Genomic DNA, 56,070 nt, shown 5'->3' on the forward strand with positions numbered 1-56,070 from the left:
GCAGATCAGCGGAATGGAGTCGAGGCGCGCATCGGCGATGGCGGTCACCAGGTTAGTGGCGCCCGGCCCGCTGCAGGCCATACAGACCGCTGGTTTACCCTGGGTACGCGCCATGCCCTGAGCGATAAAGCCTGCGCCCTGCTCGTGGCGCGCCAGCACGTGGCGGATCTGTGTGCTTTGGCTTAACGCATCGTACAGCGGCAGCACGGTCCCTCCCGGGATGCCCGCAACGGTGGTGATGCCCTGTCGTTCCAGTAAATGAACAATCAGCTGCGCGCCTGTAAAACGCGTTTTTGTGTATGTTGTGCCCGAACTTGCCATGCTCCAGTCCTTTTCTTCTGGGCCGACTTTCCGGGGAGGCTCTTAAACGAAAAACCCCGCCCGGTTTGCGCCGGCGGGGTTTTGGATTCGTGTGTTGATCCAGTCCCTACGGCGCATTGCCGACGACCACCACCACACGCACGACGACCACTGCGGCAGGTTGCGCAGTTTTTAGTAGGGTCGAAGTGAAGATGGATGAAGTCATTGGGGACCTGTGTTTGGAATCATTGATAGAATTTATACAAACACAGGTTTTCGGATGTGACAATGGAAATATTTTCAACTGCGCAAAAATGCGTCAGGGATCACGTTTCGTTTGTTGGGTGATGACACTCAATAAAGGGTTTTTACTCACTCAATAAATAGCGCAGGTGATACCCCAAATCTGACCGCCAGCTTTTTAATATGGTTCAGAGTAAGCTGTCTCTGACCATTCAGAACCCGTGAAACCATCGATTTACTACCAATTTCATCCTTAAAATCCGATATCGTCAGATTGTATTGATCCATCAAGGTTCTCAAAACTGCAATTCCGACGGGAACGGACTCCATCTCCTTGCGTAATGCGACTATCTCTGGCCGATTAGCTTCGTAATGGCTAATTCTGGCGCAAACAATATCCAGCAAGGGGCTATTGGGCTCGTTCATAAGGAGATACTCAACCAGCTCAAGCGCATCCTTATAATCTTTCTCGCTCGGCTGTTCACCCAGTAAAGGAACGGCCGCAACAAGGGCGTGCGTAGCTTTCATTGCATCAGCGACGATCATCATTTCTTCCCCTTAGTGCGATGTTTCTCCGTAAAACGGTCATATTCCTTATGAGTAAAAACATGGCGCACATAAAACTTTTGGCTTTCAAAGAATATGAGAGCCACTACTCTGAGATTGTTATTTGCAATATCAATAACATAATGCTTATCAAGATACTTGAAGTTATCCAGCGTTGGGAAAAGTTTTCTCAGTGCAGCGGGCGTCGGGCAGTGGCTCTTTTCAATAACTCGTCCTAAAAAGAGAAGCTCTTCTCTGTATTGCGGGAACTGGCTTACCGCATCCAAAATTGCCTTCATTGAGATTAAATGCATCCTGCTTGCCTGCCGCGTCCGTTGCCATTATGGCAACGATAACACCTATTGCCAATAAGTCAACGGAGGATACTATTTTCACTTCGTCAGAAAACAAAAAACCCCGCCTAAGCGAGGTTTTTATCAGGGTTTTGCGGTTGGTTGCCGCAGAACACACTGTGTTACGTCAACGCGAAAAGTATACGCGATCGAAGACGAACGCGCAATTCCGGCACGGATTTTGACGTTTTTGAGTATGGATCGCCTTCCAAAATTTGTCCATAAAATACTGTTCATGCATACAGTATTTATCTATACTGAGGGTGTTCGCAGTGAGCGAGGGGGCCGCAGTTTACCGGCGCAACGAAGTCCTGGCTGAAACGGGTGGTGCCGTCAGTGCCTTAACCCCTGAAGTGAGCACACTGTGTTACGTCAATCCAGGTGCTGGCCACAGGCGGCGGAAAGGTACGCCAGCATCGTGCTCCTTTTAACCAAAAGGAGACGCGTATGAGCGTCGTGGATATGGTCATACTTGTCCTCAAACTCATTGTTGCTGTATTGCAACTGCTTGATGCTGTCCTGAAATACGTTAAGTGATTCAGGTTCAAGTCGCACCTGAGAGGGGCGGGCAACCGCCCCTCTTTAATAACGAGGGAATGCTATGTCGCGTCTGTTAATTGAGCCTGTTACGCCTGATGAACCGGGCTATATCGCCCTGAAGGCCGAGAGTATCGCGTTAAATTTCAATATGCTGCGCAGGCTGGAAGAGAACTGGCAGCGCGGTGAGAATCGCTTTAACGCGCCGGGTGAAAAGCTGCTGGGTGCGTTTCTTAACGGCAGGCTGGTGGGCGTGTGCGGTCTAAATCGCGATCCATTCAGCCAGCAGCCGCGCGCCGGACGTATTCGTCATCTCTACGTCAGCGAAAAGTGCCGTGGGCTGGGGATTGGAAAACAACTTTTGACCGTGGTGATGGCGGATGCCAGCATCTGGTTTGATTTTCTTAATACCCATGCGCCGGAAACCGCGTACGGATTTTATCATCGGGCGGGCTTCAGGCTGGTGTCAGACGAGCCCCGGGTGACGCACCGCCTTTTTTGCGCAGTGTAAGCGGCTGGCAGCCTCGACGGGGGAATGTTACAGTTGGATGACATTTCACCAACCGATCCGCCATGTCCATCACCGTTTTCTGCATTTTACTGTTCGCCGCACTGCTGCATGCCAGCTGGAACGCCATCGTTAAAGCCGGAACGGACAAGCTCTACTCGGCGATCGGGGTCAGCGGTTCAGCCGCGCTTATTGCGCTGATTTTACTCCCCTTCTCGCCCCAGCCGACTGCCGCAAGCTGGCCATTTTGTTCGTCTCCTGTGCGTTACACTGCTCGGCGGCGTCGGGACGATGGGATCTTACGGTCTGGCACTCTGGGCGATGACTCAGGCGCCGCTGGCGGTGGTCGCCGCACTACGTGACACCTCTATTCTCTTCGGCGCATTCATCGCATTTGTGCTTTTAAAAGAGAAGGTTGTGGGCCTGCGCATCGCGGCGGCGCTGGGTATTGCAGCCGGTGCGGTCCTGCTGCGCCTGGCGTAATTCGCTGGCAACATTAGTTGCCGATCTTGTTTACAAATCCTGCCTTTACGCCTTCTGTCATTCATCACAGTAATGCTTAAATTGTCATCTCTCTGTGGTAGATTCCTCGCGCATTTATGGGAATGCGTAGTCACTTATTCTTTATTTATCTCTTTTGGCAAAAGTATTCAGCGACATGAAAAAGCAACGGAACGTGAACTTATTGTTGATGCTGGTGTTACTGGTGGCCGTCGGGCAGATGGCGCAAACCATCTACATTCCGGCGATTGCCGATATGGCAAAAGATCTGAGCGTCCGCGAAGGTGCAGTCCAGAGCGTGATGGCAGCCTATCTGCTGACCTATGGCGTTTCACAGCTGGTTTATGGTCCCCTGTCCGATCGCGTCGGGCGTCGTCCGGTCATTCTGGTGGGCATGAGCATTTTCATGGTGGCGACGGTGATTGCCATTACTACGCACAGCCTGACCATCCTGATTGCCGCCAGCGCCCTCCAGGGCGTGGGCACCGGCGTCGGCGGGGTCATGGCGCGTACCCTGCCGCGTGATATGTACCAGGGCACCCAACTTCGCCACGCCAACAGTCTGTTAAATATGGGCATTCTGGTCAGCCCGCTGCTCGCCCCGCTGATTGGGGGTCTGCTGGACACCGTCTGGTCCTGGCGCGCCTGTTACGCCTTCCTGCTGGTGCTGTGCATTATTGTCACCTTCAGCATGGCGCGCTGGATGCCGGAAACACGTCCGCAGGACGCGCCGCGCACGAAGCTCATCGCCAGCTACAAAACGCTGTTCGGTAATGGGTCGTTTACCTGTTATCTGTTGATGCTAATCGGCGGCCTGGCGGGCATTGCGGTGTTTGAAGCCTGTTCCGGCGTGCTGCTGGGCGCAGGCCTTGGCCTGAGCAGCATGGTGGTGAGCATTTTGTTTATTCTGCCGATCCCGGCGGCGTTCTTCGGCGCATGGTTCGCCGGACGTCCGAACAAACGCTTCTCTACGCTGATGTGGCAGTCGGTGATCAGCTGTCTACTGGCCGGGCTGATGATGTGGATCCCGGGGCTGTTTGACGTGATGTCGGTCTGGACGTTGCTCATCCCGGCGGCGCTGTTCTTCTTCGGCGCGGGCATGCTGTTCCCGCTCGCCACCAGCGGCGCAATGGAGCCGTTCCCGTTCCTCGCGGGCACGGCAGGCGCGCTGGTCGGCGGTTTACAGAATATCGGTTCCGGCGCGCTGGCCTGGCTTTCGGCTATGATGCCGCAGACCGGGCAGGCGAGTTTGGGCCTGCTGATGACCCTGATGGGGCTGCTGATTTTGCTGTGCTGGCTGCCGCTGGCGTCGCGCGTCCCGCATCACGAACAGCCGGTTTAACCGCATGATGGCCCGGCTTCTCGCCGGGCTTTTCACACACGGGCGCAATCATCGCCTGTAATAACGGCTCTGGCGCAGGCCGCCAGGCGCCCTCTTCCCCGTCGTAAAACTGGAAGTCCGCGTTAAGCGCATACGGGATTTTCGCCTTTTGCAGCTCGCAGGCCATAAGGTTGGCGAAGGCCATTTGCGAAGCGGTTGGCGTGAGGTGGTTTGACTCCCCCACGCCCCAGCCCCCGACCCAGCTAACGTGCCCGGTTTTTTGCTGCCAATGCAGCGCGGCATTGATTCGGTTACGGATAGCCGCTTTCTCAGCCGCGGTTCCGGACGTCCACGGGTATTTGCCGTTCGTTTTCAGCGGACCCCAGGGGAAAATATGCCATTCCGCCAGCAGGTAATTCTGGCTGTGTGCGGGCAGCTTCAGGCTGGATAAATCCTCCGGCGCGGCGCGCAGACGAGGGGCGATAAAAATCATGCGGCTGGCATCAATGACGTGAATGTCTTTGATCGCTTTCTCATACACCCGGTTGAGCGAAGCAACGTTGTGGTTGAGCTTGTCCGCCGGTTCGTAGATCAGGTCAAACCCCAGCAACGGCGAGCGCTGACCAAAATAGTGCGCCACGGCAATCCACCAGTTGATCACCGCTTTTTCGGTATCCGCTTTCGGATCGTTTTTATATTCATCGGCCTGATAGGCGATGATGGGGATGACGCCGTATTGCTCGCAAGCCTCCACCAGCTTACGCAGATGAATCAGCCGCGCTTCCGTCGGTTCGCCCGCCACCCGAATACGGACATGATGTATGCCTTTCGCCTGGAAATCACGGACCACCAACGGGTCGAATTCGCGTATACCGCGCTCGGTGCGGGCCCAGTCGACATCCATTCCGACGCCCAACATCTGCGCGTAACGGGCAGCCGTCAGGGGTGGCTCAGCGGCACAGGCCCAGCCGGAAGCGAGCGCTAACACGGTGACAATTAACGGCTTTAACACGACGCCCCTTGCAAATAATCAAATGCTTTACTCTGTATTTAGCATGCTTTTTCACAATTGGTGTAGAGTCAAAACGAACTAAATTCTGAGACAGAATATGAAAACGACTGACCTGACCGGCCTCATTGACCGGTTTCCGCTGCTGGCGGATTTGATTGCCCTGAAAGAGATCACCTGGCTTAATCCGAACACCACGACGCTGGCGGAAGGGTTGCCATATGTCGGGCTGACCAAAGCCGACGTGGACGACGCGCATGCACGCCTGAAACGCTTCGCGCCGTATCTGGCGAAAGCCTTCCCGGAAACGGCGGCAACGGGCGGGATTATCGAATCCGAACTGGTCGCTATCCCGGCGATGCAAAAGCGGCTGGAGAAAGAGTCCGGCAAGGCCATTCCAGGCACGCTGCTGCTGAAAAAAGACAGCCATCTGCCGATTTCCGGCTCCATTAAAGCGCGCGGCGGTATCTATGAAGTGCTGGCCCACGCGGAAAAACTGGCGCTGGAAGCCGGGTTGCTGAGCGTTGAAGATGACTACAGCATCCTGCTGGAGCCACGCTTTAAAGCCTTCTTCAGCCAGTACAGCATCGCGGTGGGTTCAACCGGCAACCTGGGGGTGTCCATCGGCATTATGAGCGCGCGCATCGGCTTTAAGGTCACGGTGCATATGTCCGCCGACGCCCGCGAGTGGAAGAAAGCCAAACTGCGCAGCCACGGCGCGATCGTCGTGGAATATGAGCAGGATTATGGCGTGGCCGTGGAGCAAGGGCGCAAAGCGGCGGAAAGCGATCCAAACTGTTTCTTTATTGACGATGAGAACTCACGCACGCTGTTCCTGGGCTATGCGGTTGCAGGTGAGCGCCTGAAAGCGCAGTTTGCCGCGCAGGGGCACGTGGTGGACGCTGCACATCCTCTGAACGTTTATCTGCCGTGCGGCGTCGGCGGCGGGCCTGGCGGCGTAGCGTTTGGCCTGAAGCTGGCCTTTGGCGATAACGTCCACTGTTTCTTCGCCGAGCCCACGCACTCCCCGTGCATGCTGCTGGGCGTTTACACCGGGCTGCACGATGAAATCGCCGTGCAGGATCTGGGTATTGATAACGTGACGGCGGCGGACGGTCTGGCGGTAGGTCGCGCGTCTGGCTTCGTGGGCCGCGCGATGGAGCGTCTGCTTGACGGGTTCTATACCCTCGCCGATCAAAGCATGTACGACCTGCTCGGCTGGCTGGCGCAGGAAGAAGGCATTTGTCTGGAGCCGTCGGCGCTGGCGGGGATGGCCGGGCCGGTACGCATAACGGCGAATGCTAACACTACACACCTGGTCTGGGCGACCGGCGGCGGCATGGTGCCGGAAGACGAGATGGCGAAATATTTAGCGAAAGGGAAGTAAATATGCCGGGTGGCGGCTGCGCCTTACCCGGCCTACAGGTGCAAAATTTGTTGAATGTGGGTGACCGCAAACAGCAGTGACAGCGACAGCACGGCCAGGGCGATAAGGAACTTATCCCGCACCGCCTTCGGCTGTACAAAGTCGCTCTGCGCCACGTCCATCAGGTTACGGCTGCGGGTGTAGCGCCATAAAATGATGGCTACCAGCGCCAGCACAACAATGGAGATCCAGAATGGCGCCCCCGTGCGGTGCCAGTTGTGCTTAATGGCAAGCGCGATCAACGCACCATACCCAAGCAGCGTGCGCAGCCAGGCCAGCGAGGTTCGCTCCGGCTGAAGCCCGGGGTCCGCTTCCCGCCGCGCTTTGCGGCTATCCGGCATACAGCACCAGTAACATCACTACGCCCGCAACCATCAGCAAAATCGTACTGATGATGATCAAACCGCGCGTGTAGGGGAGATCCTGCTTCAGACGCATCGCCTTTTCATTTCTCAGCCAGCGCAGATAGCCATAAATCGCCAGCACGCCGGCAATCAGGCACAGCAGCAGGGCCAGCACTTCGCGAATCAACGGAGTGGCAAAATCGGGGGCGAGCTGATCAAGGCCGACGCCTACGGCCAGAAAGCCCAGGGCGGTGCGGATCCACGCTAAGAACGTGCGTTCGTTAGCCAGTGAGAAGCGGTAGTCCGGCGCTTCACCGAGGCGGGAAATGTTCATGAAGGTTCCTTGTCGTGCAGCATGCAGGCTTCAGCATAGCGTAATTCAGCCAGGACAAGGAGACCGGCATCTGGCGATGCCGGTCAGAAAGATTAGTGCAGCTCTGGCCAGTAATCCTTATTAGCTTCAATCAGATCGTCCAGAATCGCCTTCGCCACCGATGCGCTCGGTACGGTTTTCGACAGGGTAATCGCCTGCCAGAGTTTCTGATACGAGCGCTGCTCCCAGGCGTCCACCACCAGTTTTTCCACCGCCACCTGCTGGCTCATGAGCCCTTTCTGGAAGTGCGGAATATCACCCACGGTCAGCGGCTCCGGTCCGTTGTGGCCGACCAGACACGGAATTTCTACCATCGCGTCGGCGTCAAAATTATGGATAGCCCCATTGTTAGGCACAATCAGCAACATGCGTTCCTGGGTATTAAAGGCAATCGCGGTCGCCAGATCGACGATGTACGATGCATGTTCGTCGATTTCCAGTTCACCGGCAGAAGAATGACCGGCTTCGATAATCGCCCGGCATGAACTGAATACATGCTTCTCACGGTGATCCATCACTTCATTGGCGCGGGTACGCTCCGGGTTGGAATGGGCGACCACATAGTCCGGGAACAGGTAATACTTCAGGTAGGTGTTCGGCATGGTGTCCGGATCCAGCGCCTGTACGTCTTTGGCCTTGGCGAAGGTATCGTTCCAGCTCGCTTCAGTATGCGCATCTTCCGAAGGTGGAACATAACCGTTTTTCGCCACGTATTCGCGCAGTTTCGGCATCAGATCGTTTCCGTTCAGATCTTCAATCGACGTCCACCAGCCGAAGTGGTTCAGACCGTAGTAGCGCACGCGCATCTCTTTGCGGTCTTTCAGGCCGACGATTTGCGCCATACGGCCTTCAATGCCGATCGGCATGTCGCAGATGTTGAGGATTTTCGCGTTCGGACGCAGGCGGCGCGTGGCTTCCGCGACAATCGCCGCCGGGTTGGAGTAGTTCAGCATCCACGCGTTCGGGGAGTACTGCTCCATATAATCTACCAGCTCAAGCACGCCGCCGATGGAGCGCATGCCGTAGGAGATGCCGCCCGGCCCGCACGTTTCCTGGCCCAGCACGCCGTGGCGCAGCGGGATTTTTTCATCTTTTTCACGCATCGGGTATTTGCCCACGCGAATATGCGCCATCACGAAATCCACATCGGTAAAGGCTGCTTTCGGATCGGTGGTGTAACTAAATTCAATCTCAGGCGCCTGCTCCCTGAGGATGATTTTGCACGCCTCCGCGATAACCTCCTGACGTGCTCCGTCATTGTCATAGAACTTCAGCGCACGCAGCGGGAAACGGTCACGGTTGGCTAACAGCATCAGGACGATACCAGGCGTGAATGTACTGCCGCCGCCTGCAATAACAACTGAGAATTTTTTCATGATATAGCCTCTGTCAGAGTGGTTTGTTCGTTTGTTAAAGGGGTTTTCATCAGCGATTCCAGCTGGTCGCGCACCTGAGGAACGTGCAGACCGACAATCACCTGAATGCCGTTGCCGCGTCGCACCACACCGTGTGCGCCCAGGGCTTTGAAGACGTCGTCGCTTTGGGTTTTCGTCATATCCACCAGGGCGATACGCAGGCGGGTGGCGCAGTTATTGATACTTTCGATATTTGCTGCGCCGCCGAGCGCCTGTAAGAACCCAGCGGCCTGTCCGACCTGCTGGCTGGCTGCTGCCGGGGCGGTGGTTTGCCCACGCGCCGCCTTATAGTCGGCCTTGCTGTAGAGCTTGATTTCGCTCTCTTCCCGGCCCGGCGTTTTTAGATTCAGACGTTCGATAAGCGTCCTGAAGACCACGAAATAGAGAGCGGTGAAGCAGAGGCCGATGCCAATCTGGGTGAATACCGTCGAGGCGTGGTTATGGAACATCGGGATCCAGTTTTGCGGCAGGAACTGGTCCAGCAGACCGCCCCCCATGTTCCCCACCACCCCGAAGGTATACATCACCGTCGCCATCGTTGCGGCCAGCACGGCGTGGATGGCAAACAGCAACGGCGAGATAAACAGGAAGGTGAACTCCAGCGGTTCGGTAATACCCACCAGCACGGCGGTAAGCGTGGCCGGAACCAGCAGCCCCGCAACCTTGACGCGGTTTTCCGGCGACGCGGTGTACCAGATCGCCAGCGCAATCCCGACCGAGCCAAACACTTTCGAATTGCCGTGCAGGGCGAAGCCGCCTTCAGGGAACAGTGTTTTTAGCGGCACAGTGCTCTGGCTGAATTCCTGCAGGTGCTGCGCCCAGTAGACCTGAATGCCGCCCTCTACCGCCGCCGGGCCGAATATAAACGGACCGTAGACGAAGTGGTGCAATCCGGTTGGGATCAGAATGCGTTCCAGGAAGGTATAGACCCATACGCCGAGCGCACCGGCAGAGCGCAGGAACGCCTGCAGGGACTCAATGCCCATCTGCACTTTCGGCCAGCCCAGCAGCGTCAGCCAGGCGCAGGGGATCATCACGAAGAACGCGAGGATAACGACAAACGAGGTACCCTGGAAAATCCCCAGGAAGACTGGCAACGGCTTGTCGAAAAATCGGTTGTGGATGGCGGTGACGAGCCCGGAAATGATAATCGCCCCGATGATGCTGGTATCAAGCGTTTTGATTCCGGCAATCATCGCCAGCCCGCTGCCAGCAGTGGGTTCAGCAGAGAAGTCGACGCCAAAGAAGTGACCCCAGGTCATCCCCATCGCGTTGATAAAGTAGTTCCAGGTCAGAAAGCTAATCAGCACCGCCAGACAGGCGCGGCCCTGCGCCTGCTTTGCCAGGCCAATCGGTAAGCCGACAGCAAAAATCAGCGGCATATTGCGGAACACCGCCCAGCCGCCCTCTTCGATGATGTGAACAATCTGCGCGAACAGATGATCGGGGGCCGTTAAAGCTTCGCCGACAAACAGCGGGTTGCGAAGCATGATGGCGATCCCGACCACGATCCCGGCAAAGGGAAACAGTAAAACCGGGGTGAACATGGCGCCGCCAAAACGTTGTATTTGACTGAGCATTTTTAAATCCTCATGAAACAACCTGTAGGGGTAGAGGCCTTTATGATTTTTTACTGGCCTGAGGTGAGCATAAGAAGTTACTGATGCGGGAACATGGCGTGCCGCTGCGATTCGTGATCGCATTCATGGTTTTAATTTGACCAATCAGGTCTACTTTTGATAGCAAATATGGACAACTTAAGACGTAATCCACGCCATAACGGGCGAGCAGAGGTCTACAGGTGATCTACAAATCTATTGCCGACAGATTGCGGCTACGGCTCAATTCGTCGGACTACAACATTGGCAGCCCGTTACCCGGCGAAAAAGCGCTGGCAAAGGAGTTTGGCGTAGCCCGGATGACCATCCGCAAGGCATTGGATCTGCTGGTAAGCTGGGGGCTGGTTGAACGTCGACACGGCAGCGGGACGTTCGTGGCGCGCAAAGACGTTCATCATGAAACGACTAACCTGACCGGGCTGGTGGAGGTACTGCGCCAGCAGGGGAAAGAAGTGCAGAGCAAGGTGTTGCAGTTTGAAGTGATGCCCGCGCCGCCCGCCATCGCCAGCCAGCTGCGGATTCAGGTTGATGAGCGGATCTATTTTTCAAGGCGGGTACGTTACGTGGACGGAAAACCGCTGATGCTGGAGGACAGCTTTATGCCGGTGAAGCTGTTCCGCAATCTTTCCCTGGCGCATCTCGAAGGGTCTAAGTTTGATTACATCGAGAAGGAGTGCGGGATCACCATTAGCGGCAACTACGAGAGCCTGACGCCAGTGCTGGCAGATAAACAGCTGGCCGGTTATATGAATCTGCCGGAACAGACGCCGCTGCTACGCATCACCTCTCTTTCCTACAGCGACAGCGGCGAGTTCCTCAACTATTCCGTGATGTTCCGGAACACCAGCGATTACCAGGTGGACTACCATCTGCGGCGTATCCACCCGGAAGACTTTTTAGCCCATCCCCCAGAATAGCACCGCCAGTAGTTGCGGGGTGATAATGCGCAAAAACATCACCAGCGGATAGACCGTGGCGTAGGACAACGCCGCCGCGCCGCTGGTGGCGTGCAGGTTATTGGCGAACGCCAGCGCGGGCGGATCGGTCATGGAACCGGCCAGCATGCCGCACAGCGTGAGATAGTTCATTTTAGCGAACATACGCGCCAGTAATCCGACCGTTATCAGCGGGATGGCGGTAATGAATATGCCGTAGCCTACCCAGCTCATCCCTTCGCCGTTAACCAGGGTATCGACAAAATCGCCGCCGGATTTCAGCCCCACCACCGCCAGAAACAGCACGATGCCCAACTCCCGCAGCGCCAGGTTAGCGCTCGGCGGCATAAACCAGTAGAGCTTACCGATGGAGCCGATACGCCCGAGGATCAGCGCCATAATGAGCGGCCCGCCTGCCAGCCCCAGCTTCAGTGCTACCGGGAAGCCGGGCACGTACAGGGGGATGGAGCCAAGCATGACGCCAAGCCCGACGCCGATAAAGACCGGCAGCATCTGCACCTGCTGGAGTTTTTGCTGGGCGTTGCCCACCATGTTCGCTACGGCATCAATAGATGAAGGACGCCCGACGAGGTTGAGAATATCACCGAATTGCAGGCTGGCATCCTGGCTGGCCACCAGCTCGACACCAGCGCGGTTTAGCCGGGAGATCACCACGTCATAACGCTCTTTTACCTGCAAATCGCGTATTTTCTTGCCCAGGACCTTCTCATTGGTCACTACCACGCGCTCCACGCGCATGTCCGTTCCACGGGTTGAGAGCGAGGTATCCACCTCCTGACCAATCACCAGCCGGGCATTGTTTAAATCCGCCGGTTGCCCTACCAGATGCAGGAGATCGCCGTGCTGAATGAGTGTGTCAGGTGAAGGCACCATCAGCGTGTCGTCACGTTTCAGGCGTGAACAGATAATGGTCGCGCTGTTCAGAATGGGGACATCCTGTATCGCCATATTATTCAGGTTGGGGTTTTCGACGCGAATGTTGATGGTTTTAATAAGCGCATGGCCGTTGGTCAGCGTGCTTTCATGCTCTTTCGCCTCCTGCTCGACGTTAATGCGGAACAGCACGCGCACCAGCCACATGGAGAGCAAAATACCGCAAATGCCAAACGGATAGGCCATGGCGTAGCTCATCCCCATCTGATCGACGACATCAGCAGGGATACCCAGATCGCGCAGAATTTGCTGGCCCGCCCCGAGCGCGGGCGTGTTGGTTACGGCGCCGGAGAAGATGCCCAGCACGACGGGCAGCGGAATAGCGAAGAGTTTGTGCAGAATGGCGGTGACCAGCCCACCCATCACGACGATGCCGAAGGCAAAGAGATTAAGGCGTAAACCGGAGACGCGCAGGGAAGCGAAGAAGCCCGGCCCCACCTGAATACCGATGGTATACACAAAGAGGATCAGGCCGAACTCCTGGATGAAATGCAGCATATCGGCGCTGAGCACCCACCCAAGCTGGTCGGCAAAATGGCCGACAAAAATCCCGCCGAAAAGCACTCCGCCAATCCCAAACCCGACGCCGCGGATTTTGATATTCCCCAGCCATAGCCCCACTACCGCGACAAGGGCCAACACGCTGACGGTTAACGCGATATCACTCATGTCCCACATCCTGTGCATAACCTTAGTTATATCAAGGATTCTCTCAGAGCTGGCGGCGGTTGTATGGGCGATGGCGCACAAAAAAGCCCTGCCGGGGCAGGGCCTTGTGCGGTCTGTGAGCGTTGTCGGGTGGCGGCTGCGCCTAACCCGACCTACAGTTTCGGCGGGTTTGTTAACTGTTTAACGCCGGCCTGTCGCTAATGGCGATGCGCTGCGGCGCGATAGCTTCCGGCACGTTACGGGTGAGGTCAATATTCAGCAGCCCGTTAGTGAACGTCGCGCCAGAAACTTCCATATGGTCTGCCAGGGTAAAGCTCAGGCTAAACGGCTGAGTGACAAGCCCCTGATGCAACCATTTGGTCTCGGTGTCAGGTTTTTCCGGTGACCCTTTAACGGTCAGGCGCGTACCCTCAAGCTGGATGTCGAGATCTTCCTGACGGAACCCGGCCAGCGCAAGCGTGATGCGGTAGTGGTTATCATCGCTTTTTTCGATGTTGTACGGCGGAAACGTCTGCTGTTCGGTTGCGCTTTGCAGCGCGTTAGCCAGTTTGTCAAAACCGATCCACTGACGCAGCAGGGGGGAAAAATCATAGTTACGCATACTAAATCTCCTTCTGAGAAGCGAGTTCGGCACAGTTTATTTTTGTGCGCAGTTGTACCTGCAAACCCTTGCGGATTCGCATATGCTCCCTTTACGGCAAGCAATTTCAGGTGGGCCGCAGCCGCGACCCGCTTAATTAATTGATTTCGATACGACGCGGTTTTTTCTCTTCCGGAATCACACGTTCCAGCTCGATAAACAGCAGGCCGTTCACCAGGTTCGCGCCCTTGACGTGGATGTTCTCAGCCAGCTGGAACTTGCGTTCAAAGTTGCGCTCTGCGATGCCCTGGTAGAGGTAGGTTCGTTCTTTCTGCTCGCCCGCATGGGAGCCTTTCACCACCAGCAGATTGTCCTGCGCGGTGATCTCCAGTTCACTCTCTGCGAAACCGGCGACAGCAATCGCAATGCGATAGTGGTTTTCGTCAACCAATTCAACGTTGTAAGGAGGATAGCCGTTGCTCTGGCTCTGGTTGTTTTCTAAGTGGTTGAACAGACGATCAAAACCAATGGCAGAACGGTATAGCGGAGAGAGATCGAAATTACGCATAGATAAAAACTCCTGGAATCAGCGAGAAAATGTAGCCTTCCACCATGGACAGGCTTCTGCTTCCCCGAACACCCATCAGGCGTGTCCGTTATCGGGTTACATTCTTAAAATGGGTCTGGATACGGCCTTTTCAAGCCTGTTGATGTGAGATTTTTTTGCACTTTGCTGGTTGTCGCATAGACTCAGGGGCACAGCACAAAGGGTTAAATTGCGATGGCGACCACAGTGCGGGAGTTTTGAGCTATCCATTTTGGACGCGCCTCGCTATAACCCTGAGTTGCAGGTCAATGCCGTGCTACTAATGATGACTGAGTGATGATGAGAAATGTTCTGATTAAGCTGGCGACGTTCAGCGGGGTTGTTTTACTTTGCGGGTGTTCGAGCGTGATGTCGCACACCGGCGGTAAAGAAGGAACATATCCGGGGACGCGCGCCAGTGCCGCCATGATCTCTGATGATGAGACAAACTGGGGTACCAAATCTCTGGCGATTCTTGATATGCCGTTTACGGCGGTTGCCGATACGCTTCTGCTGCCGTGGGATATGTTCCGCACCGACAGCTCAGTGCGTTCGCGCGTTGAGAAAAGCGAGCAGGAGACGCTGGCGACTAACTCCGTCATCCCGCCCGCAGAGATGACCCCGCGCTAATTCTGTGCGGTTTCCGTTAGCCACAGCTGGCGGAAACCGTCCTTCTCTTCCATCCACGCAACAAAACGTCCGTCCGGGGAAAACACCACAGCGTCAGCAGACGGCGGGTTGCCATGATCGGACGTCAAAAACGTCACCTCTCCGGTCTGCGCATCGCAGCAGGCAATGCGGCCTGCAAGCACAAATCCCAGCCCGTTGCCGGAAGGATGCCAGTTAAAGGCCGACTGAATATCGCTCTCAGCGTGGGTCAACTGACGCGGCTCACCGCCTTCAGGGGAGATAAGCCACAGCTGCACAATGCCGTTATCGTCCCGCATTAAAAACGCAATCTGCGTCCCCTGTGGATTGCTGCGCACCCAGTGGCGCGGCACGTTCACCAGCCCCGGATACGCCTTCTGATGGGTGAAGGTAAGGCGGCGTTGCATGACGCCCGCAGGCGGCGCGGGCATTGTATCCGGCGTCCCCTGCAACGGCGCATCGCCCGCCCGTTTCCAGCCCTGCTCGTCCTTGGGAAGGTCCACAATAAACAGTTCGGGCACTTTCTCGCCTTTCGCAGACACCGTATCGCCGATAAACGCCAGCCTGTCGTTGTCCACCCAGCCCTCTTCATAGGCGCGGTTGATCTCATCGCTGCCCGGTTGCGGGTTCGGCGTTGTCCGGCTTACCAGCACGCTCCAGAAGGTGCCAGCATATTCCCGCGGATGGTTCCCCTGTGGATTTACCGGACCAAAAGGCGCCGCCACCCCGACGTTACGCAAATCCAGCTGCGGATCGCGCGCGTGCAGTACATGGTCGTTGTAGGTAAAGCTGACGAACTGCCCGTTCGGGCTAAAAACGTGAACGTGGCTGCCGCCACGCAGCGCCCCCGCCGTGTAAGGCGCGGTGATATCCATCGCATCAAGATTGCTCACCTGGCCGTTGTGCGCAATCACTCCCTGACGATGGTGAAAATCATACTGCCAGTCTGCATCCGGGTTTTTCGGGCCGTGGATAAAAACATATTTCTCCCCGGCAGGATGAACGGTCACCACGCCGACATGCGCGCCGTCAGTCGCACGGTAGATCACCTCAACCTCGCCCGTAATGACATTGACCCGCTCAATGGTATTACCGGTAAACGACGCGCCGGACGGGCGGACATCATAGACAAGCCACTGGCTGTCTGGCGTCCAGATGTTGATGTTGGTGAGCTGGTGGTTGCGGGAAGCGAAGGTGATTTGTTTCATGAAAATACCCTGATGCGCGGTTATCGCATCAGGGTAAAACATCCGAAGGGATTAGCCTACTCGTTTCACGTCACCTACCAGCAGGATGTAGGAGAGCGCGCCGATCAGTGCCACGGCAGAGATATACACCAGAGCCGGACCAAAGCCGTAGTCCTGCGCCAGGTAACCGATGACCAGCGGCACGGTGATCCCGCCCAGGCCGCCAACGAAGTTGAATACGCCACCAGTCAGGCCAATCAGCCGCATCGGTGCCAGGGACGACACCAGCGACCAGGTGATGGAGGCAAAACCGTTCCCGAAGAACGCTACCGCCATCAGGGTCATGATCCACACTGGATCGTTGGTGTAGTTCGCTCCCATGATGCAGGTAGAGATCAGCAGTCCGCAGATAATCGGCGTTTTACGCGCAACGCCCAGTGAGAAGCCTTTTTTCACCAGCTTATCCGCCAGCCAGCCCGAGAGCAGCACGCCGAAAAACGCCGCAAGGAAGGGTACGGTGGTCATAAAGCCCGCCTTCAGCGCGGTTATCCCTTTTTCCTGGGTCAGATAGTTCGGGAACCAGGTGAGGAAGAACCACAGCGTGGAGGTCACCGCGAACTGGCCCAGATATACGCCCACCAGCTTACGGTGGAAGACCAGCTTCCAGTCCGCTCTGGTCAGCGGCTGGCGCGCCTCTTTTTTCACTGGCGCATCGCCGTCCACCAGACCGCCGCCGTCGCGGATGTAGTCCAGTTCGGCTTTGGTGATGCTTTTGGTCAGACGCGGCGGCTGATAGACCTTAAACCAGATTAACGACCAGATAATGCCGATCCCGCCGGTGACGATGAACACCCAGTGCCAGCTCAGCAGCTCCTGGATCCAGATTAACAGCGGCGTCAGAAACGCCAGACCAACAAACTGCCCGGAGGTGTAAAAACCAACAGCGGAAGCGCGTTCGTGTTCAGGGAACCAGCTGGTCACCATGCGGTTGTTGGTCGGAAACGCCGGCGCTTCAAACACCCCGGTGATGGCGCGCAGGCCAATCAGCGACATCAGCCCGGTCGCGAAGCCCTGGAACAGGGTCGCCACGGACCAGCCCAAAATAGCGATAAAGTAGGTCAGACGTGACCCCACGCGGTCAAGGAACCAGCCGCCGGGGATCTGGCAGAGCGTATACAGCCAGGCAAACGCCGAGAAGACGTAGCCCATTTCCGCTTTGGTGATGCCAAACTCTTCCTGAATATGGGCCGATGCCACGGCGAGGTTGGCGCGGTCGACATAACAGATGACCACGGTAATAAAGATCATGATCAGCGTCAGGTAACGACGACGCCCGGTTTTTGTAGCAGTAACTGGAATATCCATCGCAATCTGTCTCCAGATTTTGGGCATAGCGAAGCCGCTCACCATGCCCTGTAATTTACAGAGGGTGTATTTGGTTTTTTTAATTAAAAACGTAAACGGATGCGCTAAATAATTCGTGCTGGGGGAAGGCGGCAAGTTTTCGCATCCCCGGGAGCATACAAAAGTATGTGACCGGGGTAAGAAAACGCAGCCAACGCATCACCAGCGCGAAGTATGACGCGCATTTACCACTCGGCTACGGAACCGTCTTCAAGACGCCACAGTGGGTTACGCCAGTCCGGCGCACTTTTACTCAGCTCAATGACTTTGGCTTCGTCGATCTCCACGCCAAGGCCCGGCTTCGTTAACGGTTTAAAGAAACCACCTTCCATGCTGAAGTCTTCTTTGTTTTTCACAAAGTCGAGCAGCTCCGCGCCCTTGTTATAGTGTATGCCCATGCTTTGTTCCTGGAACACCGCATTGCGGGAGACGAAGTCGACGTGCAGGCAGGCCGCCAGCGCAATCGGCCCAAGCGGACAGTGCGGCGCCAGCGCCACATCGTAGGCTTCTGCCATGCCGGCAATTTTGTAGCATTCGGTGATGCCACCCGCGTGGGAGAGGTCCGGTTGGAGGATCGCAATGCCGCCCGCTTCCAGCACGCGCTTAAACTCGAAGCGCGAGAACATACGCTCCCCCGCCGCGATGGGAATGTGCGTCTGTTCAGCCAGTTTTGGATAGTATTCCGCCTGCTCGGCCAGAACAGGCTCTTCAATAAACAGCGGGCGATACGGCTCCAGCTCTTTAATCAGCACTTTGGCCATTGGCGCGCTGACGCGGCCGTGGAAATCCAGGCCAAACTCAATCTCGTTGCCGAAAGCCTCGCGGATTTGCGCCACGGTGTTCACCGCCCGGTCTACCGCGCGCGAGTTGTCGATAACGCCCATCTCTTCGCAGCCGTTGAGTTTGAAGGTGTCAAAACCGATGTTGCGCAGCTGCCGGATACCGTCGATCACTTCCGCAGGGCGGTCACCGCCCACCCAGCTGTAGGCTTTGATTTTGTCTCGCACCAGGCCGCCCATTAATTGCCAGACCGGGGCATTCAGCACTTTGCCTTTGATATCCCACAGCGCCTGATCGATACCGGCGATGGCGCTCATCAGGATCGGACCGCCACGGTAAAATCCCGCCCGGTACATGACCTGCCACAGGTCGTTGATGCGCGCCGGATCCTGGCCAATCAGGTATTCACCCAGCTCGTGAACCGCGGCTTCAACGGTGCGCGCACGGCCTTCAATCACCGGCTCGCCCCAGCCAACCACGCCTTCGTCGGTTTCGATTTTCAGGAACATCCAACGCGGGGGTAAACGGTACGTGGTAAGTTTGGTTATTTTCATTGCACTGCCTCTCGATACGCTTTCACAAATGCTGCCGCCTGCTGTGCGGTACGCTCAACGGGCTGTCCGGCGCGATAGAGATCGCTGCCCAGCCCCGCGCCCGCACAACCTGCTTTTATCCACTGCACCAGGTTTTCCGGCGTGACGCCGCCCACGGCAAAGACCGGCACGCTGGCGGGTAAGACCGCTTTCAGCGCTTTGATGTAATCCGGACCAAAGGCCGACGACGGGAAAATTTTGAGAGACTGTGCGCCCGCATTGAGGGCGGCAAAGGCTTCTGTGGCCGTGGCGCAACCCGGGCATACGGTCATGCCGTAATCCACCGCCCGGCGGATCACCTCGGGGTTGATATTCGGTGTGACGATAAGCTTGCAGCCCATCTTCGCCAGCTCATCCACCTGCTCCGGTTGCAGCACGGTGCCTGCGCCAATCAGCGCCTTATCACCAAACGCCTTCACAATTGCCGGAATGCTTTTTTCCCACTCCGGGGAGTTGAGCGGGATTTCCACCGCGTCGAACCCGGCGTCGATCACCGCGCCAACGTGCGCTAAGGCCTCACCGGGCGTGATACCGCGCAAAATCGCGATCAGGGGAAGTTCAGTTTGCCACTGCATGAGCGATGCTCCTTATGCCTGCCTGAAATGCCGTGTCGCCTTCCACCGCAGCAACATCCCGTCCGATAGCGTGGAACGCCTGGCGGTAACGAGACGTCAGCGATGAACCCGCGACGAGCGTGATGGCCTGCTGCCCGGCGAATGCGTCGCTCAGGGTGGCGACTTCGGCGCCAATCAGCAGGCCGGACAGAAATTCGCTGACCTGCTCGCGCGGAAGATTTCCCAGCACGTGCGAGGCGCGAACCTCAAAAAGTTGCGGCAAAACGGCAGGGGATGCGATCCCGCGCTCAAGCCCGGCGGCAAACGCTTCCGGCGAAGGGGTTTGCTCCGGCAAACCGGCCCCCACCAGCGAATGCTTAAGCAGCAAGTGGTGCAGTTCGCCGGTCATCACCGTGCGGAAATCATGAATTTGCTCAGCATCCGCCTGGACCCATTTGCAGTGCGTCCCGGGCATGACGTAGACAGAAGAAGGAGAAAGGGTGCGCGCCCCGAGCAGCTGCGTCTCTTCGCCGCGCATCACGTTATGGTTATCGTCGCGAGAGATGCATAAACCGGGAATAATCCAGACATTGTCGCCAACGGACGTTAACTGCTCGCCAACGGCGGTGAAATGCACCGGAACCGACAGGTAAGGCGCAACCTTCCAGCCCACGTTACTGCCGACCATTCCAGCCATCACCACTGGCGTAGTACCGTCGCGCCAGTTTTGTGTCACCTCTGCTAACACCGCTTCGGGGGATTTACCGTTCAGGCGCGTCACACCTGCTTCTGATTGCCTGCTTTCCAGACACTGCTCCCCCTGGTAGAGCCAGGCGCGCAGATTGGTCGATCCCCAGTCAATTGCGATGTAGCGTGATGTCATGTGATTTCCTTCAACCTTCGTGTCGAGCTGGCGATCATGGTCAGTGCCGCCTGCTCTGCCGCATCGCCGTCCTGATGCCGTATCGCATCGAACAGCGCTTTATGTTCCTGAAGCGTTTTCGGCATGTTGGCCTCATCGCCCATCCAGGTACGTTCAAATACTGCTCGCTGTAGCGAGCTGATCGCCACGCTAAGCTGCTGTAACACCGGGTTATGCACCGACTGCAGTACCGCCTCGTGGTAGCGAATGTCCGCCTCGTTGAACGCCTCCCGATTCTGGTTATTGGCGATCATGTCGTTTAACGCCGACTCAATCTGTGCCAGGTCACCTGACGTTGCGCGCTCTGCCGCCCAGCGGGCGATGGCCGGTTCCACCAGATTTCGGACTTCGCTCATCGCGCCGATAAGCCGTGGGTCGTAGTCGTTTTCCAGTACCCATTGCAGAACATCGGTATCGAGGTAGTTCCACTGGTTACGCGGCGCAACAAACGCGCCGCGATAGCGCTTCATTTCAATCAGCCGCTTCGCCATCAACGAGCGGAACACTTCCCGGATGATATTGCGCGAGGTTTCAAACTCCTCGCACAGTTCCGCCTCTGCTGGCAGCGGCGAACCGGGAACGTATTTGCCACCCACAATCTGAGTGCCCAGCGTGATGACAATGCGATCGGTTTTATTGAGTGTCATGGAGAGTCCTTGTGCTCTGTAAGTCCATCACTACTTTACCGCGACCGCTGAATTTCGCCTCACTTTTGCAGTACAAACGTGAGTCCTTTCGCCTTTGCCGTGGTGACAATGTAGTACAATCAGTTAATGTTGTACTACAATCAAGATCACAAAAAGAACAATTCGATAAATTCAGCGCAAAAAAAAGCCCCGGTTGATAACCGAGGCTGATGATTACAGACAGCTGTTAGGACAGGACAAATTTCTCAATCGCATAAGCCACGCCGTCTTCCAGGTTAGATTTGGTGACGAAGTTCGCCACTTCTTTCACCGACGGGATGGCGTTATCCATCGCCACGCCCATGCCTGCATATTCGATCATCGCAATATCGTTTTCCTGGTCGCCCAGCGCCATAATCTCCTCAGGATTAATGCCCAGCGCATCGGCAAGCGATTTGACACCCGTGCCTTTATTGACGCGTTTATCGAGGATTTCGAGGAAGTACGGCGCACTTTTCAGCACGGTGTATTTCTCTTTTACCTCAGCCGGAATGCGTGAGATGGCTTTGTCGAGAACCGCAGGTTCATCAATCATCATCACTTTCAGGAACTGGGTTGCCGGGTCCATGTTTTCCGCTTCGCAGAACACCAGTGGAATGGTTGCAACGTAGGACTCGTGCACCGTGTAGTAGCTGATATCGCGGTTGGCGGTGTAAAGCGTATTGCGATCGAGCGCGTGGAAGTGAGAGCCCACTTCGCGGGAGAGCTTTTCCAGGAAACGGTAGTCATCATAGCTCAGTGCAGTTTGCGCCACCGTGCTGCCATCGGCTGCCTTTTGCACCAGAGCGCCGTTATAGGTGATGCAGTAATCGCCAGGCTGATTCATGTGCAGCTCTTTCAGGTAGCTGTGCACCCCGGCATACGGGCGTCCGGTGGTGAGCACCACGTTCACGCCTTTTTCGCGTGCGGCGGCGATCGCATTTTTAACGGCAGGAGAGATAGTGTGGTCTGGCAGCAGCAGCGTGCCGTCCATATCGATTGCAATGAGTTTGATAGCCATGAGGTCCCCGGGATAAATGAGTGCTATTTCATGCTAACGCGATTAAGCACACAAAAATAGAGCTACCTTGCGCAACAAAAAGCCCCTTTTGTATTTATCCCGGGAACAAGAACTCACTCGCGGGTGAGAACGATTTTGCCAAACGCACCGCGATCCAGATGCTCAAGCGCCTGTTCCAGTTCGTCAAAACGATAGCGATGTTCAATCACCGGTTTTAACTCCGTGACATCAACAGCACGGACAAAATCTTCCAGCGCCCGGCGGTGTCCAACCCCAATTCCCTGAATGACGGGGGATTTCAGCAGCAGCTCGCCAGCAGGCAGGGAAATGTCCGTTCCGGCCAGCACGCCAATAACGGAGATACGCCCGTGAACGGCTACCGCGCGAAGGGAATGTCTCAGATTCTCCCCACCCACGGTTTCGATAATATGGTCGATGCCGCGATCCTGCGTCAGTGCCAGCGTATTTTCAGCCCAGTCGCCTTTCAGTCGGTTGATGCCCTGGCTGGCTCCCAGCTTTTTGGCCAGTGCCAGTTTTTCATCACTCCCCGACGTAACAATAACTTCTGCGCCGTGCGCTTTTGCTATCTGCAAAGCGAATAGCGCCACACCGCCCGTGCCTTGTACCAGCACCGATTGCCCGGCGCGTAAATGACCGCGCTCCACCAGCGCGAACCATGCGGTAAGCCCCGCGCAAGGAAGCGTGCTGGCCTCAGCGTCATCCAGGCTTTCCGGGGACGCCACCAGCGCGTTTTCACTCACAATCACATATTCGGCCAGCATGCCCTGGAAGTATCCACCGGACGTTTTATAGGGCAAATCGCGCGCGTCTGCCTGCGGCTTGCCGTCGATCCACTCAGGGAAGAAGGTTGAGATGACGCGTGCGCCGGGTTTGAAACGCGTAACGCCTTCGCCAATGCTGTCCACCACGCCTGCCATGTCAGATGCTGGGGTAAACGGGAAGGAAAGCGGAATCGGCATCGTGCCTTCAATCACCATTTTATCCCGGTAGTTGAGCGCAACGGCATTAACCCTTACGCGAACCTCCCCCGGGCCTGGCTGTGACACAGGCACCTGAACAAGCTGAAGGCTCTCGCGCCCAAGGGCGTTCATTGACCAGCGCTGCATTGTTTCTGTCATTTTTTCTCTCCTGCCATCAAATAAGCTTTAGGACTGACAGTCTACCGTTGACGTTTGGTCGCCAGTGGCGATAAGTTTTCCCATAATTGATGACGAAGTGGATACAATTCATGACCGATACGCTGAAGGATATACCTGTATTTGTGGCCGCCGTTGAGGCGGGAAGTTTTGCGCAGGCCGCCGTCCGTCTGCATTTGTCGCGCTCGGCGGTAGGAAAAAGCATTGCTCGTCTTGAAGAGCGGCTGGGGGTACGTCTGTTTCAACGCACCACCCGCAGCCAGAGTCTTACCGATAACGGCGCCCTTTTTTATGAACGCTGCCTGCGGGCGCTTGAGGAGATTCGGGGTGCGGAATCGCTGCTTGAAACCGGAAAACAGCAGGTCAGCGGCCGCCTGCGCGTTGCCATGCCGGTGCTGTTTGGTCGCCAGTGCGTCGCGCCACTGCTGATAGAACTGACGCAGGAACATCCTGGGCTTGAGCTTGAAATGTCATTCAGCGACCGCGTGGTGGATCTGGTGGAGGAAGGGTTTGATATGGCGGTGCGTAACGGCACGCTACAGGACAGCAGCGTGCTGGTCGCCAGAAAGCTGGGCGAACACCGCATGGTGCTGTGCGCCGCACCGGAGTATCTGCTGAGGAAAGGCCAGCCACAAAGCGTTGATGATTTACCCCACCACACTGCCATTAACTATCTGCGATCAGGCAGAGTGCTGCCCTGGCAGCTAATGGATAGCGAAGGGAGATCGCACACCTTTACTCCCCGCTCATCACTCAATATGGATGATTTACAGGCAATCTGCGACGCTGCGCTGGCCGGACACGGCCTTGCGTGGTTGCCCTGCTGGATGGCCCGCAGAGAAATACATCAGGGAAAACTCATCCCGCTTTTAAAGCAGGCACCGGACGTGCGCTTCGACGTTCATGCAGTCTGGCAGCAGACGCCGCATCTGCCGCTGAGGGTTAGAATTGCTGTCGATACGCTTGCCAGCCGTTTACCGTCAGTGCTGTCGCTGGACTTTCCTGCAAGCCGCGTCGAAGGTGCAAGTTAACGTTCTGATTCAAAAAGGCAAACTTGCCTGCCAGGCGAAACCCTGCTGATAACAGTGAAGTACACATCCCGATGACGTTCTGACGTCCATAGCTCCCCGACGGGGGCCTTTCTGGCAAAGGCGTAGCCACGCGAAACAAGATATTGTTTAAGTACAGCGGCATCAGATACCCCGCTAAAGCACACGCCAGCGGTCTCTGGCTGTCCATTTGCAGCAGAGTGGCTGAAGGTATAATCCGGTGACAGGCGTGGTGCCTGCTTAATCGATGCCGGTGTGTAAAAATGATAGCGAACCCTATCTGATTCACGATATGTCATCTCAGGCTCATACGGCAAAAGGAGGTATATGACCGTGACAATCACAATGGCCAGCCCTGAGAATATGGCTAACTTTTTCATGCTCAACGTCGTCCTGAGTGGGTAAAGAAGGAATGATATGTGCCGTTATCGTTAAGAATACGAACAATGTCTGAACTGAAGTTATCAAACGGCGTTACCCACCTCATAAAGCGGGGAAGCGGGCCTTTATAGGGTTCATGCCGGATATTAAGGTCATCAGGGTCGGGAAAAATCAATGGAAGAAAACCCCGGTTCTTGAAATTACCGATCGGTCCGTAATGATCCCAGCGGCGTAGTGCGCTTTCACGACTGACAGGCCGCAACTGAGCCCGGTAATCCGAAGGAATCAGCGCCCTGTAAAAACCGAGCAGATCCGACACCAGGTCTTCTCCGCTGAACCCGCTATCGGTGTACCAACTGAAAAAAGCGCGGGACTGGTAATTTTCAAAATTTCTCGCGGTATCCATCATCATAGCCAGGGCAATGCTGTTAATTTCTGACATCGAGCGCCCACGTTTTATTTCCCAGCGAACAAACTTACCCGTTCCGGCCAGTCCTTTCCCGATATTCATTCTCTGATTGTATGCAATCGTGTAATAAGGTCTGCCACTGGCTTCGCCGCTGCTGAAATCAGCCAGAAGCAGGGAAATATCTTCGCCCCTGGCATGCCCCAGGTCGATCCAACCGAGGACCTCACTGTAGACGAGGCCGCTGCGGGTCGTTACCTGCCATTCATCGGCCCCGATAATATCGCTCCTGCTGCTCATACGGTTTATTCCTTTTTCCGTACCGATTTCAACTTTAACAGACCACCATACTCTTTATCGGGGTATATACTCCTGGGCGAGGATCACATCTATGAGATCGACTTCGTTTTATTGATATTCAAATATAAGTAAAAAAAAGAGAGTGACATCATGTCACTCTCTTTTTTTTATTAGCCGACTGCATTCTTTATGAGACATCATTTGGAATGAGCCCCACAAAAACAACCGTTAAATATCGATATTCGCCGCTTTCAGGGCGTTCTCTTCGATGAAGGCGCGACGTGGTTCAACCGCATCACCCATCAGGGTCGTGAACAGCTGATCCGCTGCGATTGCGTCTTTAACGGTGACGCGCAGCATGCGACGGCTTTCCGGATCCATGGTGGTTTCCCACAGCTGATCCGGGTTCATTTCGCCCAGGCCTTTATAACGCTGAATAGAGAGGCCACGACGGGACTCTTTCACCAGCCACTCCAGCGCCTGTTCGAAGCTGGCTACCGGCTGACGACGCTCGCCACGTTCGATAAACGCGTCGTCTTCGATCAGACCACGCAGCTTCTCGCCGAGGGTGCAGATACGGCGGTATTCCGGACCGGTAACAAACTCGTGCTCCAGCGGGTAGTCGGTATCGACGCCGTGGGTACGCACGCGAACAATCGGCTCGAACTGCTGCTCAGCGTTCTGCTGAACGTCGAACTTCCACTGGCTGCCGTGCTGCTCTTTCTCGTTCAGCTCGCTCACCAGGGTGTTCACCCAGCGGGTGACGGTCTGCTCGTCGCTCAGATCGGCTTCGGTCAGGGTCGGCTGATAAATCAGCTCTTTCAGCAGCGCTTTCGGATAGCGACGCTCCATACGGCCAATCATTTTTTGCGTGGCGTTGAACTCGGAGACCAGACGCTCCAGCGGTTCACCGGCCAGCGCTGGCGCGCTGGAGTTTGCGTGCAGGGTCGCACCATCAAGGGCGAGCGCGATTTGGTACTGATCCATCGCCTCGTCATCTTTAATGTACTGTTCCTGCTTGCCTTTCTTCACTTTATACAGCGGCGGCTGGGCAATGTAGACGTGGCCGCGCTCAACGATTTCCGGCATCTGACGATAGAAGAAGGTCAACAGCAGCGTACGAATGTGCGAGCCGTCGACGTCCGCATCGGTCATGATGATGATGCTGTGATAGCGCAGTTTGTCCGGGTTGTACTCGTCGCGACCGATGCCGCAGCCGAGCGCGGTGATGAGCGTCGCCACTTCCTGAGAAGAGAGCATCTTGTCGAAGCGCGCTTTCTCAACGTTAAGGATTTTACCCTTCAGCGGCAGAATCGCCTGGTTCTTGCGGTTACGGCCCTGCTTTGCAGAACCGCCCGCGGAGTCCCCTTCCACAAGGTACAGTTCAGACAGCGCCGGATCGCGTTCCTGGCAGTCAGCCAGTTTGCCCGGCAGGCCTGCCAGGTCCAGCGCGCCTTTACGACGGGTCATTTCACGGGCTTTACGCGCCGCTTCACGGGCACGCGCCGCATCGATAATTTTACCCACCACGATTTTCGCGTCGGACGGGTTTTCCAGCAGGTATTCGCTCAGCAGTTCGTTCATCTGCTGTTCAACCGCCGATTTCACCTCAGAAGAGACCAGCTTGTCTTTGGTCTGTGAGGAGAATTTCGGATCCGGCACCTTCACGGAGACCACGGCAATCAGGCCTTCACGGGCATCGTCACCGGTGGCGCTGACTTTCGCTTTTTTGCTGTAGCCTTCTTTGTCCATGTAGGCGTTCAGGGTACGGGTCATCGCCGCGCGGAAGCCCGCAAGGTGAGTACCGCCGTCGCGCTGTGGAATGTTGTTGGTAAAGCAGTAGATGTTTTCCTGGAAACCATCGTTCCACTGCAGTGCCACTTCCACGCCGATACCGTCTTTTTCAGTAGAGAAGTAGAAGATATTCGGGTGAATTGGCGTTTTGTTCTTGTTCAGATACTCAACGAACGCCTTGATACCGCCTTCGTAGTGGAAGTGGTCTTCTTTGTTGTCGCGTTTGTCGCGCAGTCGAATCGACACGCCGGAGTTCAGGAACGACAGTTCACGCAGGCGTTTCGCCAGGATCTCGTACTCGAATTCGGTGACGTTGGTGAAGGTTTCAAGGCTCGGCCAGAAACGCACCATGGTTCCGGTTTTGTCGGTATCGCCGGTAACGGCCAGCGGTGCCTGCGGCACACCATGGGTGTAAATCTGGCGGTGAATTTTGCCTTCGCGCTGGATAACCAGCTCCAGCTTCTGCGACAGGGCGTTTACTACGGATACGCCTACGCCGTGCAGACCGCCGGAAACTTTATAGGAGTTATCATCGAACTTACCGCCTGCGTGCAGAACGGTCATGATAACTTCCGCAGCAGATACGCCCTCTTCCGGGTGAATACCGGTTGGGATGCCACGACCATCATCGGTAACGGACACGGAGTTGTCCGCATGGATCGTGACCACGATGTCTTTACAGTGACCCGCGAGCGCTTCGTCGATAGCGTTATCTACCACCTCGAATACCATGTGGTGCAGACCGGTGCCGTCATCCGTGTCGCCGATATACATACCCGGGCGCTTACGCACCGCATCCAGTCCTTTCAGGACTTTGATACTGGAGGAGTCATAAGAATTCGACATCAACGTTTCTCGCTCATTTCAACTTGGGTTAATCCGTTATTTTACCCTTTTCCACGGTAAACATCTTCGAATTTTCGTCCGACATGTCCATAACGTGTTCAGCGCTAATGGCGCTGACGAAAACCTGCGACTGCGTGGCTTTTAAGCGGCTGGCAAGTAGCCCGCGCCGCGCGTCGTCAAGTTCCGAGGCAAAATCATCTATCAGGTACAGGCAGCGTCGCCCACTTTCGCGGGTGAGGAACTCCCCCTGCGCCAGGCGTAGCGCGCACATCAGGAGCTTCAGCTGCCCGCGCGACAGCGTGTCTTCCACCGGCGCACCGTCGGCACGAATGCGGAAATCCGCCTTGTGCGGGCCGTGCGCGGTGTAGGTCAACATGCGATCGCGCTCGAAGCTTCTCTCTAACACCTCGGCATAATCCGTCTCTTTTTCCCAGCCACGCTGGAAAGAGAAGGTGAGAGAGAACTCGGGTAAAAACTGTTTGCAGGTATCGGCCATGTCTTCGGCGATACCTGCGCTGTATTCGGCACGCCAGCGGCTGATTTGTTCCGCAAGAGGAATTAATTCCATGTCCCACGGACGCAGCTGGGCGTAGCGCGTGACCTGGCGCAATGCGGCGTTACGCTGTTTAAGCAGACGCTTCAGATTGCTCCAGGCGTTAAAGAAACCGGCTTCATTGTGAAAGCATCCCCAGTCGAGGAACGCTCTTCTGTATTTGGGGCCGCCGTTGAGTAAAGTAAACCCCTCCGGCGTAATCAGCTGCATCGGCATCAGCAGTGCCAGCTCCGCCACCTTGTGGCCGTCGGTGCCGTCGATGCGCACCTTGCTGTCGCCCTGCTTGTCTTTGGTCAGGCCGATGGCGGTTTCCCGCTCGGCACCCTGCAAGCGCCCATGCAGCACAAACGCATCCTGCTCGTGGCGAATCACGCGACCAATCTGCAAACTGCGAAACGCCCGGCCATGACCGAGCGTATAGATGGCTTCCAGCACGCTGGTTTTGCCGCTGCCGTTCGCGCCAACCAGGAAATTAAAGCCAGGGGATAAAGCGAGATCCGCGCTCTCGATGTTGCGAAAGTCGCGGATCAACAGACGGGTGAGCGACATTACAGTCTCATTGGCATGACAACATAAGCAGCCGACTGTGATGCGGCATCTTCAATCTGTACGCTCGAAACGGAGTCAGTCAGCAGGATGCGAACGTTCTCGCATTTCAGTGCATTCAGCACATCCAGCACATAGCTGACGTTGAAGCCGATTTCCATCTCAGCCCCGGCGTAGGTGACGTCCAGAATCTCTTCTGCCTCTTCCTGCTCCGGGTTGTTGGCGGTGATTTTGATCTGGTTTTCACTCACGTACAGACGTACGCCGCGGAATTTCTCGTTGGAGAGAATAGCGGCGCGCGCGAACGCCTGCTTGAGAATGTCGCAACCTGCCTCCAGCGTTTTGTCCGGGTTCTTCGGCAATACGCGGCGATAATCCGGGAAACGTCCGTCTACCAGCTTCGATGTGAAGACAAAATCGCCCACGTGGGCACGAATATTGTTGCTACCGATCTGCACGCGCAGCGGGGTGTCGCCGCCGTCGAGCATACGCATCAGTTCAATTACGCCTTTACGCGGTACGATCACCGAATGGTTTGGCAGTGAATCGCCAATCGGCATAGAACAGACCGCCAGACGGTGACCGTCTGTAGCCACGGTACGCAGCTCTTCACCTTCGGTTTCGAACAGCATGCCGTTTAAGTAGTAACGAACGTCCTGATGCGCCATGGAGAACTGCGTGGCTTCAATCAGACGCTTCATCGTCGCCTGCGGCAGGGTAAATTCAACTTCGCTCTGCCAGTCATCCAGGTTCGGGAAGTCCGCAGCGGGCAGCGTGGAGAGGGAGAAACGGCTGCGGCCAGAGCGCACCAGCATGCGGTCGCCCTCCAGCTGCACGGCGATTTCAGCGCCTTCCGGCAGCCCACGGCAAATATCAAAGAATTTACGTGCCGGAACCGTGGTCGCGCCCGCGTCGTGCGGCTGAGTCAGCGTAACGCGCGCGATCATTTCCATTTCCAGATCTGTGCCGGTCAGCGACAGCGTACCGTCAGCGACCTGAAGCAGCAGGTTTCCAAGAATAGGCAGCGTAGGGCGGCCGCCTAATGGGCCACTCACCTGTTGCAGCGGTTTTAATAAATGTTCACGTTCAACGGTAAATTTCATAGCGTCACGATGATAATGTTCTGATTAAATTGGAAAAATCTTCTTTTATGTCGTGGCTTTCTTCGCGTAACTGCTCAATCTTGCGACAGGCGTGCAGCACGGTCGTATGGTCACGGCCACCAAACGCATCACCGATTTCCGGCAGGCTGTGGTTGGTGAGCTCTTTTGCCAGCGCCATCGCCATCTGACGCGGACGCGCCACCGAGCGGGAACGACGTTTAGACAGTAAATCTGCCACTTTGATCTTGTAGTACTCAGCCACCGTCTTCTGAATATTGTCGATGGTGACCAGTTTTTCCTGCAATGCCAACAAATCGCGCAGCGCTTCACGCACAAAATCGATGGTGATCGCACGACCGGTAAAATTGGCGTTGGCGATAACGCGGTTCAGTGCCCCTTCCAGCTCACGAACGTTGGAACGCAGGCGCTTGGCAATAAAGAACGCCACTTCACCCGGCAGGCGAATGTCGTTCTCGTCGGCTTTTTTCATCAGGATCGCGACGCGGGTTTCCAGCTCCGGCGGCTCGATCGCCACGGTCAGGCCCCAGCCGAAGCGGGATTTGAGACGATCTTCAACGCCGTTGATCTCTTTTGGATAACGATCCGAGGTCAAAATGATCTGCTGATTGCCTTCCAGCAGGGCGTTAAAGGTGTGGAAAAACTCTTCCTGCGATCGTTCTTTATTGGCAAAGAACTGGATGTCATCGATCAGCAGCGCATCAACGGAACGGTAGTAGCGTTTAAACTCTTCGATCGCATTGTTTTGCAGGGCTTTTACCATGTCCTGAACGAAGCGTTCGGAGTGCATATACACTACTTTGGCATTGGGCTTACGCGCCATAATGCCGTTGCCCACCGCATGCAGCAGGTGCGTTTTACCGAGACCCGTGCCGCCATAAAGGAACAGCGGGTTGTAAGCACCACCGGGATTATCGGCAACCTGGCGGGCCGCCGCGCGCGCCAGCTGGTTCGACTTACCTTCAACGAAGTTATCGAACGTGTGTTTCACGTTAACATTAGAGCGGTAGGTAGGCTCAGCGGGGGCTGGAACGTTATCCCAGCCCTGACGAGCCGGTGCAACGCGAGGCGCTGGAGCGGGCGCCGCCTGTGCAGGGGCTGCCACATTGACAACTTCACGAACGGTTTGGGTGACCGGCTTTGTGCCCACTTCAAAACGCAGCTGTGGGGCATCTGACCCGCAGAAATCGTTCAGCAGTCCATTGATGTTATTAAGGTATTTATCCCTTACCCAATCGAGCACGAAACGGTTTGGCGCGTACAAAGCCAGCGTGTTATCGCTCAGTTCCGCCTGCAATGGGCGGATCCACATACTGAATTCTGTGGCTGGTAACTCATCCTGCAATCGGGCAAGACACTGCTGCCAAAGCGAAAGTGACACGGCGGACTCCACTCGAACAATAAAAGAAAACTATTGAATATTCATGATTGTTGGCGCACATCGACATGACCCCATCAGGGTGATGTGCGAACCGCTATCTGCGGTTATACACGCTATCGTTGATACAGCCTGAACGATGTTGTGTTTATGTCCGGCCAGGATCGCTGGATCCCGATCAGGACCGCGGATCATAGCCTAAACTGAGCCAGAGATCTTCTGTTTCTCACAGATTCTTCCCGATTTATCCACAGGAAGATCCGGAATCGGGTAAGTGTAAACGATCCTGACGCGAGTGCCTCGCGATTTAGGCCGCATATTGGAAAATTTAATGAGCACAGACAATTTTGGGCTTAAATGATCTAACGAAGATCCAGGAGGATCCTTGCGCTTTGTTGGCGAGCCCGTATAATCCTCGACCCGGCGCGTGATGCTCATCTTCCTGCGTCGTTCGTTGCTCATTTTCCACGCGAAATCGTGCGGAAATACGCAGGGATTTAAGGAAAGAGAATTGACTCCGGAGTGTACAATTATTACAATCCGGCCTCTTTAATCACCCACGCTGAGGCGTTAGTCGTTCGAATCTCGTTCGGGTATACGCAAAAGTCAGTGAATTTATTCAAGTTTAGGTAGAAATCGCCATGAAACGCACTTTTCAACCGTCTGTACTGAAGCGCAACCGTTCTCACGGCTTCCGTGCTCGTATGGCTACTAAAAATGGTCGTCAGGTTCTGGCACGTCGTCGTGCTAAAGGCCGCGCTCGTCTGACCGTTTCCAAGTAATAAAGCTAACCCCTGAGTGGTTAAGCTCGCATTTCCCAGGGAGTTACGTTTGTTAACTCCCACTCATTTCACTTTCGTCTTCCAGCAGCCACTACGGGCTGGCACGCCGCAAATCACCATCCTCGGCCGCCAAAATTCGCTGGGGCATCCCCGCATCGGTCTCACAGTCGCCAAGAAAAACGTTAAGCGTGCGCATGAACGCAACCGGATTAAACGTCTGACGCGTGAAAGCTTCCGTTTACGTCAGCACGAACTGCCTTCAATGGATTTCGTGGTGGTGGCTAAAAAAGGGGTTGCCGACCTCGATAACCGTGCTCTCTCGGAAGCGTTGGAAAAATTATGGCGCCGCCACTGTCGCCTGGCTCGCGGGTCCTGATAGCCCTCATTCGGGTCTATCAACGCCTGATTAGTCCGCTACTCGGGCCACATTGCCGTTTCACGCCAACATGCTCAAGCTACGGAATTGAGGCATTGCGCAGGTTTGGAGTGATAAAAGGCAGTTGGTTGACGGTGAAACGCGTATTAAAATGCCACCCTTTACACCCAGGTGGAGACGACCCCGTCCCTCCAGGACCTTTTGATACCAGAGAACACTAACGATGGATTCGCAACGCAATCTTCTTATCATCGCTTTGTTGTTCGTGTCTTTCATGATCTGGCAGGCATGGGAGCAGGATAAAAATCCTCAACCCCAGCAGCAGACCACGCAGACCACGACCACCGCAGCGGGTAGCGCCGCCGACCAGGGCGTACCGGCCAGTGGCCAGGGGAAACAGATTACGGTTAAGACCGATGTGCTTGAGCTGACTATCAACACCCGTGGTGGTGATGTTGAGCAGGCGCTGCTGTTGACCTACCCGAAAGAGCTGAAGTCTACCGAACCGTTCCAGTTACTGGAAACCACGCCTGAGTTTATCTACCAGGCACAGAGCGGCCTGACCGGTCGTGATGGCCCGGATAACCCGGCGAACGGTGCGCGTCCACTGTATAACGTCGAGAATGACACCTTTGTGCTGGCTGATGGCCAGAACGAACTGGTTATTCCGATGACCTACACCGACGCGGCAGGCAACACCTTCACCAAAACCTTCACCCTGAAACGCGGTGAATATGCGGTGAACGTGGGCTACAGCGTACAGAACACCGGTGCGAAACCGCTGGAAATCTCTACCTTTGGTCAGCTGAAGCAGTCCATCAATCTGCCGTCTCACCGTGACACCGGAAGCAGCAACTTTGCGCTGCATACCTTCCGTGGCGCGGCTTACTCCACGCCAGATACCAAGTACGAGAAATACAAATTCGACACCATTGCCGATAACGAAAACCTGAACGTCAGCTCTAAAGGCGGTTGGGTCGCAATGCTGCAACAGTATTTCGCGACGGCGTGGGTACCGAATAACGACGGTACGAACAACTTCTACACCGCGAACCTCGGCAACGGTATTGCAGCCATCGGCTACAAATCTCAGCCGGTTCTGGTGCAGCCGGGTCAAACCGGTAAGCTGGCAAGCACCCTGTGGGTCGGCCCGGAAATCCAGGACAAAATGGCTGCCGTTGCGCCGCACCTGGATCTGACCGTTGATTACGGTTGGTTGTGGTTCATCTCTCAGCCGCTGTTTAAGCTGCTGAAGTTCATCCACAGCTTCCTGGGTAACTGGGGCTTCTCCATCATCGTTATCACCTTTATCGTTCGTGGCATCATGTACCCGCTGACTAAAGCGCAGTACACCTCCATGGCGAAGATGCGTATGCTACAGCCGAAGATTCAGGCTATGCGTGAGCGTCTGGGCGATGACAAACAGCGTCAGAGCCAGGAGATGATGGCCCTGTATAAAGCAGAAAAAGTGAACCCACTGGGTGGTTGCTTCCCGCTGCTGATTCAGATGCCAATCTTCCTTGCGCTGTACTACATGCTGATGGGTTCCGTTGAGCTGCGCCACGCGCCGTTCGCCCTGTGGATCCATGACCTGTCCGCACAGGACCCGTACTACATCCTGCCGATCCTGATGGGCGTGACGATGTTCTTCATCCAGAAGATGTCTCCGACCACCGTGACTGACCCGATGCAGCAGAAGATCATGACCTTTATGCCGGTCATCTTCACCGTGTTCTTCCTGTGGTTCCCGTCAGGTCTGGTGCTGTACTATATCGTCAGCAACCTGGTGACCATCATCCAGCAGCAGCTGATTTACCGTGGTCTGGAAAAACGTGGCCTGCATAGCCGCGAAAAGAAAAAGTCCTGATTCGGTAACTTAACGCTAAAATAAGGGCGGTCGATTGACCGCCTTTTTTATTTGTATTGAACGAGAGCAACCATGAGCCATAACGACACTATCGTCGCCCAGGCAACCCCACCGGGACGCGGTGGTGTAGGCATTCTGCGCATCTCCGGCCTGAAGGCGCGTGAGGTGGCCGAAGCGGTGCTGGGTAAACTGCCAAAGCCGCGCTACGCTGATTATCTGCCATTTAAAGATGCCGACGGCACCTCGCTGGACCAGGGCATTGCGCTGTGGTTCCCCGGCCCAAACTCTTTTACTGGCGAAGACGTGCTGGAGCTTCAGGGTCACGGCGGCCCGGTGATCCTCGACCTGCTGTTAAAACGTATTCTGACCCTGCCTGGCCTGCGCATTGCGAAGCCGGGTGAGTTCTCCGAGCGTGCCTTCCTGAACGATAAGCTCGACCTGGCTCAGGCCGAAGCGATTGCCGACCTGATCGACGCCAGTTCCGAACAGGCAGCCCGCTCCGCGCTGAACTCGTTGCAGGGGGCATTTTCCGCACGCGTGAATCACCTTGTGGAAGCACTTACTCACCTGCGAATCTATGTTGAAGCGGCTATCGACTTCCCGGACGAGGAGATTGACTTCCTTTCTGACGGCAAAATCGAAGCCCAGCTCAACCAGGTGATGAACGATCTGGATGCCGTTCGCGCCGAAGCGCGCCAGGGCAGCCTGCTGCGTGAGGGCATGAAGGTGGTCATTGCTGGTCGCCCCAACGCCGGGAAATCAAGCCTGCTGAACGCCCTGGCGGGCCGTGAAGCGGCGATCGTGACCGACATAGCCGGTACCACCCGCGATGTTCTGCGCGAGCATATCCATATCGACGGCATGCCGCTGCACATCATCGATACCGCTGGCCTGCGCGATGCGAGCGATGAAGTCGAGCGTATCGGTATCGAACGCGCCTGGCAGGAGATCGAGCAGGCCGACCGCGTGCTGTTTATGGTGGACGGCACCACGACCGACGCCGTTGACCCGGCTGAAATCTGGCCAGACTTTATCGCCCGTCTCCCGGCCAAACTGCCGATCACCGTGGTGCGCAATAAGGCCGACGTTACCGGCGAAACGCTGGGCATCAGCGATGTGAATGGTCACTCACTTATTCGCCTGTCGGCCCGTACCGGGGAAGGCGTGGAAGCCCTGCGTAACCATCTCAAACAGAGCATGGGTTTTGACACCAGCATGGAAGGCGGCTTCCTGGCGCGTCGTCGTCACTTGCAGGCGCTGGAAGAGGCGGCTCGCCACCTTGAGCAGGGCAAATCCCAGCTGATCGGCGCTTGGGCCGGCGAGCTGCTGGCGGAGGAACTGCGTCTGGCGCAGCAGAACCTGAGCGAGATCACCGGGGAGTTTACGTCGGACGATCTGCTTGGACGAATTTTCTCAAGCTTCTGTATTGGTAAGTAATTCCCGATAGAACATGGTGATTTCCTCCAGGGAAATCACCATTGTCCCAATGGCAACTCGCTTAATCCCCCCATGCCCCCTATCCTGCTTGCCTGCACCTATGGGGGATTTATGGCTCGTTTTCTGTTTTGTAGTTTCGCATTAGTTCTGCTGTATCCGTCCGGTATTGATATGTATCTGGTGGGGCTACCGCATATTGCACGCGATCTGGGTGCCAGCGAGGCGCAACTGCACATCGCGTTTTCGGCCTACCTCGCGGGAATGGCGTCGTCGATGGTATTTGCCGGGAAAATCGCGGACAGAGCCGGCCGTCAACCCGTCGCCATTACGGGGGCGGTTATCTTTACGCTGGCATCGGTACTGTGTTCAATGGCTCAGGAAAGCACAATGTTCCTGTCAGGGCGCTTTATCCAGGGCATTGGCGCGGGCGGCTGTTACGTGGTGGCGTTTGCCATTCTGCGCGATACCTTGAGCGCCCAGCGCCGCGCCAGGGTGCTGTCGATGCTGAACGGCATTACCTGCATCATCCCGGTGCTGGCACCGGTTGTAGGCTACCTGATCATGCTGAAATTTCCGTGGCAGAGCCTTTTCTGGACCATGGCCACAATGGGCGCCATCGTCTTTATACTGTCCGTAACGGTGTTGAAAGAGACCCATCCCGGTTCGCAGCAGACGCACCACGCTGCTACCATTCATCCGGCTGAAAAGCTTCTGAATCGCTTTTTCCTGAGCCGCCTGGCCATCATCACGCTCAGCGTGGCGGTGATCCTCACATATGTAAACGTTTCCCCGGTGTTACTGATGGAGACGATAGGCTTCGATCGCGGTGAGTATTCGACGGTGATGGCGCTCAATGCGATGGTCAGCATGGCGGTTTCATTCTCGATGCCCTTTGCGCTCAATATCTTCCGCCAGCGCACGCTGATGCTCGCTTCACAGACGCTGTTTCTCGCCGCAGGCGTAATTCTGGCGACCGCCACCTCACATGCGCTGATGCTGGTGGGTATGACCCTGATCTGCGCCGGATTCTCCGGCGGCTTCGGCGTGGCGATGAGTCAGGCGCTTGGCCCGTTCTCACTGCGGGCAGGCGTGGCAAGCTCGGTGCTGGGCATTGCGCAGGTCTGCGGTTCGTCGCTGTGGATTTGGCTGGCGGCGGTGATCGGCCTTAACGCGCTGAATATGCTGATCGGGGTTCTGATTGGCTGTAGCATACTCTGCATTACCTTACTTATGGTCATCCAGCCCGCGGCGCACTATGAAGAAGCCCATCAGCAGTCTCGATCTTAATCTTTTACTTTGCCTGCAGTTGTTGTTGCAGGAGCGCAGCGTCACCAAAGCCGCGAAGCGAATGAACGTGACGCCGTCCGCAGTGAGTAAATCGCTGGCGAAGCTGCGCGACTGGTTCGACGATCCGCTGTTTGTGAAAACGCCTTTAGGGCTACTGCCCACGCCGCTAACGGTGAGTCTGGAACAGGATCTGGCCGACTGGATGCAGATTGGCAATCAGATCGTCGATAAATTCCACCATAGCTCTCCAGGCGGGCTCAAGTTTGTGCTCGCCGCCGAAACGCCGCTGATGCTGATTCGCTTCAACACCCTGCTGGAGCAGGTGAATGAGCGCTACCCACAGGCGACGGTGAAGTTGCGCCAGTGGGATTATGATTCGCTGGACGCCATTACGCGCGGGGAGGTCGATCTCGGTTTTACCGGCCGCGAAACGCACCCGCGCTCCCGCGAGCTGCTAAAGCTGATGCCGTGGTTTATTGACTACGAAATCCTGTTCAGCGACCGTCCGTGCGTCTATCTGCGAGAAGATCATCCGGCACTTCACGAAGCGTGGAACCTTGAGACGTTTCTGCGCTACCCGCATATCAGCATCTTCTGGGAGCGCAGCGATACCTGGGCGCTTGATGAAGTGCTAAAAGAGATGGGCCGGGAGCGCAACGTCGCCATGAGCCTGCCCGGCTTTGAACAGTCGATGTTTATGGCGGCTCAGCCGGACCACAACTACATTGCCACTGCGCCCTACTACTGCCATCACTACAATCAACTCCACCAGCGTAATCTGGTCTGCCTTCCCATTCCCATCGATGAGGCGCAGGCAGAAAAGCTGACCGTACCCTTCACGCTAATCTGGCATAAGCGGAACAGCCATAATCCGAAAATTATCTGGCTGCGCGAAACTATAAAAGCCCTGTATACCGCGCCAGGTCAGGTTTTTGCCTAAGATAATGTAAAGTTCGGTCCTCAGGCTTCTCTTATTTCTATTTACTGATTAAAACAGAAGCTGAGTTAAGCGATAATCATGTAACCGTTTAACCGACTACGACCATTATCAGGGAGCGAAAAATGGCTACGCACTTTGCACGAGGAACATTAACGGAAGGGCATCTCGTATCGGCCAGAATTTCTTCAGCCTGTCACAGTGAGGCGCTCAAACTACCTGAACACCGCAGGACGCGGTTTTTAGCTTCCAGAGCGCTCCTCGCAGAACTGCTTTTTATGCTGTACGGCACCAGCGAATTACCGGACATACTCACCCAGCCAGAAGGTCGCCCGGTTTTTGCGGACCCGGCACTCCCCCATTTTTCCATTGCGTATACCGGCAACATTGTTGGCGTCGCGCTGACGACTGAAGGTGATTGCGGCCTGGATATGGAGCTGCAACGCGTCACGCGCAGCTTCCATGGTGCTAACGCGCTCGATGAATACCCGCTCTCCAGCAATGAAAAGCTGTGGATACGTAACCAGAACGATCCCGTTGAAGCCAGAGCGCAGCTCATCACCCTTCGCCAGAGCATCCGTAAACTGAGCGGCGCGGCATCAGACGACGCCAGCCTGTTGCAGCTGCTTCCCGGCTCCGGACGCCTGCGTGCCGCGAAAGCCTCGCTGGTAGAGGCGCTCAGCGACGCTGAGGACGTACTGATCTGGTCCGTTGCGGTGAGCCCCGCCATCGAACGGCTGAAAATCTGGGAGTTTGACAGTATTCGCGGTTGGCGTAGTCTTCCGGATGTACCTGAGCGCGCCAACGAGCCCGCCGCGCGCCTGATGCGATTAACCAGTTTACCGGCAGAAAAAGCATACACCCATAGCTGATCCGTCCAGGGTCATCATGATGAAACAGGAGTAATCATGTCTGATACGTTGAAAGTTGTTACGTTACTGGGAAGCCTGCGCAAAGGTTCGTTTAACGGGATGGTAGCGCGCACGCTGCCACAGCTGGCGCCTGCGGGAATGGAGATCAGCGCCCTGCCGTCTATTGGCGACATCCCGCTTTATGATGCTGACGTTCAGCAGGAAGAAGGGTTCCCGCACAGCGTGGAGGCGATAGCCGAGCAGATCCGTCAGGCTGATGGTGTAGTGATTGTAACGCCAGAATATAACTACTCGGTTCCGGGGGGTCTGAAGAACGCGATTGACTGGTTATCCCGTTTACCGGAGCAGCCGCTGTCAGGCAAACCGGTGCTGATCCAGACCAGCTCAATGGGCGCCATCGGCGGTGCGCGCTGCCAGTATCACCTGCGACAGATCCTGGTGTTCCTGGATGCGATGGTGATGAACAAGCCGGAATTTATGGGCGGCGTGATTCAGAACAAAGTCGACCCGCAAACGGGTGAAGTGGTGGATCAGAGTACGCGTGACCATCTCTCTGGTCAGTTGACCGCGTTTGGGGATTATATTAAGCGGGTTAAAACCTGATAAAAAAGCCCGGTGGCGCTAGCGCTTACCGGGCCTACACTCGTCAGTAGGTCAGGTAAGCAAAGCGCCACCTGACACCACAAACCGCACCTTAGTGCGCGTCAATAAACACAATCTTGAGCACAAACAGCAGCGCCACAATCATCACGCACGGGCTGAGTTCGCGGAAACGGCCGGTACCGATCTTCATCACACAGTACGAGATAAAGCCCAGCGCGATACCTTCGGTGATCGAGAAGCTGAACGGCATCATCACCGCGGTAATAAACGCCGGAACGGCTTCCGTCAGATCTTCCCACTTCACGCGCGCCAGGCTCGAGGTCATCAGCACGCCGACGTAGATCAGCGCGCCAGCTGCCGCGTACGGTGGCACCATCCCCGCCAGCGGAGAGAGGAAGATCACCAGCAGGAACAGCAGACCCACGACTACCGCCGTCAGGCCAGTACGGCCGCCCACGGACACGCCGGAAGAGGATTCAATGTAAGCGGTAACAGACGAGGTGCCGATGAAAGAACCCGCAACGGACGAGATGCTATCCACATACAGCGCCTGCTTCATGCGCGGGAATTTGCCTTTCTCGTCCGCCAGACCCGCTTTGTCCGTCACGCCAATCAGCGTACCGGAGGAGTCAAACAGGTTGACCAGCATGAAGGAGAAAATCACTCCGGCCAGACCCAGGTTCAGCGAGCCCGCCAGATCAACGTGACCAATCACGGTAGAAACGCTCGGTGGCGCAGAGACAATACCGCTGTAATGCACGTCACCCAGCATCCAGCCCAGCAGCGTGGTCACGATGATAGAGACCAGCACCGCAGCGTGGATGTTACGCGACGCCAGGATCGCGATAATAAAGAAGCCCAGCACGCCCAGCAGCACGCTGTGAGAGGTCAGGTTACCAATGCTCACCAGCGTTTCCGGGTTCGCCACGATTACGCCAGCGTTTTTCAGCCCCATCATGCCGATAAACAGACCGATACCGCTGGTGATGCCCACGCGCAGGCTCACGGGAATGTTCGCAATCATCCAGTAGCGCACACGGAAGATGGTCAGCAGCAGCAGGCCGACCGCGCCCCAGAAAATAGCGCCCATCCCGACCTGCCACGGCAGGCCCATCGCCTGAACCACCACGAACGCAAAGAACGCATTCAGACCCATTGCCGGGGCCAACGCCACGGGCAGATTAGCGAAAACGCCCATCAGGATGCTGCCAAGCGCCGCGATCAGACAGGTGGTAACAAAGACGGCGCTGGTGTCCATGCCAGCCACGCCCAGAATTTGCGGGTTAACGAAAACGATATAGACCATCGTCAGGAAGGTAGTAAAACCGGCGATCACTTCGGTGCGTGCCGTTGTGCCGTGCTCGCGCAGTTTGAACACGCGCTCAAGCAGCCCCTGACCAGATGTCTGGGTAGTGTGTTGTTGACTCATCATCAATTTCCGAACAAGGAGGGAAAATTCGTCGCTATCCTATACCAAAATGCGACAATAGTGGCGGTTACGGGATACTTTTTTCATTGATTTTGCTTATACGGCAACGATTGCGTCTCGTTAAACTGTCGTACGTAAACGTTAAACTTGTTAAAAGGGAAAGGCATGTCCGGAATTGAAGCGGTATTTTTCGACTGTGACGGTACGCTGGTCGACAGTGAGGTCATTTGTTCCCGCGCGTATGTCGCCATGTTCCAGGAATTTGGCATTACGCTCGATCTCGAAGAGGTGTTTAAACGCTTTAAGGGCGTGAAGCTGTACGAGATCATCGACATCATTAACGAAGAGCACGGGGTGGATCTGGCGAAAGCGGATCTGGAACCGGTGTACCGCGCCGAGGTCGCACGCCTCTTCGACGCCGAGCTGGAAGTTATCGCCGGCGCTAACGCGCTGCTGGATGCGATGACGGTGCCGATCTGCGTGGTCTCTAACGGCCCGGTCAGCAAAATGCAGCACTCACTCGGCAAGCTGGACATGTTGCACCACTTCCCGGAAAAACTGTTCAGCGGCTACGATATCCAGCGCTGGAAGCCGGATCCGGCATTGATGTTCCACGCGGCGAAGGCGATGAACGTCAACGTGGAGAACTGCATCCTGGTGGATGACTCGTCTGCGGGCGCGCAGTCGGGGATTGATGCGGGGATGGAGGTGTTTTACTTCTGCGCCGATCCGCACAACAAGCCGATCGATCATCCAAAAGTGACGACCTTTACAGACCTGGCGCAGCTGCCGGAATTGTGGAAGGCGCGCGGGTGGGATATTACTCGCTGAAAAAACAAAGCCGGATGGCGCTAACGCTTATCCGGCCTACAAGGATCGTAGGGCGGGTAAGCGATAGCGCCACCCGCCACACACATCACTCTTTCGGATCTTTACCCGCCAGCAGCTTGTCCAGCTCGTCGCCGCCCACGTGACGGAAATCCTGTCCCTTCACGAAGTAGAAGATGTATTCGCAAATGTTCTGGCAGCGGTCGCCAATACGCTCAATTGAGCGCGCGCAGAACAGCGCGGTCAGCACGCTTGGAATGGTACGGGAATCTTCCATCATGTAGGTCATTAGCTGACGCACTATGCCTTCGTATTCCTGGTCAACTTTCTTATCTTCACGGTAGATACGGACCGCTTCGTCCAGATCCATGCGCGCGAAAGCGTCCAGCACATCGTGCAGCATCTGCACGGTGTGGCGACCGAGAGACTCCAGGCTCACCAGCAGCGGCTGGTGCTGCTGGGAGAATTTCTCCAGCGCGGTGCGGCAGATTTTATCCGCCACGTCACCAATACGCTCCAGCTCGGCGATAGTTTTGATGATCGCCATTACCAGACGCAGGTCGCTCGCGGTTGGCTGACGCTTGGCAATGATGCGCACGCACGCTTCGTCGATGGCGACTTCCATCATATTGACGTTGTGATCGCCTTCGATAACGCGCTTCGCCAGCTCGCTGTCCTGGTTGTGCATTGCCGTAATCGCATCAGAAAGCTGCTGCTCGACCATGCCGCCCATGGTCATCACCTGGGTGCGAATGCTTTCCAGCTCTGCGTTAAACTGGCCGGAAATGTGTTTATTAAGATTGAGGTTGTCCATGGTTTCTCCACATGCACTAAGGCAAATCAACCGTAGCGGCCAGTAATATAATCTTCGGTTTGTTTCTTCGCAGGACGGGTGAACAGCGCGTCCGTATCGCTGAACTCAATCAACTCGCCCAGGTACATAAACGCCGTGTGGTCAGAACAACGGGCAGCCTGCTGCATGTTGTGAGTGACGATCACCACGGTGTAATCCTGCTTCAGCTCGGTGATCAGCTCTTCGATACGCCCGGTTGAGATCGGGTCCAGGGCTGAGCACGGCTCATCCAGCAGCAAGACTTCCGGGCGAATGGCGATACCGCGCGCAATGCACAGACGCTGCTGCTGACCACCGGAGAGAGAGTACCCGCTCTGGTGAAGTTTATCTTTGGTTTCGTTCCATAATGCGGCCTTGGTCAATGCCCACTGCACGCGCTCGTCCATATCCGCACGGGAGAGCTTCTCAAACAGACGCACACCAAAGGCGATGTTGTCATAGATCGACATCGGGAACGGCGTGGGTTTCTGGAACACCATCCCCACTTTCGCACGCAGCAGGGCGATATCCTGGGTATTGGTCAGGATGTTGTCACCGTCCAGTAGAATTTCACCTTCTGCGCGCTGCTCCGGATAGAGCGAATACATTTTGTTAAAGGTGCGCAGCAGCGTGGATTTACCACAGCCAGACGGACCGATAAATGCCGTGACCTGGTTCTTCGCGATATCCAGGTTGATATTCTTCAGGGCATGGAATTTGCCGTAGTAGAAGTTCAAATCACGAACCTGAATCTTACCCGGGGCAGTATCAACCATACTCATTGACTCATTTCCTCATTCGGCGCCGCGATGTGCCGCGCCGTAAAAATTTAACCGTGTTTCTGCTTCGCGAAAATGACGCGCGCCAGAATGTTCAGCAACAGTACGCAAAGGGTGATGATCAGCACCCCGGCCCAGGCCAGCTGCTGCCATTCCGCGAATGGGCTCATCGCAAATTTAAAGATCGTGACCGGCAGGTTGGCGATCGGCTGCATCATGTCCGTACTCCAGAACTGGTTGGAGAGGGCGGTAAACAGCAGCGGTGCGGTTTCACCAGCGATACGGGCGATAGCCAGCAGGATACCGGTCATGATCCCCGAGACGGACGCTTTCAGGGTGATCGCCGAAATCATTTTCCATTTCGGCGTGCCCAGCGCGTAAGCCGCTTCACGCAGGCTGTCCGGCACCAGTTTCAGCATGTTTTCAGTGGTACGAATAACGATAGGCACCTGCAACAGCGCCAGCGCAATCACACCCGCCCAGCCGGAGAAGTGTTCCATTTGCGCCACCACGATGGTGTAAACAAACAGACCTACCACAATCGACGGGGCAGAAAGCAGAATGTCGTTAATAAAGCGGATGACTTCAGCGATCCAGGACTTGCGGCCATACTCCGCCAGATAGATACCCGCCATGATGCCCAACGGCGTACCGAAAACGGTCGCCCACAGGATCAGCAGGCCGCTGCCCGCCAGGGCGTTTGCCAGACCACCACCCGCCGTGTTTGGCGGCGGCGTCATCTCGGTGAACAGCGCCAGGGACATTCCATCAATACCACGGGTGATGGTGGACATCAGGATCCAGATCAGCCAGAACAGGCCGAACGCCATCGTGGCCATGGAAAGCGTCAGCGCAATGCGGTTTTTAATCCGGCGCTTTGACTGCATTTTGCGACGAGATTCCGCAAGCTGAGCGGTGTTTTGCATGTCGAGAGTCGCCATTAGCGTGCCCCCTCGTTTTTAGCCAGACGCATAATCATCAGCTTGGAGATAGCCAGCACAATAAAGGTAATAACAAACAGGATCAGGCCCAGTTCCATCAGCGCTGCGACGTGCAGCCCGGATTCCGCTTCGGCAAATTCGTTCGCCAGCGCAGAGGTAATACTGTTCCCCGGCATGTAGAGCGACACGCTGTCGAGCTGGTAGGTGTTGCCGATGATAAAGGTCACCGCCATGGTTTCACCCAGCGCGCGGCCTAAGCCCAGCATAATGCCGCCGATCACCCCATTTTTGGTGAACGGAAGGACGATGCGCCAGATAACCTCCCAGGTGGTGCAGCCGATGCCGTAGGCCGACTCTTTCATCATCACCGGGGTTTGTTCGAAGACATCGCGCATGACCGCCGCAATGTACGGAATAATCATGATGGCGAGTATCACGCCAGCCGCCAGAATACCGATACCGAATGCCGGGCCAGAGAACAGGGCCCCCACAAACGGAACGGCGGAGAGAACATTACCCACCGGCTCCTGGAAGTACGTCGCAAACAGCGGAGCAAAGATAAACAGGCCCCACATGCCGTAAACGATACTTGGGATGGCCGCCAGCAGTTCAATGGCGATACCCAACGGACGTCGCAGCCAGCCCGGCGCCAGCTCCGTCAGGAACAGGGCAATACCGAAGCTTACCGGCACCGCAATCAGCAGAGCGATAAAAGAGGTCACCAGCGTGCCGTAAATCGGCACCAGCGCACCGTAAATATCGTTCGGCGCATCCCACTCTTTGGTCCACAGGAAGGCGAAACCAAATTTTTGAATGCTCGGCCAGGAGGAGAAAATGAGGGACACGATAATGCCGCCCAGCAGCAATAGCACAATCAGCGCAGCCAGTTTCACCAGCGCGCTGAAAATCATGTCACCTTTTTTACCCGGAGGGTTAAATGCAGGCTTGGTTGCAGCCATAAATTACTCTTCTTTATGAGACGTCTTACGAATATGCCCGGTGGCGCTGGCGCTTACCGGGCCTACAGGATGAACCGTAGGGCGGGATCGCTGCGCGCCACCCGCCATCTTCGTCAAAAATATCCTGTTAGTACAGCGCTTTACCGCTGCTGTCTTTCACGTTGGTTTTCCATGCAGCACGGATCTGCTCAACCACGCTGTCTGGCAGGCTGGCGTAATCCAGGTCATTCGCCTGTTTGCCGCCGTTTTTGTATGCCCAGTCGAAGAACTTCAGCACTTCAGCACCCTGCTCAGGCTTCTTCTGCTCTTTGTGGACCAGAATGAAGGTGGTAGACGTGATAGGCCATGCATCGTCGCCTTTCTGGTTGGTCAGGTCCTGAGCGAAGGATTTGCTCCAGTCAGCGCCTTTTGCGGCGTTAGCGAAGTTCTCTTCGGTCGGGCTAACCGGTTTGCCGTCAGCAGAAACCAGTTTGGTGTAAGCCAGGTTGTTCTGCTTCGCGTAAGCGTACTCTACATAGCCGATAGAGCCAGGCAGACGCTGTACGAAGGCAGCGATACCGTCGTTGCCTTTACCGCCCAGACCGGTTGGCCAGTTAACGGTAGAGCCGGAACCGACTTTAGATTTCCACTCTTCGTTCACTTTCGCCAGGTAGCTGGTGAACACGAAAGAGGTACCAGAGCCGTCAGCACGACGAACCACAGCGATATTCTGCGAAGGCAGCTTAACGCCCGGGTTCAGTTTGGTGATGGCTTCGTCATCCCATTTTTTGATTTTGCCCAGGTAGATATCACCCAGGGTTTTGCCGTCCAGCACCAGCTCGCCTGATTTCAGGCCAGGGATGTTAACAGCCAGCACAACGCCGCCGATCACGGTCGGGAACTGGAACAGGCCTTCCTGATTCAGTTTCTCATCAGACAGCGGAGCGTCGGATGCGCCGAAATCAACGGTATTCGCGGTAATTTGTTTTACGCCACCGGAGGAGCCGATACCCTGATAGTTAACCTTGTTACCGGTTTCTTTCTGGTAGGTATCCGCCCATTTGGCATACACCGGCGCAGGGAAGGTTGCACCAGCGCCAGTCAGGCTTGCTGCTGCGAAAGCAGAGAAAGCGCTCAGAGATAAGGTCGCGGCGACAACAGTTGCGACAGTGGTACGCATAACTTTCATAATGTCTCCTGCAAGGATTTCGTAAATCATTGTTTAAGTGGCTACGATGAGCAAAATAGGACAAACAGGTGACAGATAAATGTACGAAATATGACAGTTTTATGACAAAGAAAATTTCACTTAAAATTAAGCAAAAATCCATAAATAAATCATAAACTTAATGATTATTATGACAGCTTGTTTTCAGTAATATTTTCTTTATGTGACACTGATAAAATAGCTGAAAATGACGGATTGTCATAAAAAAAGGCTCCACCGGATGGCGGAGCCTGGAAGGATTATTCTACGGTAACGGACTTCGCCAGATTTCGCGGCTGGTCAACGTCGGTGCCTTTGATCAGCGCGACGTGGTAAGCCAGCAGTTGCAGCGGTACGGTGTAGAAGATCGGCGCAATCACCTCTTCCACATGCGGCATCTCGATGATGTGCATGTTGTCGCTGCTGGCAAAACCGGCATCTTTATCCGCAAAGACGTACAGTACACCACCACGGGCGCGCACCTCTTCGATGTTAGATTTCAGTTTTTCCAGCAGTTCGTTGTTCGGTGCCACCACGATAACCGGCATATCCGCGTCGATCAGCGCCAGCGGACCGTGTTTCAGCTCGCCTGCCGCGTAGGCTTCCGCGTGGATGTAGGAGATCTCTTTCAGCTTCAGCGCGCCTTCCAGCGCGATAGGGTACTGATCGCCACGACCCAGGAACAGAGCGTGGTGCTTATCAGAGAAATCTTCAGCCAGCGCCTCAATGCGTTTGTCCTGAGACAGCATCTGCTCGATACGGCTCGGCAGCGCCTGGAGACCGTGAACGATATCATGCTCAACGGAAGCATCTTCGCCTTTCAGGCGCGCCAGCTTCGCCACCAGCATCAGCAGAACGGTCAACTGAGTGGTAAACGCTTTGGTGGAGGCGACGCCGATTTCGGTGCCCGCTTTAGTCATCAGCGCCAGATCGGATTCACGCACCAGCGAGGAGCCCGGTACGTTACAGATGGCCAGCGAACCCAGGTAACCCAACTCTTTAGACAGACGCAGCGCCGCCAGGGTATCGGCCGTTTCGCCAGACTGGGAAAGAGTGATCATCAGGCTGTTACGGCGCACAGCGGATTTACGATAGCGGAACTCAGATGCGATTTCGACGTCACACGGCACGCCCGCCAGGGATTCAAACCAGTAGCGAGAGACCATACCGGAGTTGTAAGAGGTACCGCAGGCCACGATCTGAATGTGCTCGACTTTGCTCAGCATTTCGTTGGCATTGGCGCCCAGCTCGCTCAGATCCACTTCACCATGGCTGATGCGCCCGGTCAGGGTGTTTTTAATGGCGTTTGGCTGTTCGTAGATCTCTTTCTGCATGTAGTGACGATAAGCACCTTTGTCGCCCGCGTCGTATTGCAGGTTTGATTCGATTTCCTGGCGCTTAACCTGCTCGCCTTTCGTGTCGAATACGGTCACGCTGCGACGTGTCACCTCGGCAATGTCGCCCTCTTCCAGGAAGATAAAGCGACGGGTAACCGGCAGCAGCGCCAGCTGGTCGGAAGCGATAAAGTTTTCACCCATGCCAAGACCAATCACCATCGGACTACCGGAACGCGCGGCCAGCAGCGTGGACGGGTCGCGGGAATCCATGATCACCGTACCGTAAGCACCACGCAGCTGAGGGATAGCGCGCAGCACCGCATCACGCAGTGTACCGCCCTTTGCCAGCTCCCAGTGCACCAGGTGAGCAATCACTTCGGTGTCGGTTTCAGAGACGAAGGTATAGCCGCGCGCTTTCAGTTCTTCACGCAGCGGTTCGTGGTTTTCGATAATGCCGTTATGCACCACCACAATGTGTTCAGACACATGCGGGTGTGCGTTGCCTTCAGATGGCTCACCGTGAGTCGCCCAGCGGGTATGCGCAATACCGGTGCCACCGTGCAGCGGATGTTCCTCCGCCGCCTGGGCCAGCATCTGCACTTTACCGAGACGACGCAGACGGGTCATATGACCTTCTGCATCGACGACAGCCAGACCGGCTGAGTCATAACCACGGTATTCCAGACGACGTAAACCTTCGAGAAGGATTTCAGCAATATCACGCTGCGCAACTGCGCCAACAATTCCACACATAGTTAGATTTCCTGATTATGGCGTTATGCCATGCGTTGTCGCTGACCTGTATTTGCCCTTTCCGGGCACCCCGAGCCTTGTAGAGAGTGGGGTTATTTTTATGGGTACTGCTGGTGGAGGGAGGATTATGTTATCCCCTCACCCCAGCCCTCTCCCCATAGGGGAGAGGGTGAAAACCGCACCATTCAGTTCCCCTCTCCCCTATGGGGAGAGGGTCAGGGTCAGGGTGAGGGGTGTATATTGTCGTTACTTTTTCTTCACCGGGCGTTTCCAGCCCTGCTTACTGACCTGCGGAACGCGGCTTAACACCAGCTCGTTCTCGGCCACATCGCGCGTAACGGTTGTCCCGGCGGCAATGGTCACGCCTTTGCCCACGGTAACAGGCGCCACCAGCTGGGTATCGGAACCTACAAACACGTCATCACCGATGATGGTTTTAAACTTATTGGCACCGTCATAGTTACAGGTAATCGTCCCTGCACCGATGTTTACGTTGTCGCCAATTTCCGCATCGCCCAGATAGGTCAGATGACCGGCTTTCGAGCCTTTACCGAGACGTGCTTTTTTCATTTCCACGAAGTTACCTACATGAGCGCCTTCCAGCAGCTCAGCGCCCGGGCGCAGACGCGCAAACGGGCCGATGGTACAGGCGGGATCCAGACGCGCATCTTCTACCACGCTGTACGGGCTGATTTCGCAGTCGTCACCGATCACGCTGTTTTTAATCACACAGCCGGTGCCGATTTTGACGCGGTTGCCCAGCGTGACGTTACCTTCCAGGATAACGTTAGTATCTATTTCAACGTCGCGCCCGTGGGTCAGCGTGCCACGCAGATCGAAACGCGCCGGATCGCGCAGCATAACGCCCGCCAGCAACAGTTTTTCTGCCTGCTCGGACTGGTAAATACGCTCCAGGCGTGACAGCTGTAGACGGTTGTTTACCCCGTCCGTTTCGCTGATACGCGCCGGATGAACGGCGGCAATCTCACGCCCTTCCTGGTACGCCATCGCAATGATGTCGGTGATGTAGTATTCACCCTGCGCGTTGTTATTATTGAGTTTGGACAGCCAGCGCTTCATATCCGCACCGTTCGCAATCAGGATGCCGGTGTTGATCTCCTGAATCTGACGCTGTTCGTCAGTGGCATCTTTATGCTCAACAATCCCGGTTACCTTGCCGTTTTCACGCGTAATGCGGCCATAGCCGGTTGGATCGTCCAGCACGACGGTTAACAACCCAATGCCACCCTGCGGTTTGGCTTCACGCAGGCGAGTGAGGGTTTCAACGGAGATCAGCGGTACGTCGCCGTAGAGCATCAGGATGTCTTCATCATCAGCGAAGAAGGGTGCAGCCTGCTGCATTGCATGACCCGTACCCAGCTGTTCTGCCTGAAGCACCCAGTTGAGATTGTCGTCACGCAACGTTTTTTTCAGCAGATCGCCGCCATGTCCATAAACCAGATGCACCTGGCTGGCGCCTAATTCATTAGCTGCATCAATAACATGCTGCACCATTGGCTTTCCTGCCAGTGTGTGGAGCACTTTAGGCAGATCGGAATACATGCGGGTACCTTTGCCTGCAGCAAGGATCACCACGCTCATCGCACTGTTTAACATACGCATCCTGACGGTAGTTTGTGTGAGAAGTAAAAACGTTTGATGCTTAAAATTCTACATCTTTTTCATCATGAATTAAGGCCGAAAAAAAAAGCCAGCCTGGGATCCAGACTGGCTTTTGTGCTTTTCAAGCCGGTGTTACATCGCTTTTTTGGTCAACTCGATAACGCGCAGTTTCGCGATAGCTTTGGCCAGCTCCGCAGACGCCTGAGCGTAATCCACGTCACCATGAGAGCTGCTAATGTGCTCTTCAGCCTTACGCTTCGATTCCAGGGCTCGCGCTTCGTCGAGATCCTGGCCACGAATAGCGGTATCGGCCAGAACGGTCACACTGCCTGGCTGCACTTCAAGAATGCCGCCGGACAGATAGATAAACTCTTCATGACCGAACTGTTTAACGATGCGGATCATACCAGGCTTAATGGCGGTGAGCAGCGGTGCGTGACCCGGGAAAATACCCAGTTCACCTTCACTACCCGTTACCTGGATTTTCTCGACCAGACCAGAGAACATTTGTTGCTCTGCGCTGACGACGTCCAGGTGGTAAGTCATTGCCATATCACCCTCCGATTAAGGCGTTAAAGTTTTTTGGCTTTTTCCACGGCTTCTTCGATGGAACCAACCATGTAGAACGCCTGCTCTGGCAGGTGATCGTATTCGCCTTCCATGATGCCTTTAAAGCCACGGATGGTGTCTTTCAGGGAAACGTATTTACCTGGAGAACCGGTGAATACTTCCGCAACGAAGAACGGCTGGGACAGGAAGCGCTGGATCTTACGCGCACGTGCTACCACCAGTTTGTCTTCTTCAGACAGTTCATCCATACCCAGGATGGCGATGATGTCTTTCAGTTCCTGGTAACGTTGCAGCAGGGACTGTACGCCACGCGCGGTGTCGTAGTGTTCCTGGCCAACAACCAGTGGATCCAGCTGACGGCTGGTAGAGTCCAGCGGGTCAACGGCCGGGTAGATACCCAGAGACGCGATCTGACGGCTCAGTACCACGGTTGCATCTAAGTGAGCAAAGGTGGTGGCTGGAGATGGGTCAGTCAAGTCATCCGCAGGTACGTATACCGCCTGAACGGAGGTGATAGAACCAGTTTTGGTAGAGGTGATACGTTCCTGAAGAACACCCATCTCTTCCGCAAGCGTAGGCTGATAACCTACCGCTGAAGGCATACGACCCAGCAGTGCAGATACTTCAGTACCGGCCAGGGTGTAACGGTAGATGTTATCAACGAACAGCAGAACGTCACGGCCTTCGTCACGGAACTTCTCAGCCATCGTCAGGCCAGTCAGCGCAACGCGCAGACGGTTTCCTGGTGGCTCGTTCATCTGGCCGTAAACCAGGGATACTTTATCCAGAACGTTGGAGTCGGTCATTTCGTGGTAGAAGTCGTTACCCTCACGAGTACGTTCACCAACACCCGCAAACACGGAGTAACCGGAGTGCTCGATCGCGATGTTACGGATCAGCTCCATCATGTTTACGGTTTTACCTACACCCGCACCACCAAACAGACCAACTTTACCACCCTTCGCGAACGGGCACATCAGGTCGATAACTTTGATGCCGGTTTCCAGCAGTTCCTGAGAGCTGGACAGCTCTTCGTAGGAAGGTGCCGCGCGGTGGATAGCCCAACGCTCTTCTTCACCGATGTCGCCTTTCATGTCGATTGGTTGACCCAATACGTTCATGATACGACCCAGTGTTGCTTTACCTACCGGGACTTCGATCGGGTGCTCAAGGTCTTTCACTTCCAGACCACGACGCAGACCGTCGGAAGAACCCATGGCGATGGTACGCACGATACCGCCGCCGAGCTGCTGCTGAACTTCCAGCACCAGGCTCTCGTTACCATTTTGTACCTCAAGCGCGTCGTACACGCGTGGTACGGCGTCCTGAGGGAACTCGACGTCCACCACGGCGCCGATTACCTGGACAATCTTTCCAGTAGCCATCTTGAATCCTCTACGTAATTCGTAAACCTGGTTAAACCGCGGCGGCCCCCGAGACGATCTCGGTGAGTTCCTGAGTAATGCTGGCCTGACGAGCTTTGTTGTAAACCAACTGCAGCTCTTTAATCAGGCTGCCGCCATTATCGGTCGCGGCTTTCATCGCCACCATTCGTGCGGCCTGCTCGCTGGCCAGGTTTTCTACAACGCCCTGATAAACCTGAGATTCAACGTAACGACGCAGCAGGGTATCCAGCAGCGGTTTCGGATCGGGTTCATACAGGTAATCCCAGGCTTTCTGTTTCAGCTCGTCATCTTCTGATGCCGGTAACGGCAGCATCTGAGTGAGCGTAGGCACCTGAGACATGGTGTTAATAAATTTGTTGCTGACAACGTACAGTCTGTCCAGACGGCCTTCATCGTAGGCCTGCAACATCACTTTAACCGGGCCGATCAGTTCGGACAGGGACGGGTTATCACCCATACCGGTCACCTGAGCGACAATGTTGCCACCAACGGAGTTAAAGAAAGAGACGCCTTTAGAGCCAATCAGTGCCAGATCGCACTGAACGCCTTTATCGGACCAGCCTTTCATATCCGCCAGCAGTTTTTTGAACAGGTTAATGTTCAAGCCGCCACACAGACCACGGTCAGTCGACACCACCAGGTAGCCCACGCGCTTAACGTCGCGTTCTTCCAGGTAAGGGTGCTTATATTCCAGATTACCGTTTGCAAGGTGACCAATCACTTTGCGCATGGTCTCTGCATAAGGACGGCTGGCCGCCATGCGATCCTGCGATTTACGCATTTTGGAAGCGGCGACCATCTCCATCGCTTTAGTGATCTTTTGCGTGTTCTGGACGCTTGCGATCTTACTACGTATCTCTTTTGCGCCGGCCATGAGCTTCTCCTCAATGCCAGACGGCTTGTCCTGAGACAAGCCGCCGGACGATTACCAGGATTGGGTTGCTTTGAAGGAATCGAGGATAGCTTTCAGCTTGCCTTCGATTTCGTCGTTATAGCCACCGGTCTGGTTGATCTCTTGCATCAGCGGAGCGTGATCACGGTCGACGTAAGCCAGCAGAGCGGCTTCGAAGCTACCGATTTTCGCCAGTTCCACATCTTCGAGGTAACCGCGTTCAGCCGCGAACAGTACCAGGCCCTGCTGAGCAACAGACATTGGCGCGTACTGTTTCTGCTTCAGCAGCTCGGTCACTTTCTGACCGTGGCTCAGCTGTTTACGGGTTGCTTCGTCCAGATCGGATGCGAACTGAGAGAACGCAGCCAGTTCACGATACTGTGCCAGCGCGGTACGGATACCACCGGACAGTTTCTTGATGATCTTGGTCTGAGCAGCACCACCCACACGGGATACGGAGATACCCGGGTTAACCGCCGGACGAATACCGGAGTTAAACAGGTTGGTTTCCAGGAAGATCTGACCATCGGTAATGGAGATTACGTTGGTCGGAACGAACGCAGAAACGTCACCCGCCTGGGTTTCAATGATCGGCAGAGCGGTCAGAGAACCTGTTTTACCCTTCACTTCACCTTTGGTGAAGTTCTCGACGTATTCCGCATTAACGCGGGAAGCACGCTCCAGCAGACGAGAGTGGAGGTAGAATACGTCGCCCGGGAATGCTTCACGTCCTGGTGGACGACGGAGCAGCAGGGAAACCTGACGATAAGCAACAGCCTGTTTAGACAGGTCATCGTATACGATCAGCGCATCTTCACCGCGGTCACGGAAGTATTCGCCCATTGCGCAACCAGCGTATGGTGCCAGGTATTGCAGTGCAGCAGATTCAGACGCGGTAGCTACCACAACGATGGTGTTAGACAGTGCGCCGTGCTCTTCCAGTTTACGAACCACGTTGGAAATGGTGGACGCTTTCTGGCCGATAGCCACGTACACACATTTGATGCCGGAATCACGCTGGTTGATGATGGCGTCGATTGCCATCGCGGTTTTACCGGTCTGACGGTCACCGATGATCAGTTCACGCTGACCACGACCGATTGGGATCATGGCATCAACGGACTTATAACCCGTCTGCACTGGCTGATCAACGGACTGACGGTCGATAACGCCTGGTGCGATAACTTCGATTGGAGAGAAGCCATCGTGCTCAACCGGACCTTTACCGTCGATTGGCGCACCCAGGGTGTTAACAACGCGACCCAGCAGGCCACGGCCAACCGGCACTTCCAGAATACGGCCAGTACACTTAACCTTCATGCCTTCGGCAAGGTCAGCGTATGGACCCATCACAACGGCACCTACGGAGTCGCGCTCCAGGTTCAGTGCGATAGCGTAACGGTTACCCGGCAGGGAAATCATCTCACCCTGCATACAATCGGCCAGGCCGTGGATGCGGATAACACCGTCACTTACAGAAACAATAGTACCTTCGTTGTGAGCTTCACTCACAACACTGAACTGAGCAATGCGCTGCTTGATCAGTTCGCTGATTTCGGTGGAATTCAGTTGCATGCTCCAGTCCCCTTAAGACTGCAAGACGTCTGCAAGGCGCTCAAGACGGCCGCGTACGCTGCCATCAATGACCATATCACCCGAACGGATGATTACGCCTGCCATTACAGACTTATCGATTTTGCAATTCAGCTTAACTTTGCGTGACAGACGTTTTTCCATCGCGGCGGTGATTTTCGCAAGCTGTTCATCACTCAGTTCAGTCGCGGAAGTTACTTCAACTTCAGCGGTAGCTTCACTAAGGGCACGTAAGTGCTCAAACTGCTCGAGAACATCCGGGAGCACACGGAGACGACCATTTTCCGCCATCACCTTAATCAGGTTCTGGCCGTTGGCATCCAGTTGCTCTCCGCACACGGCGATAAACGACGCGGCGAGGGTTTCAGGCGCTAACGCACCAGAAAGCAACTCGGCCATTTGTTCGTTTTTCGTCACCTCAGCGGCAAACGCCAGCATATTCTGCCAGCGATCGACATTTTGGTGTTCGACAGCAAAGTCAAAAGCTGCTTTGGCGTAGGGGCGAGCTACCGTAACAAATTCAGACATCAGCCCCTCCCTCCTTACAGTTCAGCGACAAGTTTGTCCACGATGTCGCTGTTAGCAGCTTCATCCACGGAACGTTCGATGATCTTCTCGGCGCCAGCAACAGCCAGAATCGCAACCTGCTTACGCAGTTCTTCACGAGCACGTTTACGCTCAGCTTCAATTTCAGCCTGAGCCTGTGTCACGATCTTAGTACGTTCCTGTTCTGCTTCAGCTTTGGCTTCGTCCAGGATCTGAGAACGGCGTTTGTTAGCCTGTTCAATGATTACCTGAGCTTCAGCTTTCGCTTTTTTCAGCTGGTCTGTCGCGTTGGCCTGTGCAAGGTCCAAATCTTTCTTAGCGCGTTCTGCGGAAGCCAGACCGTCAGCAATTTCTTTCTGACGTTTTTCGATGGCAGCCATTAAAGGCGGCCATACATACTTCATACAGAACCAGACAAAGAGAATAAACGCGATGGCCTGGCCGAGGATTGTTGCGTTCATGTTCACAGCACAATACCTCTTAAATTTCTGTGGCTTGGGGTTTTAAAACAACTACTACGCGACAGCAAACATCACGTACAGACCCAGACCTACAGCGATCATTGGGATTGCATCCACCAGACCCATAACGATAAAGAACTGAGTACGCAGCAGAGGAATCAGATCAGGTTGACGCGCTGCGCCTTCCAGGAATTTGCCCCCGAGGATGCCGATACCGATCGCAGCACCGATAGCCGCCAGACCCATCATC

The 56,070-nt window shown here is 55.5% G+C and carries 57 protein-coding genes, 2 pseudogenes and 1 other annotated feature (1 of these 60 running past the window's edge); of the genes and pseudogenes, 18 read left to right on the forward strand and 41 right to left on the reverse strand.

What is annotated here, in order from left to right; genetic code table 11:
- The 4 genes from ACOTX2_RS18240 to ACOTX2_RS18255 form a co-directional block, all read right to left on the reverse strand.
- A partial coding sequence (locus ACOTX2_RS18240) for a thiamine pyrophosphate-binding protein (RefSeq protein ID WP_421625956.1) occupies positions 1-321 on the reverse strand: 321 nt, incomplete at its 3' end.
- 106 nt (positions 322-427) lie between these two features.
- A complete protein-coding gene (ivbL, locus tag ACOTX2_RS18245) occupies positions 428-526 on the reverse strand; it encodes an ilvB operon leader peptide IvbL (protein ID WP_057979964.1) in 99 nt (32 codons plus the stop codon).
- Between the two features lie 146 nt (positions 527-672).
- On the reverse strand, positions 673-1,092 hold the full coding sequence (locus ACOTX2_RS18250) for a helix-turn-helix domain-containing protein (protein WP_023305145.1): 420 nt from the start codon (positions 1,090-1,092) through the stop codon (positions 673-675).
- Entirely contained in the window at positions 1,089-1,403 is a 315-nt protein-coding gene (locus ACOTX2_RS18255; RefSeq protein ID WP_022646552.1) for a type II toxin-antitoxin system HigB family toxin, read from the reverse strand. The genes ACOTX2_RS18250 and ACOTX2_RS18255 overlap by 4 nt, the downstream gene beginning before the upstream one ends.
- Positions 1,404-1,889: 486 nt before the next feature.
- Between ACOTX2_RS18255 and tisB the strand changes: the two genes are divergently transcribed.
- The 4 genes and pseudogenes from tisB (at position 1,890) to emrD (ending at position 4,330) form a co-directional block, all read left to right on the forward strand.
- On the forward strand, positions 1,890-1,979 hold the full coding sequence (tisB, locus tag ACOTX2_RS18260; RefSeq protein ID WP_022646551.1) for a type I toxin-antitoxin system toxin TisB: 90 nt from the start codon (positions 1,890-1,892) through the stop codon (positions 1,977-1,979).
- Positions 1,980-2,043: 64 nt separating this feature from the next.
- On the forward strand, positions 2,044-2,490 hold the full coding sequence (locus tag ACOTX2_RS18265; RefSeq protein ID WP_023298965.1) for a GNAT family N-acetyltransferase: 447 nt from the start codon (positions 2,044-2,046) through the stop codon (positions 2,488-2,490).
- Between the two features lie 62 nt (positions 2,491-2,552).
- Positions 2,553-2,970, forward strand: a pseudogene (locus tag ACOTX2_RS18270) (EamA family transporter).
- A gap of 175 nt (positions 2,971-3,145) precedes the next feature.
- Entirely contained in the window at positions 3,146-4,330 is a 1,185-nt protein-coding gene (emrD, locus tag ACOTX2_RS18275) for a multidrug efflux MFS transporter EmrD (protein ID WP_023298963.1), read from the forward strand.
- Here emrD and ACOTX2_RS18280 read toward each other — a convergent pair.
- Positions 4,236-5,321 (reverse strand): annotated as a pseudogene (locus ACOTX2_RS18280) (cellulase family glycosylhydrolase); the annotation flags it as partial. The gene emrD and the pseudogene ACOTX2_RS18280 sit on opposite strands and share 95 nt — an antisense overlap.
- A 97-nt stretch (positions 5,322-5,418) precedes the next feature.
- On the opposite strand from ACOTX2_RS18280, the gene dsdA reads away from it, so the two are divergent.
- Positions 5,419-6,705 (forward strand): D-serine ammonia-lyase, encoded by a 1,287-nt coding sequence (dsdA, locus tag ACOTX2_RS18285; RefSeq protein ID WP_063148201.1) that lies wholly within the window; start codon positions 5,419-5,421, stop codon positions 6,703-6,705.
- Between the two features lie 32 nt (positions 6,706-6,737).
- Here the strand turns inward: dsdA and ACOTX2_RS18290 are convergent, their stop codons facing one another.
- The 4 genes from ACOTX2_RS18290 to ACOTX2_RS18305 all read right to left on the reverse strand — a co-directional run bounded on the left by ACOTX2_RS18290 (position 6,738) and on the right by ACOTX2_RS18305 (position 10,456).
- On the reverse strand, positions 6,738-7,085 hold the full coding sequence (locus ACOTX2_RS18290) for a DUF202 domain-containing protein (protein WP_022646545.1): 348 nt from the start codon (positions 7,083-7,085) through the stop codon (positions 6,738-6,740).
- A complete protein-coding gene (locus ACOTX2_RS18295; protein ID WP_063148202.1) occupies positions 7,075-7,422 on the reverse strand; it encodes a YidH family protein in 348 nt (115 codons plus the stop codon). The genes ACOTX2_RS18290 and ACOTX2_RS18295 overlap by 11 nt, the downstream gene beginning before the upstream one ends.
- A 92-nt stretch (positions 7,423-7,514) precedes the next feature.
- Positions 7,515-8,837 (reverse strand): 6-phospho-alpha-glucosidase, encoded by a 1,323-nt coding sequence (locus tag ACOTX2_RS18300; protein ID WP_038414984.1) that lies wholly within the window; start codon positions 8,835-8,837, stop codon positions 7,515-7,517.
- On the reverse strand, positions 8,834-10,456 hold the full coding sequence (locus tag ACOTX2_RS18305) for an alpha-glucoside-specific PTS transporter subunit IIBC (protein WP_022646542.1): 1,623 nt from the start codon (positions 10,454-10,456) through the stop codon (positions 8,834-8,836). Before ACOTX2_RS18305 ends, ACOTX2_RS18300 begins: the two co-directional genes overlap by 4 nt.
- A 221-nt stretch (positions 10,457-10,677) precedes the next feature.
- On the opposite strand from ACOTX2_RS18305, the gene ACOTX2_RS18310 reads away from it, so the two are divergent.
- Positions 10,678-11,412 (forward strand): GntR family transcriptional regulator, encoded by a 735-nt coding sequence (locus ACOTX2_RS18310; protein WP_063843887.1) that lies wholly within the window; start codon positions 10,678-10,680, stop codon positions 11,410-11,412.
- Here the strand turns inward: ACOTX2_RS18310 and ACOTX2_RS18315 are convergent.
- The 3 genes from ACOTX2_RS18315 to ibpA all read right to left on the reverse strand — a co-directional run bounded on the left by ACOTX2_RS18315 (position 11,392) and on the right by ibpA (position 14,201).
- A complete protein-coding gene (locus ACOTX2_RS18315) occupies positions 11,392-13,053 on the reverse strand; it encodes a putative transporter (RefSeq protein ID WP_022646540.1) in 1,662 nt (553 codons plus the stop codon). The genes ACOTX2_RS18310 and ACOTX2_RS18315 overlap by 21 nt on opposite strands.
- A 172-nt stretch (positions 13,054-13,225) precedes the next feature.
- The gene (gene ibpB, locus ACOTX2_RS18320; protein ID WP_022646539.1) at positions 13,226-13,654 is read right to left on the reverse strand and encodes a small heat shock chaperone IbpB; all 429 of its coding nucleotides are present in this window, start codon (positions 13,652-13,654) and stop codon (positions 13,226-13,228) included.
- A gap of 136 nt (positions 13,655-13,790) precedes the next feature.
- A complete protein-coding gene (ibpA, locus tag ACOTX2_RS18325; RefSeq protein WP_003861094.1) occupies positions 13,791-14,201 on the reverse strand; it encodes a small heat shock chaperone IbpA in 411 nt (136 codons plus the stop codon).
- Positions 14,195-14,269, reverse strand: a sequence feature (ROSE (Repression Of Heat Shock gene Expression) occurs in the 5'-region of heat shock genes and acts as an RNA thermometer to modulate expression.). Its footprint overlaps the gene before it by 7 nt.
- 247 nt (positions 14,270-14,516) lie before the next feature.
- Between ibpA and ACOTX2_RS18330 the strand changes: the two genes are divergently transcribed.
- Positions 14,517-14,849: a YceK/YidQ family lipoprotein gene (locus ACOTX2_RS18330; protein WP_032622035.1), complete on the forward strand. Its 333-nt coding sequence runs from the start codon at positions 14,517-14,519 to the stop codon at positions 14,847-14,849.
- Here the strand turns inward: ACOTX2_RS18330 and ACOTX2_RS18335 are convergent.
- The 8 genes from ACOTX2_RS18335 to ACOTX2_RS18370 form a co-directional block, all read right to left on the reverse strand.
- Positions 14,846-16,075 (reverse strand): DUF3748 domain-containing protein, encoded by a 1,230-nt coding sequence (locus ACOTX2_RS18335; protein WP_074136386.1) that lies wholly within the window; start codon positions 16,073-16,075, stop codon positions 14,846-14,848. The two genes, ACOTX2_RS18330 and ACOTX2_RS18335, sit on opposite strands and share 4 nt — an antisense overlap.
- Before the next feature lie 51 nt (positions 16,076-16,126).
- Positions 16,127-17,464 (reverse strand): MFS transporter, encoded by a 1,338-nt coding sequence (locus ACOTX2_RS18340; RefSeq protein WP_161177384.1) that lies wholly within the window; start codon positions 17,462-17,464, stop codon positions 16,127-16,129.
- A gap of 179 nt (positions 17,465-17,643) precedes the next feature.
- Entirely contained in the window at positions 17,644-18,792 is a 1,149-nt protein-coding gene (gene dgoD, locus ACOTX2_RS18345) for a galactonate dehydratase (protein ID WP_017694024.1), read from the reverse strand.
- On the reverse strand, positions 18,789-19,406 hold the full coding sequence (locus tag ACOTX2_RS18350) for a 2-dehydro-3-deoxy-6-phosphogalactonate aldolase (protein ID WP_063148205.1): 618 nt from the start codon (positions 19,404-19,406) through the stop codon (positions 18,789-18,791). The genes dgoD and ACOTX2_RS18350 overlap by 4 nt, the downstream gene beginning before the upstream one ends.
- Positions 19,390-20,268, reverse strand: a complete 879-nt coding sequence (locus tag ACOTX2_RS18355; RefSeq protein ID WP_063148206.1) for a 2-dehydro-3-deoxygalactonokinase — start codon at positions 20,266-20,268, stop codon at positions 19,390-19,392. The genes ACOTX2_RS18350 and ACOTX2_RS18355 overlap by 17 nt, the downstream gene beginning before the upstream one ends.
- Positions 20,265-20,954, reverse strand: coding sequence for a D-galactonate utilization transcriptional regulator DgoR (dgoR, locus tag ACOTX2_RS18360; RefSeq protein ID WP_003861109.1), 690 nt, complete (start codon positions 20,952-20,954; stop codon positions 20,265-20,267). The genes ACOTX2_RS18355 and dgoR overlap by 4 nt, the downstream gene beginning before the upstream one ends.
- Positions 20,955-21,180: 226 nt before the next feature.
- Complete coding sequence (gene yidA / locus ACOTX2_RS18365; protein ID WP_063148207.1) at positions 21,181-21,993, reverse strand: sugar-phosphatase; 813 nt, start codon at positions 21,991-21,993, stop codon at positions 21,181-21,183.
- A 113-nt stretch (positions 21,994-22,106) separates the two neighbouring features.
- Positions 22,107-23,132, reverse strand: a complete 1,026-nt coding sequence (locus ACOTX2_RS18370; RefSeq protein ID WP_045620988.1) for a zinc-dependent alcohol dehydrogenase family protein — start codon at positions 23,130-23,132, stop codon at positions 22,107-22,109.
- A gap of 110 nt (positions 23,133-23,242) precedes the next feature.
- On the opposite strand from ACOTX2_RS18370, the gene ACOTX2_RS18375 reads away from it, so the two are divergent.
- Positions 23,243-24,181: a LysR family transcriptional regulator gene (locus ACOTX2_RS18375; RefSeq protein WP_063148208.1), complete on the forward strand. Its 939-nt coding sequence runs from the start codon at positions 23,243-23,245 to the stop codon at positions 24,179-24,181.
- Here the strand turns inward: ACOTX2_RS18375 and ACOTX2_RS18380 are convergent.
- From ACOTX2_RS18380 to dnaA, 6 genes are all read right to left on the reverse strand, one after another.
- Entirely contained in the window at positions 24,178-24,579 is a 402-nt protein-coding gene (locus ACOTX2_RS18380) for a hypothetical protein (protein ID WP_048966201.1), read from the reverse strand. The genes ACOTX2_RS18375 and ACOTX2_RS18380 overlap by 4 nt on opposite strands.
- 2 nt (positions 24,580-24,581) lie before the next feature.
- Positions 24,582-25,286 (reverse strand): hypothetical protein, encoded by a 705-nt coding sequence (locus ACOTX2_RS18385; RefSeq protein WP_022646529.1) that lies wholly within the window; start codon positions 25,284-25,286, stop codon positions 24,582-24,584.
- Positions 25,287-25,514: 228 nt separating this feature from the next.
- On the reverse strand, positions 25,515-27,926 hold the full coding sequence (gene gyrB / locus ACOTX2_RS18390; protein WP_100148829.1) for a DNA topoisomerase (ATP-hydrolyzing) subunit B: 2,412 nt from the start codon (positions 27,924-27,926) through the stop codon (positions 25,515-25,517).
- Between the two features lie 28 nt (positions 27,927-27,954).
- On the reverse strand, positions 27,955-29,028 hold the full coding sequence (gene recF, locus ACOTX2_RS18395) for a DNA replication/repair protein RecF (protein ID WP_022646527.1): 1,074 nt from the start codon (positions 29,026-29,028) through the stop codon (positions 27,955-27,957).
- Positions 29,028-30,128 carry a DNA polymerase III subunit beta gene (gene dnaN / locus ACOTX2_RS18400; protein WP_003861122.1) on the reverse strand — a complete coding sequence of 367 codons (1,101 nt, stop codon included), beginning with the start codon at positions 30,126-30,128 and terminating at the stop codon, positions 29,028-29,030. The genes recF and dnaN overlap by 1 nt, the downstream gene beginning before the upstream one ends.
- A gap of 4 nt (positions 30,129-30,132) precedes the next feature.
- Positions 30,133-31,527, reverse strand: a complete 1,395-nt coding sequence (gene dnaA / locus ACOTX2_RS18405) for a chromosomal replication initiator protein DnaA (RefSeq protein WP_003861124.1) — start codon at positions 31,525-31,527, stop codon at positions 30,133-30,135.
- A gap of 638 nt (positions 31,528-32,165) precedes the next feature.
- Between dnaA and rpmH the strand changes: the two genes are divergently transcribed.
- The 9 genes from rpmH to ACOTX2_RS18450 all read left to right on the forward strand — a co-directional run bounded on the left by rpmH (position 32,166) and on the right by ACOTX2_RS18450 (position 39,685).
- The gene (gene rpmH, locus ACOTX2_RS18410; RefSeq protein WP_000831330.1) at positions 32,166-32,306 is read left to right on the forward strand and encodes a 50S ribosomal protein L34; all 141 of its coding nucleotides are present in this window, start codon (positions 32,166-32,168) and stop codon (positions 32,304-32,306) included.
- A 16-nt stretch (positions 32,307-32,322) separates the two neighbouring features.
- The gene (gene rnpA / locus ACOTX2_RS18415; protein WP_006808764.1) at positions 32,323-32,682 is read left to right on the forward strand and encodes a ribonuclease P protein component; all 360 of its coding nucleotides are present in this window, start codon (positions 32,323-32,325) and stop codon (positions 32,680-32,682) included.
- Positions 32,646-32,903 carry a membrane protein insertion efficiency factor YidD gene (gene yidD / locus ACOTX2_RS18420; protein ID WP_001307474.1) on the forward strand — a complete coding sequence of 86 codons (258 nt, stop codon included), beginning with the start codon at positions 32,646-32,648 and terminating at the stop codon, positions 32,901-32,903. Before rnpA ends, yidD begins: the two co-directional genes overlap by 37 nt.
- A 2-nt stretch (positions 32,904-32,905) precedes the next feature.
- On the forward strand, positions 32,906-34,549 hold the full coding sequence (gene yidC / locus ACOTX2_RS18425) for a membrane protein insertase YidC (RefSeq protein ID WP_023298949.1): 1,644 nt from the start codon (positions 32,906-32,908) through the stop codon (positions 34,547-34,549).
- Between the two features lie 72 nt (positions 34,550-34,621).
- Complete coding sequence (gene mnmE / locus ACOTX2_RS18430) at positions 34,622-35,986, forward strand: tRNA uridine-5-carboxymethylaminomethyl(34) synthesis GTPase MnmE (protein ID WP_063843888.1); 1,365 nt, start codon at positions 34,622-34,624, stop codon at positions 35,984-35,986.
- Between the two features lie 111 nt (positions 35,987-36,097).
- The gene (locus ACOTX2_RS18435) at positions 36,098-37,273 is read left to right on the forward strand and encodes an MFS transporter (RefSeq protein WP_032622027.1); all 1,176 of its coding nucleotides are present in this window, start codon (positions 36,098-36,100) and stop codon (positions 37,271-37,273) included.
- Positions 37,242-38,213, forward strand: coding sequence for an HTH-type transcriptional regulator YidZ (yidZ, locus tag ACOTX2_RS18440; protein ID WP_022649883.1), 972 nt, complete (start codon positions 37,242-37,244; stop codon positions 38,211-38,213). The genes ACOTX2_RS18435 and yidZ overlap by 32 nt, the downstream gene beginning before the upstream one ends.
- A 122-nt stretch (positions 38,214-38,335) precedes the next feature.
- Complete coding sequence (locus ACOTX2_RS18445; RefSeq protein ID WP_023298947.1) at positions 38,336-39,082, forward strand: 4'-phosphopantetheinyl transferase family protein; 747 nt, start codon at positions 38,336-38,338, stop codon at positions 39,080-39,082.
- Between the two features lie 36 nt (positions 39,083-39,118).
- Positions 39,119-39,685 (forward strand): NADPH-dependent FMN reductase, encoded by a 567-nt coding sequence (locus tag ACOTX2_RS18450; RefSeq protein WP_022649881.1) that lies wholly within the window; start codon positions 39,119-39,121, stop codon positions 39,683-39,685.
- A 91-nt stretch (positions 39,686-39,776) separates the two neighbouring features.
- Here the strand turns inward: ACOTX2_RS18450 and adeP are convergent, their stop codons facing one another.
- Entirely contained in the window at positions 39,777-41,114 is a 1,338-nt protein-coding gene (adeP, locus tag ACOTX2_RS18455) for an adenine permease AdeP (RefSeq protein WP_139152660.1), read from the reverse strand.
- 165 nt (positions 41,115-41,279) lie between these two features.
- Here adeP and yieH point away from each other — a divergent pair, with 165 nt between their 5' ends.
- Positions 41,280-41,945, forward strand: coding sequence for a 6-phosphogluconate phosphatase (yieH, locus tag ACOTX2_RS18460; RefSeq protein WP_022649879.1), 666 nt, complete (start codon positions 41,280-41,282; stop codon positions 41,943-41,945).
- Positions 41,946-42,030: 85 nt separating this feature from the next.
- On the opposite strand, the gene phoU is transcribed toward yieH, so the two are convergent.
- From phoU to atpE, 14 genes are all read right to left on the reverse strand, one after another.
- Positions 42,031-42,756, reverse strand: a complete 726-nt coding sequence (phoU, locus tag ACOTX2_RS18465; RefSeq protein ID WP_003861153.1) for a phosphate signaling complex protein PhoU — start codon at positions 42,754-42,756, stop codon at positions 42,031-42,033.
- Positions 42,757-42,782: 26 nt separating this feature from the next.
- Entirely contained in the window at positions 42,783-43,556 is a 774-nt protein-coding gene (gene pstB / locus ACOTX2_RS18470; protein ID WP_003861154.1) for a phosphate ABC transporter ATP-binding protein PstB, read from the reverse strand.
- Between the two features lie 47 nt (positions 43,557-43,603).
- Positions 43,604-44,494 carry a phosphate ABC transporter permease PstA gene (gene pstA / locus ACOTX2_RS18475; protein WP_022649878.1) on the reverse strand — a complete coding sequence of 297 codons (891 nt, stop codon included), beginning with the start codon at positions 44,492-44,494 and terminating at the stop codon, positions 43,604-43,606.
- Complete coding sequence (gene pstC, locus ACOTX2_RS18480; protein ID WP_022649877.1) at positions 44,494-45,453, reverse strand: phosphate ABC transporter permease PstC; 960 nt, start codon at positions 45,451-45,453, stop codon at positions 44,494-44,496. Before pstC ends, pstA begins: the two co-directional genes overlap by 1 nt.
- A gap of 127 nt (positions 45,454-45,580) precedes the next feature.
- Entirely contained in the window at positions 45,581-46,621 is a 1,041-nt protein-coding gene (gene pstS / locus ACOTX2_RS18485) for a phosphate ABC transporter substrate-binding protein PstS (protein ID WP_022649876.1), read from the reverse strand.
- Positions 46,622-46,899: 278 nt separating this feature from the next.
- Positions 46,900-48,729 carry a glutamine--fructose-6-phosphate transaminase (isomerizing) gene (gene glmS, locus ACOTX2_RS18490; protein ID WP_022649875.1) on the reverse strand — a complete coding sequence of 610 codons (1,830 nt, stop codon included), beginning with the start codon at positions 48,727-48,729 and terminating at the stop codon, positions 46,900-46,902.
- 246 nt (positions 48,730-48,975) lie between these two features.
- Positions 48,976-50,346: a bifunctional UDP-N-acetylglucosamine diphosphorylase/glucosamine-1-phosphate N-acetyltransferase GlmU gene (gene glmU, locus ACOTX2_RS18495; protein WP_022649874.1), complete on the reverse strand. Its 1,371-nt coding sequence runs from the start codon at positions 50,344-50,346 to the stop codon at positions 48,976-48,978.
- Positions 50,347-50,484: 138 nt separating this feature from the next.
- The gene (locus ACOTX2_RS18500) at positions 50,485-50,904 is read right to left on the reverse strand and encodes a F0F1 ATP synthase subunit epsilon (protein WP_006177560.1); all 420 of its coding nucleotides are present in this window, start codon (positions 50,902-50,904) and stop codon (positions 50,485-50,487) included.
- Positions 50,905-50,924: 20 nt separating this feature from the next.
- Entirely contained in the window at positions 50,925-52,307 is a 1,383-nt protein-coding gene (atpD, locus tag ACOTX2_RS18505) for a F0F1 ATP synthase subunit beta (protein ID WP_003862362.1), read from the reverse strand.
- Between the two features lie 31 nt (positions 52,308-52,338).
- Positions 52,339-53,202, reverse strand: coding sequence for a F0F1 ATP synthase subunit gamma (gene atpG, locus ACOTX2_RS18510; RefSeq protein WP_003862364.1), 864 nt, complete (start codon positions 53,200-53,202; stop codon positions 52,339-52,341).
- A 51-nt stretch (positions 53,203-53,253) separates the two neighbouring features.
- Entirely contained in the window at positions 53,254-54,795 is a 1,542-nt protein-coding gene (gene atpA / locus ACOTX2_RS18515) for a F0F1 ATP synthase subunit alpha (protein ID WP_006808751.1), read from the reverse strand.
- 12 nt (positions 54,796-54,807) lie between these two features.
- Entirely contained in the window at positions 54,808-55,341 is a 534-nt protein-coding gene (gene atpH / locus ACOTX2_RS18520; RefSeq protein ID WP_003862369.1) for a F0F1 ATP synthase subunit delta, read from the reverse strand.
- Between the two features lie 14 nt (positions 55,342-55,355).
- On the reverse strand, positions 55,356-55,826 hold the full coding sequence (gene atpF, locus ACOTX2_RS18525; RefSeq protein ID WP_003862370.1) for a F0F1 ATP synthase subunit B: 471 nt from the start codon (positions 55,824-55,826) through the stop codon (positions 55,356-55,358).
- Between the two features lie 48 nt (positions 55,827-55,874).
- On the reverse strand, positions 55,875-56,070 hold the 3' portion of the coding sequence (atpE, locus tag ACOTX2_RS18530) for a F0F1 ATP synthase subunit C (protein WP_000429386.1). The gene runs 44 nt beyond the window's last position; only the last 196 of its 240 coding nucleotides appear in the window; its start codon lies beyond the right edge, outside the window; it ends in the stop codon at positions 55,875-55,877.

This window comes from Enterobacter cloacae complex sp. IR5412 (assembly GCF_049237385.1).
In the GTDB taxonomy this organism is placed as follows: Bacteria; Pseudomonadota; Gammaproteobacteria; order Enterobacterales; family Enterobacteriaceae; genus Enterobacter; species Enterobacter intestinihominis.

Bases quoted from the DNA above. Each gene is read 5' to 3' on its own strand.
- ivbL (WP_057979964.1), bottom strand. From the start codon at position 526: ATGACTTCATCCATCTTCACTTCGACCCTACTAAAAACTGCGCAACCT.
- ACOTX2_RS18250 (WP_023305145.1), bottom strand. From the start codon at position 1,092: ATGATGATCGTCGCTGATGCAATGAAAGCTACGCACGCCCTTGTTGCG.
- ACOTX2_RS18255 (WP_022646552.1), bottom strand. From the start codon at position 1,403: ATGCATTTAATCTCAATGAAGGCAATTTTGGATGCGGTAAGCCAGTTC.
- tisB (WP_022646551.1), top strand. From the start codon at position 1,890: ATGAGCGTCGTGGATATGGTCATACTTGTCCTCAAACTCATTGTTGCT.
- ACOTX2_RS18265 (WP_023298965.1), top strand. From the start codon at position 2,044: ATGTCGCGTCTGTTAATTGAGCCTGTTACGCCTGATGAACCGGGCTAT.
- emrD (WP_023298963.1), top strand. From the start codon at position 3,146: ATGAAAAAGCAACGGAACGTGAACTTATTGTTGATGCTGGTGTTACTG.
- dsdA (WP_063148201.1), top strand. From the start codon at position 5,419: ATGAAAACGACTGACCTGACCGGCCTCATTGACCGGTTTCCGCTGCTG.
- ACOTX2_RS18290 (WP_022646545.1), bottom strand. From the start codon at position 7,085: ATGCCGGATAGCCGCAAAGCGCGGCGGGAAGCGGACCCCGGGCTTCAG.
- ACOTX2_RS18295 (WP_063148202.1), bottom strand. From the start codon at position 7,422: ATGAACATTTCCCGCCTCGGTGAAGCGCCGGACTACCGCTTCTCACTG.
- ACOTX2_RS18300 (WP_038414984.1), bottom strand. From the start codon at position 8,837: ATGAAAAAATTCTCAGTTGTTATTGCAGGCGGCGGCAGTACATTCACG.
- ACOTX2_RS18305 (WP_022646542.1), bottom strand. From the start codon at position 10,456: ATGCTCAGTCAAATACAACGTTTTGGCGGCGCCATGTTCACCCCGGTT.
- ACOTX2_RS18315 (WP_022646540.1), bottom strand. From the start codon at position 13,053: ATGAGTGATATCGCGTTAACCGTCAGCGTGTTGGCCCTTGTCGCGGTA.
- ibpB (WP_022646539.1), bottom strand. From the start codon at position 13,654: ATGCGTAACTATGATTTTTCCCCCCTGCTGCGTCAGTGGATCGGTTTT.
- ibpA (WP_003861094.1), bottom strand. From the start codon at position 14,201: ATGCGTAATTTCGATCTCTCTCCGCTATACCGTTCTGCCATTGGTTTT.
- ACOTX2_RS18330 (WP_032622035.1), top strand. From the start codon at position 14,517: ATGATGAGAAATGTTCTGATTAAGCTGGCGACGTTCAGCGGGGTTGTT.
- ACOTX2_RS18335 (WP_074136386.1), bottom strand. From the start codon at position 16,075: ATGAAACAAATCACCTTCGCTTCCCGCAACCACCAGCTCACCAACATC.
- ACOTX2_RS18340 (WP_161177384.1), bottom strand. From the start codon at position 17,464: ATGGTGAGCGGCTTCGCTATGCCCAAAATCTGGAGACAGATTGCGATG.
- dgoD (WP_017694024.1), bottom strand. From the start codon at position 18,792: ATGAAAATAACCAAACTTACCACGTACCGTTTACCCCCGCGTTGGATG.
- ACOTX2_RS18350 (WP_063148205.1), bottom strand. From the start codon at position 19,406: ATGCAGTGGCAAACTGAACTTCCCCTGATCGCGATTTTGCGCGGTATC.
- ACOTX2_RS18355 (WP_063148206.1), bottom strand. From the start codon at position 20,268: ATGACATCACGCTACATCGCAATTGACTGGGGATCGACCAATCTGCGC.
- dgoR (WP_003861109.1), bottom strand. From the start codon at position 20,954: ATGACACTCAATAAAACCGATCGCATTGTCATCACGCTGGGCACTCAG.
- yidA (WP_063148207.1), bottom strand. From the start codon at position 21,993: ATGGCTATCAAACTCATTGCAATCGATATGGACGGCACGCTGCTGCTG.
- ACOTX2_RS18370 (WP_045620988.1), bottom strand. From the start codon at position 23,132: ATGACAGAAACAATGCAGCGCTGGTCAATGAACGCCCTTGGGCGCGAG.
- ACOTX2_RS18375 (WP_063148208.1), top strand. From the start codon at position 23,243: ATGACCGATACGCTGAAGGATATACCTGTATTTGTGGCCGCCGTTGAG.
- ACOTX2_RS18380 (WP_048966201.1), bottom strand. From the start codon at position 24,579: ATGAAAAAGTTAGCCATATTCTCAGGGCTGGCCATTGTGATTGTCACG.
- ACOTX2_RS18385 (WP_022646529.1), bottom strand. From the start codon at position 25,286: ATGAGCAGCAGGAGCGATATTATCGGGGCCGATGAATGGCAGGTAACG.
- gyrB (WP_100148829.1), bottom strand. From the start codon at position 27,926: ATGTCGAATTCTTATGACTCCTCCAGTATCAAAGTCCTGAAAGGACTG.
- recF (WP_022646527.1), bottom strand. From the start codon at position 29,028: ATGTCGCTCACCCGTCTGTTGATCCGCGACTTTCGCAACATCGAGAGC.
- dnaN (WP_003861122.1), bottom strand. From the start codon at position 30,128: ATGAAATTTACCGTTGAACGTGAACATTTATTAAAACCGCTGCAACAG.
- rpmH (WP_000831330.1), top strand. From the start codon at position 32,166: ATGAAACGCACTTTTCAACCGTCTGTACTGAAGCGCAACCGTTCTCAC.
- yidD (WP_001307474.1), top strand. From the start codon at position 32,646: ATGGCGCCGCCACTGTCGCCTGGCTCGCGGGTCCTGATAGCCCTCATT.
- yidC (WP_023298949.1), top strand. From the start codon at position 32,906: ATGGATTCGCAACGCAATCTTCTTATCATCGCTTTGTTGTTCGTGTCT.
- mnmE (WP_063843888.1), top strand. From the start codon at position 34,622: ATGAGCCATAACGACACTATCGTCGCCCAGGCAACCCCACCGGGACGC.
- ACOTX2_RS18435 (WP_032622027.1), top strand. From the start codon at position 36,098: ATGGCTCGTTTTCTGTTTTGTAGTTTCGCATTAGTTCTGCTGTATCCG.
- yidZ (WP_022649883.1), top strand. From the start codon at position 37,242: ATGAAGAAGCCCATCAGCAGTCTCGATCTTAATCTTTTACTTTGCCTG.
- ACOTX2_RS18445 (WP_023298947.1), top strand. From the start codon at position 38,336: ATGGCTACGCACTTTGCACGAGGAACATTAACGGAAGGGCATCTCGTA.
- ACOTX2_RS18450 (WP_022649881.1), top strand. From the start codon at position 39,119: ATGTCTGATACGTTGAAAGTTGTTACGTTACTGGGAAGCCTGCGCAAA.
- adeP (WP_139152660.1), bottom strand. From the start codon at position 41,114: ATGAGTCAACAACACACTACCCAGACATCTGGTCAGGGGCTGCTTGAG.
- yieH (WP_022649879.1), top strand. From the start codon at position 41,280: ATGTCCGGAATTGAAGCGGTATTTTTCGACTGTGACGGTACGCTGGTC.
- phoU (WP_003861153.1), bottom strand. From the start codon at position 42,756: ATGGACAACCTCAATCTTAATAAACACATTTCCGGCCAGTTTAACGCA.
- pstB (WP_003861154.1), bottom strand. From the start codon at position 43,556: ATGAGTATGGTTGATACTGCCCCGGGTAAGATTCAGGTTCGTGATTTG.
- pstA (WP_022649878.1), bottom strand. From the start codon at position 44,494: ATGGCGACTCTCGACATGCAAAACACCGCTCAGCTTGCGGAATCTCGT.
- pstC (WP_022649877.1), bottom strand. From the start codon at position 45,453: ATGGCTGCAACCAAGCCTGCATTTAACCCTCCGGGTAAAAAAGGTGAC.
- pstS (WP_022649876.1), bottom strand. From the start codon at position 46,621: ATGAAAGTTATGCGTACCACTGTCGCAACTGTTGTCGCCGCGACCTTA.
- glmS (WP_022649875.1), bottom strand. From the start codon at position 48,729: ATGTGTGGAATTGTTGGCGCAGTTGCGCAGCGTGATATTGCTGAAATC.
- glmU (WP_022649874.1), bottom strand. From the start codon at position 50,346: ATGTTAAACAGTGCGATGAGCGTGGTGATCCTTGCTGCAGGCAAAGGT.
- ACOTX2_RS18500 (WP_006177560.1), bottom strand. From the start codon at position 50,904: ATGGCAATGACTTACCACCTGGACGTCGTCAGCGCAGAGCAACAAATG.
- atpD (WP_003862362.1), bottom strand. From the start codon at position 52,307: ATGGCTACTGGAAAGATTGTCCAGGTAATCGGCGCCGTGGTGGACGTC.
- atpG (WP_003862364.1), bottom strand. From the start codon at position 53,202: ATGGCCGGCGCAAAAGAGATACGTAGTAAGATCGCAAGCGTCCAGAAC.
- atpA (WP_006808751.1), bottom strand. From the start codon at position 54,795: ATGCAACTGAATTCCACCGAAATCAGCGAACTGATCAAGCAGCGCATT.
- atpH (WP_003862369.1), bottom strand. From the start codon at position 55,341: ATGTCTGAATTTGTTACGGTAGCTCGCCCCTACGCCAAAGCAGCTTTT.